57 protein-coding genes and 2 pseudogenes (1 of these 59 running past the window's edge) are annotated in these 57350 nt (G+C 58.4%); 51 read left to right on the plus strand and 8 right to left on the minus strand.

All coding sequences use genetic code 11. From position 1 onward, the window contains the following. Positions 1-70: 70 nt before the first annotated feature. Both HIJ39_RS05485 and HIJ39_RS05490 read right to left on the minus strand, forming a co-directional pair. Positions 71-1300: a cysteine desulfurase-like protein gene (locus tag HIJ39_RS05485; protein ID WP_169097545.1), complete on the minus strand. Its 1230-nt coding sequence runs from the start codon at positions 1298-1300 to the stop codon at positions 71-73. 28 nt (positions 1301-1328) lie between these two features. Continuing rightward, positions 1329-2114, minus strand: a complete 786-nt coding sequence (locus HIJ39_RS05490) for a methyltransferase domain-containing protein (protein ID WP_169097547.1) — start codon at positions 2112-2114, stop codon at positions 1329-1331. A gap of 250 nt (positions 2115-2364) precedes the next feature. Between HIJ39_RS05490 and HIJ39_RS05495 the strand changes: the two genes are divergently transcribed. Next, complete coding sequence (locus HIJ39_RS05495) at positions 2365-2844, plus strand: beta-class carbonic anhydrase (RefSeq protein WP_169097549.1); 480 nt, start codon at positions 2365-2367, stop codon at positions 2842-2844. 54 nt (positions 2845-2898) lie between these two features. Here the strand turns inward: HIJ39_RS05495 and HIJ39_RS05500 are convergent, their stop codons facing one another. From HIJ39_RS05500 to HIJ39_RS05510, 3 genes are all read right to left on the minus strand, one after another. Continuing rightward, on the minus strand, positions 2899-3129 hold the full coding sequence (locus tag HIJ39_RS05500; protein ID WP_169097551.1) for an alpha/beta-type small acid-soluble spore protein: 231 nt from the start codon (positions 3127-3129) through the stop codon (positions 2899-2901). A gap of 259 nt (positions 3130-3388) precedes the next feature. Continuing rightward, positions 3389-4396: an alpha/beta hydrolase family protein gene (locus tag HIJ39_RS05505; RefSeq protein WP_169097553.1), complete on the minus strand. Its 1008-nt coding sequence runs from the start codon at positions 4394-4396 to the stop codon at positions 3389-3391. A gap of 159 nt (positions 4397-4555) precedes the next feature. Further along, positions 4556-4786 (minus strand): hypothetical protein, encoded by a 231-nt coding sequence (locus tag HIJ39_RS05510; RefSeq protein ID WP_169097554.1) that lies wholly within the window; start codon positions 4784-4786, stop codon positions 4556-4558. Between the two features lie 279 nt (positions 4787-5065). Between HIJ39_RS05510 and HIJ39_RS05515 the strand changes: the two genes are divergently transcribed. Genes HIJ39_RS05515 through miaB form a run of 4 tightly spaced genes read left to right on the plus strand, consistent with a single transcriptional unit; the run spans position 5066 to position 8372 of the window. Beyond that, positions 5066-5263: a DUF4264 family protein gene (locus HIJ39_RS05515; protein ID WP_243239374.1), complete on the plus strand. Its 198-nt coding sequence runs from the start codon at positions 5066-5068 to the stop codon at positions 5261-5263. Next, on the plus strand, positions 5247-5657 hold the full coding sequence (locus HIJ39_RS05520; RefSeq protein WP_169097556.1) for an NUDIX hydrolase: 411 nt from the start codon (positions 5247-5249) through the stop codon (positions 5655-5657). The genes HIJ39_RS05515 and HIJ39_RS05520 overlap by 17 nt, the downstream gene beginning before the upstream one ends. 9 nt (positions 5658-5666) lie before the next feature. After that, positions 5667-6956, plus strand: coding sequence for a GTPase HflX (gene hflX / locus HIJ39_RS05525; RefSeq protein WP_169097558.1), 1290 nt, complete (start codon positions 5667-5669; stop codon positions 6954-6956). Between the two features lie 24 nt (positions 6957-6980). After that, positions 6981-8372, plus strand: coding sequence for a tRNA (N6-isopentenyl adenosine(37)-C2)-methylthiotransferase MiaB (gene miaB, locus HIJ39_RS05530; protein ID WP_338055089.1), 1392 nt, complete (start codon positions 6981-6983; stop codon positions 8370-8372). Between the two features lie 40 nt (positions 8373-8412). Here the strand turns inward: miaB and HIJ39_RS05535 are convergent, their stop codons facing one another. Further along, entirely contained in the window at positions 8413-9696 is a 1284-nt protein-coding gene (locus HIJ39_RS05535; protein ID WP_169097560.1) for a glycosyl hydrolase family 18 protein, read from the minus strand. A gap of 142 nt (positions 9697-9838) precedes the next feature. Between HIJ39_RS05535 and HIJ39_RS05540 the strand changes: the two genes are divergently transcribed. From HIJ39_RS05540 to HIJ39_RS05730, 39 genes and pseudogenes are all read left to right on the plus strand, one after another. After that, a complete protein-coding gene (locus HIJ39_RS05540; RefSeq protein ID WP_169097562.1) occupies positions 9839-10306 on the plus strand; it encodes a hypothetical protein in 468 nt (155 codons plus the stop codon). Positions 10307-10435: 129 nt separating this feature from the next. Next, the gene (gene rpsB, locus HIJ39_RS05545) at positions 10436-11158 is read left to right on the plus strand and encodes a 30S ribosomal protein S2 (RefSeq protein ID WP_169097564.1); all 723 of its coding nucleotides are present in this window, start codon (positions 10436-10438) and stop codon (positions 11156-11158) included. Positions 11159-11355: 197 nt separating this feature from the next. Next, on the plus strand, positions 11356-11973 hold the full coding sequence (gene tsf, locus HIJ39_RS05550) for a translation elongation factor Ts (protein WP_169097566.1): 618 nt from the start codon (positions 11356-11358) through the stop codon (positions 11971-11973). 45 nt (positions 11974-12018) lie between these two features. Continuing rightward, on the plus strand, positions 12019-12771 hold the full coding sequence (gene pyrH / locus HIJ39_RS05555) for a UMP kinase (RefSeq protein WP_169097568.1): 753 nt from the start codon (positions 12019-12021) through the stop codon (positions 12769-12771). Continuing rightward, positions 12752-13309 carry a ribosome recycling factor gene (gene frr, locus HIJ39_RS05560; RefSeq protein WP_169097570.1) on the plus strand — a complete coding sequence of 186 codons (558 nt, stop codon included), beginning with the start codon at positions 12752-12754 and terminating at the stop codon, positions 13307-13309. The genes pyrH and frr overlap by 20 nt, the downstream gene beginning before the upstream one ends. 24 nt (positions 13310-13333) lie before the next feature. After that, a complete protein-coding gene (locus HIJ39_RS05565) occupies positions 13334-14053 on the plus strand; it encodes an isoprenyl transferase (RefSeq protein WP_169097572.1) in 720 nt (239 codons plus the stop codon). A gap of 12 nt (positions 14054-14065) precedes the next feature. After that, the gene (locus HIJ39_RS05570) at positions 14066-14851 is read left to right on the plus strand and encodes a phosphatidate cytidylyltransferase (protein WP_169097574.1); all 786 of its coding nucleotides are present in this window, start codon (positions 14066-14068) and stop codon (positions 14849-14851) included. A gap of 7 nt (positions 14852-14858) precedes the next feature. Further along, the gene (locus tag HIJ39_RS05575; protein WP_169097576.1) at positions 14859-15890 is read left to right on the plus strand and encodes an AI-2E family transporter; all 1032 of its coding nucleotides are present in this window, start codon (positions 14859-14861) and stop codon (positions 15888-15890) included. An 11-nt stretch (positions 15891-15901) separates the two neighbouring features. Then, positions 15902-17047 (plus strand): 1-deoxy-D-xylulose-5-phosphate reductoisomerase, encoded by a 1146-nt coding sequence (gene dxr / locus HIJ39_RS05580; RefSeq protein WP_169097577.1) that lies wholly within the window; start codon positions 15902-15904, stop codon positions 17045-17047. Positions 17048-17057: 10 nt separating this feature from the next. Further along, entirely contained in the window at positions 17058-18089 is a 1032-nt protein-coding gene (locus tag HIJ39_RS05585) for a M50 family metallopeptidase (RefSeq protein WP_169097579.1), read from the plus strand. Positions 18090-18198: 109 nt separating this feature from the next. Next, entirely contained in the window at positions 18199-19290 is a 1092-nt protein-coding gene (gene ispG, locus HIJ39_RS05590) for a flavodoxin-dependent (E)-4-hydroxy-3-methylbut-2-enyl-diphosphate synthase (protein WP_169097581.1), read from the plus strand. Next, the gene (gene proS / locus HIJ39_RS05595) at positions 19226-20689 is read left to right on the plus strand and encodes a proline--tRNA ligase (protein ID WP_169097583.1); all 1464 of its coding nucleotides are present in this window, start codon (positions 19226-19228) and stop codon (positions 20687-20689) included. The genes ispG and proS overlap by 65 nt, the downstream gene beginning before the upstream one ends. A gap of 40 nt (positions 20690-20729) precedes the next feature. Next, complete coding sequence (locus HIJ39_RS05600) at positions 20730-21362, plus strand: glycosyltransferase family 2 protein (protein ID WP_169097585.1); 633 nt, start codon at positions 20730-20732, stop codon at positions 21360-21362. A gap of 15 nt (positions 21363-21377) precedes the next feature. Continuing rightward, on the plus strand, positions 21378-25526 hold the full coding sequence (locus tag HIJ39_RS05605; RefSeq protein ID WP_338055090.1) for a PolC-type DNA polymerase III: 4149 nt from the start codon (positions 21378-21380) through the stop codon (positions 25524-25526). Positions 25527-25579: 53 nt separating this feature from the next. Then, on the plus strand, positions 25580-26701 hold the full coding sequence (locus HIJ39_RS05610; protein WP_169097587.1) for an MFS transporter: 1122 nt from the start codon (positions 25580-25582) through the stop codon (positions 26699-26701). A gap of 149 nt (positions 26702-26850) precedes the next feature. Then, the gene (nusA, locus tag HIJ39_RS05615; RefSeq protein ID WP_169097589.1) at positions 26851-27903 is read left to right on the plus strand and encodes a transcription termination factor NusA; all 1053 of its coding nucleotides are present in this window, start codon (positions 26851-26853) and stop codon (positions 27901-27903) included. After that, entirely contained in the window at positions 27900-28169 is a 270-nt protein-coding gene (gene rnpM, locus HIJ39_RS05620) for an RNase P modulator RnpM (RefSeq protein ID WP_169097590.1), read from the plus strand. The genes nusA and rnpM overlap by 4 nt, the downstream gene beginning before the upstream one ends. Continuing rightward, positions 28166-28414: pseudogene (locus HIJ39_RS05625) on the plus strand (L7Ae/L30e/S12e/Gadd45 family ribosomal protein); the annotation flags it as partial. The gene rnpM and the pseudogene HIJ39_RS05625, both read left to right, overlap by 4 nt. Positions 28415-28481: 67 nt before the next feature. Further along, on the plus strand, positions 28482-31079 hold the full coding sequence (infB, locus tag HIJ39_RS05630) for a translation initiation factor IF-2 (protein WP_169097592.1): 2598 nt from the start codon (positions 28482-28484) through the stop codon (positions 31077-31079). An 11-nt stretch (positions 31080-31090) separates the two neighbouring features. Continuing rightward, complete coding sequence (rbfA, locus tag HIJ39_RS05635) at positions 31091-31474, plus strand: 30S ribosome-binding factor RbfA (RefSeq protein ID WP_169097594.1); 384 nt, start codon at positions 31091-31093, stop codon at positions 31472-31474. Continuing rightward, a complete protein-coding gene (locus HIJ39_RS05640; protein ID WP_169097596.1) occupies positions 31455-32426 on the plus strand; it encodes a DHH family phosphoesterase in 972 nt (323 codons plus the stop codon). The genes rbfA and HIJ39_RS05640 overlap by 20 nt, the downstream gene beginning before the upstream one ends. Then, complete coding sequence (gene truB / locus HIJ39_RS05645; protein ID WP_169097598.1) at positions 32423-33289, plus strand: tRNA pseudouridine(55) synthase TruB; 867 nt, start codon at positions 32423-32425, stop codon at positions 33287-33289. The genes HIJ39_RS05640 and truB overlap by 4 nt, the downstream gene beginning before the upstream one ends. 8 nt (positions 33290-33297) lie before the next feature. Next, positions 33298-34254, plus strand: a complete 957-nt coding sequence (locus HIJ39_RS05650; protein WP_169097600.1) for a bifunctional riboflavin kinase/FAD synthetase — start codon at positions 33298-33300, stop codon at positions 34252-34254. Positions 34255-34288: 34 nt separating this feature from the next. Next, positions 34289-34489, plus strand: coding sequence for a hypothetical protein (locus tag HIJ39_RS05655; RefSeq protein ID WP_169097602.1), 201 nt, complete (start codon positions 34289-34291; stop codon positions 34487-34489). Positions 34490-34514: 25 nt separating this feature from the next. After that, positions 34515-34784 (plus strand): 30S ribosomal protein S15, encoded by a 270-nt coding sequence (gene rpsO, locus HIJ39_RS05660; protein WP_169097604.1) that lies wholly within the window; start codon positions 34515-34517, stop codon positions 34782-34784. A gap of 61 nt (positions 34785-34845) precedes the next feature. Next, complete coding sequence (locus HIJ39_RS05665) at positions 34846-37074, plus strand: polyribonucleotide nucleotidyltransferase (RefSeq protein ID WP_169097606.1); 2229 nt, start codon at positions 34846-34848, stop codon at positions 37072-37074. Further along, on the plus strand, positions 37071-37961 hold the full coding sequence (locus HIJ39_RS05670) for a deoxyribonuclease IV (protein ID WP_338055091.1): 891 nt from the start codon (positions 37071-37073) through the stop codon (positions 37959-37961). Before HIJ39_RS05665 ends, HIJ39_RS05670 begins: the two co-directional genes overlap by 4 nt. Further along, positions 37910-39685 carry a glycoside hydrolase family 15 protein gene (locus HIJ39_RS05675; RefSeq protein WP_169097608.1) on the plus strand — a complete coding sequence of 592 codons (1776 nt, stop codon included), beginning with the start codon at positions 37910-37912 and terminating at the stop codon, positions 39683-39685. The genes HIJ39_RS05670 and HIJ39_RS05675 overlap by 52 nt, the downstream gene beginning before the upstream one ends. Positions 39686-39742: 57 nt before the next feature. After that, entirely contained in the window at positions 39743-40486 is a 744-nt protein-coding gene (locus HIJ39_RS05680) for a polysaccharide deacetylase family protein (protein ID WP_169097610.1), read from the plus strand. A gap of 69 nt (positions 40487-40555) precedes the next feature. Then, the gene (locus tag HIJ39_RS05685; RefSeq protein ID WP_169097612.1) at positions 40556-41785 is read left to right on the plus strand and encodes a M16 family metallopeptidase; all 1230 of its coding nucleotides are present in this window, start codon (positions 40556-40558) and stop codon (positions 41783-41785) included. After that, positions 41786-42163 carry a dUTPase gene (locus HIJ39_RS05690; RefSeq protein WP_169097614.1) on the plus strand — a complete coding sequence of 126 codons (378 nt, stop codon included), beginning with the start codon at positions 41786-41788 and terminating at the stop codon, positions 42161-42163. A gap of 43 nt (positions 42164-42206) precedes the next feature. Next, positions 42207-42464 (plus strand): YlmC/YmxH family sporulation protein, encoded by a 258-nt coding sequence (locus HIJ39_RS05695; RefSeq protein WP_169097616.1) that lies wholly within the window; start codon positions 42207-42209, stop codon positions 42462-42464. Between the two features lie 69 nt (positions 42465-42533). Further along, positions 42534-43013, plus strand: a complete 480-nt coding sequence (locus tag HIJ39_RS05700) for a hypothetical protein (protein WP_169097618.1) — start codon at positions 42534-42536, stop codon at positions 43011-43013. Between the two features lie 146 nt (positions 43014-43159). Beyond that, positions 43160-44056 (plus strand): dipicolinate synthase subunit DpsA, encoded by an 897-nt coding sequence (locus tag HIJ39_RS05705; protein WP_169097620.1) that lies wholly within the window; start codon positions 43160-43162, stop codon positions 44054-44056. Further along, on the plus strand, positions 44001-44591 hold the full coding sequence (locus HIJ39_RS05710) for a dipicolinate synthase subunit B (protein WP_169097622.1): 591 nt from the start codon (positions 44001-44003) through the stop codon (positions 44589-44591). The genes HIJ39_RS05705 and HIJ39_RS05710 overlap by 56 nt, the downstream gene beginning before the upstream one ends. Before the next feature lie 21 nt (positions 44592-44612). Beyond that, on the plus strand, positions 44613-45635 hold the full coding sequence (locus HIJ39_RS05715; RefSeq protein ID WP_169097624.1) for an aspartate-semialdehyde dehydrogenase: 1023 nt from the start codon (positions 44613-44615) through the stop codon (positions 45633-45635). Beyond that, a complete protein-coding gene (gene dapG, locus HIJ39_RS05720) occupies positions 45632-46867 on the plus strand; it encodes an aspartate kinase (RefSeq protein WP_169097626.1) in 1236 nt (411 codons plus the stop codon). The genes HIJ39_RS05715 and dapG overlap by 4 nt, the downstream gene beginning before the upstream one ends. Continuing rightward, positions 46864-47772, plus strand: a complete 909-nt coding sequence (gene dapA, locus HIJ39_RS05725; protein WP_169097628.1) for a 4-hydroxy-tetrahydrodipicolinate synthase — start codon at positions 46864-46866, stop codon at positions 47770-47772. Before dapG ends, dapA begins: the two co-directional genes overlap by 4 nt. A gap of 168 nt (positions 47773-47940) precedes the next feature. Further along, positions 47941-49644 (plus strand): RNase J family beta-CASP ribonuclease, encoded by a 1704-nt coding sequence (locus HIJ39_RS05730; RefSeq protein ID WP_169097630.1) that lies wholly within the window; start codon positions 47941-47943, stop codon positions 49642-49644. 1 nt (position 49645) lies between these two features. Here the strand turns inward: HIJ39_RS05730 and HIJ39_RS05735 are convergent, their stop codons facing one another. Next, on the minus strand, positions 49646-50116 hold the full coding sequence (locus HIJ39_RS05735; protein ID WP_169097632.1) for a hypothetical protein: 471 nt from the start codon (positions 50114-50116) through the stop codon (positions 49646-49648). Continuing rightward, entirely contained in the window at positions 50113-50445 is a 333-nt protein-coding gene (locus HIJ39_RS05740) for a YtrH family sporulation protein (protein WP_169097634.1), read from the minus strand. Before HIJ39_RS05740 ends, HIJ39_RS05735 begins: the two co-directional genes overlap by 4 nt. Before the next feature lie 116 nt (positions 50446-50561). Between HIJ39_RS05740 and HIJ39_RS05745 the strand changes: the two genes are divergently transcribed. The 7 genes and pseudogenes from HIJ39_RS05745 to HIJ39_RS05770 all read left to right on the plus strand — a co-directional run. After that, positions 50562-51284 (plus strand): ClpP family protease, encoded by a 723-nt coding sequence (locus HIJ39_RS05745; protein ID WP_275107269.1) that lies wholly within the window; start codon positions 50562-50564, stop codon positions 51282-51284. A gap of 12 nt (positions 51285-51296) precedes the next feature. Next, positions 51297-51500 carry a YlzJ-like family protein gene (locus HIJ39_RS05750; RefSeq protein WP_169097638.1) on the plus strand — a complete coding sequence of 68 codons (204 nt, stop codon included), beginning with the start codon at positions 51297-51299 and terminating at the stop codon, positions 51498-51500. Between the two features lie 64 nt (positions 51501-51564). Then, positions 51565-52335: an undecaprenyl-diphosphate phosphatase gene (locus HIJ39_RS24040; protein WP_243239376.1), complete on the plus strand. Its 771-nt coding sequence runs from the start codon at positions 51565-51567 to the stop codon at positions 52333-52335. After that, positions 52335-54491, plus strand: a complete 2157-nt coding sequence (locus tag HIJ39_RS05755) for an FtsK/SpoIIIE family DNA translocase (protein WP_243239377.1) — start codon at positions 52335-52337, stop codon at positions 54489-54491. The genes HIJ39_RS24040 and HIJ39_RS05755 overlap by 1 nt, the downstream gene beginning before the upstream one ends. A 146-nt stretch (positions 54492-54637) precedes the next feature. Next, positions 54638-55774, plus strand: a complete 1137-nt coding sequence (gene yhbH, locus HIJ39_RS05760) for a sporulation protein YhbH (RefSeq protein WP_169097642.1) — start codon at positions 54638-54640, stop codon at positions 55772-55774. Between the two features lie 2 nt (positions 55775-55776). Further along, complete coding sequence (locus tag HIJ39_RS05765; protein WP_169097644.1) at positions 55777-57111, plus strand: SpoVR family protein; 1335 nt, start codon at positions 55777-55779, stop codon at positions 57109-57111. Between the two features lie 89 nt (positions 57112-57200). After that, a pseudogene (locus tag HIJ39_RS05770) lies at positions 57201-57350 on the plus strand (protein prkA) (its annotated part continues 711 nt past the right edge of the window); the annotation flags it as partial.

A 57350-nucleotide genomic window follows, 5' to 3' on the forward strand; every position in this document is an offset into this window, starting at 1 on the left:
GTAGGAAAATCGCAGCGTCCAATGCGTCAAACCCGCGCGCCGTGCGGGTTCGGATTAAATGAAAAGGCTCCTAGGGGGTGACGATGTCCTCAATGGTGTTTAAGGTGCGTTCAATTTCCACTCGGGTGTTGTACGGGGCTAGTCCTAGGCGTACGAGGCCGCCTTGAGCGCGAAGACCCAGCCGATCCACCAACGTGACGGCGTAGAAGTCGCCGTCCCAGGCGAGAATACCTCGTTCCCCTAACGCGTGGGCCACTTCAATGGAGGAGCGGTCCCGGACCGTGAAGCTGATGGTCGGCGCGCGATCTTGAGCTCCCACCGGCGGACCCCAGACGCGCACATCCGGAATGGCTCCCAGCCCGCGGTATAACTTCGAAGCCAGTTCGTGTTCATAGTGGTACACGTGTGCCATGGCTTGGCGAATCCGGGTTCTGAGGGATTCGTCGGGGTCGTCGGCAAACGCGGCGATGAAGTCAACGGCAGCGACCACACCCTCCAGAGCTGCATGATTGAGCGTTCCTGTCTCAATGCGTTCCGGCGCCTCCGGCATTTGAGGTCGTACGCGCAAGGTGGGTAGGGTGGCTAAAAGCCCCGGGCGCGTGTACAGCACTCCCACGTGAGGGCCAAAAAACTTATAGGCGGAGCAGAGCAGCGCGTCAGGCTTCAACGGGCTCACGTCGATGAGACCATGGGGAGCCCAGTGCACCGCGTCGACCACTAAAAGGGCTTGAGCTTCATGAGCCCATTCCGCTATTTGAACGAGAGGGTTTACCGTGCCAACAGCGTTGGAAGCCCAACCTACGGCAATAACCCGGGTGCGATCGGAAATCAGTGCGCGAAACGCGTCTAAATCCAGTTCTGCACTTGGCAGCACCGGCACGTGTTTAATAATCACCCCGCGTTCTTCTAACTCGAGCCAGGGAGCGACGTTGGCATCGTGGTCGAGTTCCGTCACAATAATCTCATCGCCTGGATTCAGGGTGCGCCCGATAGCCTGGCTAAGGAAGAAATTGAGCGTCGTCATGTTTTGACCAAAGGATATGCAACTGGGATCTTCCGCCCCTAACATGGCGGCCATGGCCGTGCGGGCTGCCAAAATGACGGCGTCACTCTCCCGGCTAGTCGCATATTGACCGTGCGTGTTGGCGTTGTGATTAAGATAGTAATTGGTGATGGCAGTAATGACCGAGGCAGGCACCTGGCTGCCTCCCGGGCCATCCAGAAACACCAACGGCAGGTTGTCCGGGCCCGTCCGTTGCAGGCTGGGAAATTCATGGCGGCAATATGATAGGTCCTTCATGGGATCCCTCCTAGCCAATGATGCGCCATTATTGGCGCTGAAAAATTTCTAGGATATGCAGTGATGCAATGGTGATCGCACCGCCGTAGCGACGTTCGATGACGTCGTAAACCCCTTGCAAAAGGCCATCTAAGGCGTCCTCCCCCAGCATCAAATGATCCGAATAGGTGCCGAGGAGACGTGTGTAGGTTTCGGCGGAATACGACCGGACCACGGGGTAGCGGTGCTGGCTTGCTGCACGATAGCGGCTTGACTCCGCCATTCGCTGAAATGGAGCGGCAACCTCTTCCGCTGTCGATAACCGAAAAGGCTTGGTATGGGTGGATGGCAAGAACGTTTCGTACAGCGGCTGAACGGCGTCATAAAAGGTATCGGTTCCGCCTTGGATCGGATGAGTGGAAATCACGGCCAGATAACCTCCGGTTCGCAAGGCCCGAGCGGTCTTTTCTTTTTGCGTGGATTCATCGAGCCAATGAAAGGCCGTGGCCGAAACAACCAGGTCAAAGGGCATGGTGGGGAGCGGCCAGATTTCGAAATCAGCGTTAACCACCGACACGTTGGGATGTTGACTCATTTTCTCGCGCAATATTTGAGCCAAGTGCGGTCCCATTTCAACCGCCACCAGCTGAGCACCTGTCGTCAACAGATCTTGGGTGAATTGGCCCGTGCCTGCGCCAATCTCTAGAACCCGGGATTGAGCACCGATTCCGGCTAACTGGGTTAAATCGCGTGTGAGTTCGGTAGGATAGGCGGGGCGGGCTTTGTCATATTGGCGGGCCACTCGATCGAACGTCAAAGCCATTTCACGGCGCACGCTTTCCTGACCCCCTCAGCGTCATGATATCATGCAGGTAAAGGGGACGGAAGGCAGTCATCGGTCACCTCCCGTCAGTGCTGGCGGCCCCATCGATTCATGAGAAAGCCAAGAGCCTGATGGTCGGCGACGGCTTGGCACGCTCCCGATTGTCCCGCCGTCTGGATCCCGCGGACAAAACACAGCAGATCCGAAAGGAGAGAAAGCGGCTTTTTCTCCGGCATTCATGCTGGAGTTGGCCTCAGCTATTATGGTGGATATCAGGGAACGAATCGACGAGGGGAATCGTCGCTATCAAGCGGATCATGCACCCATCGAGAGCGCTCGGCCCAGTGCCCGTTTGGCGGTGCTCACCTGCATGGATGCCCGCATCGACCCGCTCCGGGTCTTGGGGTTGCACCTTGGGGAAGTGCATGTGCTTCGCAACGCGGGTGCCCGCGTTACCGAGGATATGATCCGTTCGTTGGCCATCTCTCAGCAAGCGTTGGGTACCGATACCATTGTTGTCATGCCTCATACGGGGTGCGGGGTGATCGGCCTTCAGCCCGACAACATTCATCCGCGGTCCGGCAGCGGTGCTGAAGCCATCGAACTTTATCCCATTCGGGACTTGCAACAGTCGCTCCAGGACGACCTCGCGAGGCTGCGCAATAGCCCGTGGCTTCGACCGGATACACGAATTTTGGGTGCCATTTTCGATATCAAAACGGGAGCCTTGGATTGGGTATAAAAAATACTGGCGAGCTTGCGGGTTCGCCAGTATTTTGGCCTGAAAAGACCGGAATTATTCCAGTTTGTCACCTTGGGCGAGCGACTGCTCAGCATATTTAATCATCACCTTGACCATGTTGCCGCCAATCTTCCCACCCACGCGCCCCAGCTGCCGGGTAGGCATGTCGGCCCAGCCTTTTTGCTCGATTTCGTCAAGGATACCGAGGTCGCTGGCAATTTCATACTTGAACTTGTCCCGTACCTCGTTGGGCAAGACCGATGGTGTCTTTGTCCACTTTGCCATGCTTGGCGCACCTCCTTTGTGGTGACACGCCTAGTATGGCTTTCATATCAACGGGGAATGTTAGGAGTTACTTCATCGTCTGTCATCGGTTTGTCCGTGTGCATGATTGTGGGGAGAAAGTCATTTGACAATCCGCGACAAACATGCTTTGGTGCGCCACCACCCAAGCCCCGCAGTACCCACCCCCCGGCACCTGCGTCCTGGGCAGTCTAAGCCACGTCATCGGATTCCCGACCGAGGTAGAAATTTTGGAGGTGCTTCAATGGCTGTTCATAAAATACGTAATCATTTCGGTCTCCCGCATACCGACCGGCGCATGCCCGCCGGGGAAAAATGCCAACTCCACATTTGGGTCATTTTTTGACAATGTACCTTTGAGTTGGCGAAGCATGGCAGGTGGAATTATCGGATCCTTTTCCCCTCCAATAATCAAAACCGGAATCTTTATTTTGCTATCGCCAAGAGAGTTGCTTAGGTACCAGCTGGCCCTTGGGTTCGCGCCTTCTTGCTTAAGCATGGCAGAAACGTCGTTCCGGTCCACCTCATCGATTTGCTGGCTTGGCCGTGATTCTACCCATGACACGAACGCCTCGGCCCCGGGGAATGGACTAAGGAGGACAAGGGCTTTAACCCCGGGATCGCTCTCAGCCAATTTCATAGCCACAAACCCCCCCAACGAAACCCCGTAGAGATAGGTGTGATTCCCCTGGATCTTCGGTCCAAAAACTCTAAAAAGCGCTCTTAGTCCATTTTCTGTGTCTAAATAATCTCCATAGCCACCCCTGACATCCCCTTGACTGAGCCCGTATCCCTCATAATTGGGTAAAAAGGTTATGAAACTATTGGACGTCCACAGTTCGGCATCGGACTGCGTCTCCGCGTATTTGTTGGTGTGCAAACCGGCGGGGAGCATGTACCCTCCATGTAAGTTCACTTCAAGGGGCATCGGCCCACGGCTCGGCGGAACGACCACGTACCCCTGAACCGCATAACCTTGGCTCCAATACTTCAAACTATAGAGTTTGGTACGGGAGGGCATGCCCAAGTCAGGGGCAAATTGGGGATTTCGAATGAGCGTTAGGGAAATCGGTGCACCGTTTTTCTTTTGGCTCGCATAGTACACCGTAGTGCTACCCTGGCGAGGTAATAAAGTGCCCCGGGGAGCAGACGGGACATTGTTCCCTGTCAGACTTGCGATTAGCGAGACCACTAACAACACGACCAGTCCACTTAAAAGCCAACGTCCATTGAAAGCTGGTGTGTCCATTTTCTGCAATCTCCTATAAGGGGATATTAGATTTCTTCTACGATTCGTCATGATGTCCATTGCTTGCCGTGAAGGAGCAAACGCGAGGAATGGTTTGGGACGTGTTCATGAACATCGATCATAGCGCTTGGCATCATTTCGGTCCCGGTCCGTGGGCTTCTAGGTGTCATGAGATCGGCGGAGTGTCGCCCGGTCATGACGGACTCGTTTTGAGGTTAATAAATAGGCGAATAGCGACGATACCGATACGTTCACAACGGCCCCAAGGGGAATGCCGATAGCCACCTCATAGAGAAAGTTCCAGTGCGGAAAAAGGGCATTCAATCCCACCGCGACAGCCAGAACCCAAACTAACACACCATAGTTCTTACAACTTCTGAGAGGTCCCATGAGTTTCATCCCTCTCCGGCGCACCTAACCTTCGCGGAATTATCGGTATTAATGCTTATGGCAATTGTAACGGTTTGGTAAGCTTTTTCAACTGCTCCTCAAAATTGAAGGTCCTGATTATAGCGGCATCCTGAAAGGCGGCTGTACCGGCGGGTGCGGTGGCCTAGCCGGAACGGTTAACGGAAGTCACCGCGCCATGCTCAAAGTACACTGCGCCGGCGGTATCCGTTGCCCTCGCGCTGTGGGATATAATAGAGGTACCAGAAGAGTGAGGTGTTAATGATGAAGCTGTCCGCCCAGCATGCTAAGTTAACCCGCTTGGCGCAGAGGCGCTTTGAAGGTTTTCGTCCCTATCAGGTGGTGACGTTCTTGAACCAGTCCTTGAAAGAGCGCGGTCTTATTTTCGGTTTAAGACAGTTCGAGGATGAATGGGAGCTCACCGTTTACGATGCCGACGACCATGGCGAAGAATCCTAAAATTGGTGTTGCTGGCATCATCGTGAATGACCGACGGGTGGTGCTGGGGCGCCGCGGCCACGATCCGGGCTATGGGCTCTGGGCGTTTCCCGGAGGCCACGTGGAGTTTGGCGAGCGCCTCGAGGATGCATTGTGCCGCGAAGTCCAAGAAGAAACCGATCTGTTGATTATACCCAGCCGCCCCATTTACATTGCCCAACTATTGGGCAGTGATTACCATTTCGTGTTGATTGATTTTCTCGTGACCGACTTTTCCGGCGTTTTGCGTGCCGGATCGGACCTTGATGAGGTGCGCTGGGTGGAGGAAAAGGAGGCGGCAGCCCTTCCTTTGGCCGATGGAATGGCTGCCTGTCTTGCGGACCGGGGTGTCCGCGAGATTCTCGGTTGGATGTAAAGGTTACGCATGAGGAGGTTCAAAGCGCTGGAAAAAGCCATATTGGTGTCGGTCTATCCAAAAGGAACGAATATTCGAGAGGTAGACCGGCAGCTCGAGGAGCTTCAGGGACTGGTCGGGGCCGCTGGAGCTGACACCGCGGGAGTGGTACGGCAGGCGCGCGACGTTCCCGAAGCAGGCTTGGGACAAGGCGCGTTAGACGCCTTGATTGCCCAAGTAGAGGCCATGGGAGCTGATCTGGTGGTTTTTAACCAAGAAATGCGCCCGAGCCAGCTTTTATGGGTTCAGACGCGACTCGGGGCACGGGCGCGCGTGGTTGACCGCACCCAAGTCATTTTGGACATCTTTGCACGGAGGGCATCGTCCCGCGAGGGGCGCCTGCAAGTGGAGCTGGCCCAATATGAGTATCTGGAGCCGCGTCTTCGGGGGCTCCGTGTGTTGTCGCGCCCTGGAGGCGGGGTTGGAACGCGGGGGCCCGGTGAAACGCAGCTGGAATTGGACCGTCGGCGCGTTCAACGGCGCGTGCATGCGTTGAAAGAGGAACTCGAGCGGGTGGAGGAGGAACGGCGGGGACGGCGTCAGCGGCGCCGGCGCACCGAGCTTCCGCAGGTGGCCTTGGTGGGTTACACCAATGTGGGCAAGTCCACATTGTTCAGCGCGCTAACCCATCGACCGCAATTCGCTCAAAACGCTTTGTTTGTGACATTGGATTCAACTGTCAGGCGGATGGTGATTCCAGGCTTTGGCCCGGTCTTGGTGAGCGATACGGTAGGATTTGTCGATCGATTGCCCCACGAACTGGTGGCGGCTTTCCGCTCGACCTTGGACGAGGTTCGGGACGCAGATATGATTTTGGAGGTCGTATCGGCCGATCCGGAATTTCCGGTTCCGATGGCGGAACAGGTCGGGGTCATTGAGGATACTCTGCGGCGTCTTGAGGCTGAGGCGATACGCCGACTGCGGGTGTACAGCCAATGGGACCGGGTGCGGCCGGGGACGGGTATCCCACCGCTTGGCGTGGCTGTCTCGGCGGTTTCGGGCGACGGTATGAGTGAATTGCTCGGTGAAATGGCCCGACAGCTAGCCGCGTTGTTGCGGGAAGAACAGGTGGAGATCGCCTGGGAGGATCAGGAGTCGTGGAAGATCATTTGGCGTGAATTTGTCATTTTAGATCGCCACGATGGCCGATCGGGGGCGGTGTTGACCCTTCGGGGCACCGAACGGGCTTTCCACCTTTTGGACCAGGCGGCGAGAAAAGGACAGGGCGGCAATCCCGAGAAAGATGGTACAATAATGTGATGATTTTTGAGAGGAGGCGGCCGGGTGTCTCAACAACCGCGGTACTTTATTAAGACCTATGGCTGTCAGATGAATGAACGCGACTCGGAAATAATGGCAGGGCAGCTGGACCAGATGGGGTATCAGCCGGCGGCGTCCGACCGGGATGCGGACTTGATCGTGATTAACACCTGCGCCGTCCGCGGAAGTGCTGAGGAGCATGCGTTCGGGTATATTGGCCAGCTGCGGCAGCTGAAGGACGAGCGTCCGGGGATGACACTCGCGGTCGCGGGATGCATGGCACAAGAAGCCGGAACCATTGCTTGGTTAAAAAAGCATGCACCGCAGGTGGACTTGGTGTTTGGAACCCACAATATGCACCAACTGCCCGAGATGTTGGACCGCGCGGCAGAATCGGACGAAATGGTGGTTGATGTGTGGCAAAGTGCCGGCGAGGTAGTTGAGCATCTTCCCTCGCGGCGTAAAGATGGCGTCCGGGCGTTTGTCAACATTATTTATGGTTGCGACAAGTTCTGCACCTATTGCATTGTGCCTTTCACCCGGGGCCGGGAACGGTCGCGGGAGATGGAGCCGATTATCGAGGAAGTGCGGGCATTAGCCGATGAAGGCTACCAGGACATCACGGTTCTAGGACAGAATGTCAACTCCTATGGGCACGACCTAGAACCGGCCCGCGATTTGGCTGATCTGTTGGTGGAGTTGGAGAAGGTCGACGGGGTGCGCTGGCTTCGGTACACTACGCCCCATCCACGCGATTTCAGTCAGAAGTTGATTGACGCGATTGCCGACTCGCAAAAGATTACCCGCCATGTCCACTTGCCGGTTCAGGCGGGTTCCAATCCGATATTAAAGCGGATGAACCGTAAGTACACCAAGGAAGCCTACTTGGATCTGATCGAACGGGTCAAGCTTAAGATTCCGGACGCATCGTTAACAACGGATATCATCGTCGGTTTTCCGGGGGAGACGGAGGCCGACTTTGAGGAAACGCTAGACGTCGTGCGGCGTGTGCGTTATGACTCGGCCTTCACCTTTATTTATTCGGCCCGGGAACGGACGCCGGCGGCTCGGTGGGAAGGACGGGACCCGGTGCCCAATCAAGTCAAGAAGGACCGCCTTAACCGGCTCATGGCGTTGCAATACCAGATTAGCCTGGAAGCCAATGAGCAGCTTGTTGGCAAACAGGAATTGGTTCTGGTTGAGGGCGTGAGCAAAAAGAACGATCGCGTGTGGGCCTGCCGCACACATAATAATAAGGTCGTCCTCATCGATCGCGACCCGGCCGAGGACTTGATTGACCGATTTGTTCCGGTTCGCATCACCGGTGCCAAGACTTTTTATCTCACCGGTCAACAAGCCGGGCGTCCGGTATCTCCGCCGTCGCCGCGACGGCGAGTGGAACTGCCCATGGTTTAAATGGCAAAAGCGGCCGCGGTGGCCGCTTTTGTCGTGTTGTTTAGGTCTTTTTCTTCACCGTATTGGCTGCCTTGTTGGCTTCTGTCTTGGCGCCTTTACCGGCCCGCTTGGCGGTCTTTTTTACGTCTTTGGCAGGGCCGATGAGGGTCTTCTTAGCTTTGGTTCCGGTCTGTTTGGCGTATTTGGGCGTGACCGGGGAGCGTGCGGCATTCGTCCCCGTTGGGCCGCCTGCGCCTGAAGTGGCCCCGGTCCCGATGGCCGCGGCTACGGTGTCCCACCATTTAGCATCTTCGTATCCAATTCGCCAAAATGCGACACCAGCCAAATGGTCCTTTTTCGCCAAATCGATACGGTCCTTGGCGGCGCGATCATTGACAAACCAGATGACGTGGGTCACGCCATTGGCCGTGTACTTGTCGTAGGCCTCTTTGTAGGTGGAGTTCCAGGTGTAAACGCCGTATTTATGCTGGTGCATGGCCTTCAACGGTATGGTGGTAGCCTTGGTTGACCCATCCGTCCACAAGTATCCGTAGTCGGCGATGCCCAGATAGAGCTTCGTCGGGCTAACGCCAGCCGCCTCGGCGGTCGAAATGGACTTCTGAACCCAGGCGTACGGACTCACGGGTCCGGGCGGTGTGCCGTTACCGTGCAAGTCGTAGGCCATCAACACCATGGAATCCACAATCTTGTCCAGTGCCCTAAAGTCATAGGCAGCACTCTCACCGTTGCCGGACGTCAACGGAACCACCGACATGGACAAGGCGACGGAGGTCGGCAACGCCTTTTTCAGTTGGCTCATGAATGTGGTCAGGTTGGTCCGGTCTGACTTGGGAAGCAGTTGGAAATCGATTTGTACCGCTGGATAGTTATGGGCCTTCACCGTCGAGGCAATGGCATCAACCGCTTTCGTTCGCGCGGCGGCCGTTTGAAGGAAGGAGTCAGTGCCTCCGGCATTGGTAAAGAGGGGCATTAGTGGCAGGTGGTCCTGCTTCGCTAAAATGGCCGCGTTGCCCTGGGGCTTCGCAATGAGAGTGCCAGTGGGGGACACCTCGTACCAGAATGGCGACAAAAAGTCGACTAAACCCGGATGAGCTTTAACCAAGGCAAAAGGATCCGGCGCGGCGGCCGATTGCGTCTGGTCGTAAAAGGCGATTACCTTGAGCGGTTTACCAGCCTTGGCTGGTTTCGTGGTGGTAGTCGGCTTTTTGGATGCCTTGGATGAGTTGGTATGCGGTTTCGGTGCTGGAGCAGGCGTACCACAGCCTGCCAGCCATAGAGATCCTAGTCCAGAGGCCATAAACAAGGCGGCATACAGCTTTTTCATCGATATCCCTCCTTTGCATGCCGACGAGGTCGGGTGAGTTCGGTGTGAAAAGAAAAAGGACGACGGCCGAACCACGTGCGCCCATATTATGAGAAGATGGGGATGCATTCATACTGGAAGGAAACGGTAAGGAGCGACGACGGTGAAATGGTGGGCAAGTGCGCTAGCGGGTGCAGGGCTCGTGCTGGCGGTGGAGGCAGCAACCATTTATGGGATTGGCGTGCAGACGACCGTACCTAAAAGCCAGGCGGTAGCGGCCAGCCACGCCCTGGCCAATGCATTGGATGCACGGTGGCCGTCTTTGGAGGGACCTATGATGACGACTATTCGGCCTATTATGCGGCGCCAAATTGGCCAGATTGTAGGGCGGACCAGCATAGACATTGGTGGCGTGCCGGTTCGTTTGCCTCCCAGTGTTCGCCAGGTGGTGGCGGACAAAATGCAACAGGTTTTGGAGGCCAACCTATCACGTTATCTCCGTTATCGGTTCCGCCCCAGTCAATTCCTCACTCCCCGCCTTGTAGAAAAAGTGCTGGAACGACCGGTTAAACTACGCCTTTGGGTCAACGTGGGGCGAATCCCCATTCCAGTTACAATCGAAATGAAATGACGATTCTTGAAGCCTCGCACGCCCTATGCTATACTACCATCGGCTGTCTTCAACCAAAGATCGCCAAATCTAGCACGCAGTTCAAACCTGGTGATCTGTCGAACTGCGGAGGCTAACCAGGAGGAAAACATGTCAGTTGTCTCAATGAAGCAGCTGTTGGAGGCCGGTGTTCACTTCGGACACCAGACCCGGCGCTGGAACCCTAAGATGAAGGCGTACATTTTCACCGAGCGCAACGGAATTTACATTATTGATTTGCAAAAAACGGTGCGTAAAGTGGATGAGGCCTACAATTTTGTCCGCCAACTTGGCATGGATGGCGGCAAGGTTTTGTTTGTCGGCACCAAGAAGCAGGCACAGGAAGCGGTCGCTGAAGAGGCTCGGCGTTCTGGCGATTTCTACGTTAATCAGCGCTGGTTGGGCGGAATGCTGACCAACTTCGACACCATCAAGCGGCGTGTCAAACGTTTGGCCGAGTTGAAGGAGCAGGAAGCATCCGGCCAATGGGAGCGGTTGCCCAAGAAGGAAGTGAGTTCGCTCACGCGCCAGAAAGAAAAGTTGGAGAAGTATTTAGGCGGCATCGAGGGAATGCGGGAACTGCCGCAAGCCATGTTTGTGGTTGATCCCCGCAAGGAGCACATTGCTGTCACGGAAGCCCGCAAGCTGGGCATTCCCATTGTGGGCATTGTGGACACCAACTGTGATCCTGACGAAATTGACTATGTGATTCCGGGAAACGACGATGCTATCCGCGCGGTGCGCTTGTTGACGGCGAAGATGGCCGATGCGCTCATCGAGGGTCGCCAAGGCGAGACCACGGGTGCTGAAGAGGTTGAAGAGGCTGTGCAATAAGCGCGCCTGAACGTTGACCGAGAAGGGGCTGTCTCAAAAGGCTTTGGCCCTAAAATTTTCTCCCACTTGACCCCTAAAAACGCGGAGGAAAGTGACCTACTTCCTCCACTACGCGGGGTAAAATAGGCACATTTTAGGGACGGCATCACTGCCGACATACCTTTTGAGACGGCCCCTTCCTTACGAGGAGGATTTTTGTGGCTATTTCCGCGCAGGACGTAAAGGCGCTCCGGGAGCGGACCGGAGCCGGAATGATGGAGTGCAAGAAGGCGCTTCAAGAAGCCGACGGAAATTTGGATCGGGCTGTCGACATCCTGCGAGAGCGGGGATTGGCAGCGGCTGCCAAGAAAGCGGGGCGCAGTACGACGGAAGGATTAATCGAAAGCTACATTCATTCCGGTGGACGGATTGGTGTCTTGCTGGAGATTAACTGCGAAACGGACTTTGTGGCCAACACGGATGACTTTCGTGCGCTGGCTCACGATGTGGCTATGCATATTGCGGCCGCACGTCCCGTTTATGTCCGCCGCGAAGATGTGCCGGAAAGCGCGCTGGAGCACGAACGGCAGGTCCTTCGAGTCCAGGCTCAAAATGAAGGCAAGCCGCCAGCCATTGTCGAAAAGATGGTCGAAGGCCGTATCGACAAGTATTTTAAAGAGGTTTGCCTCTTGGAGCAGCCCTACGTGAAAAATCCCGATCAGACCATCGACCAGCTCATTAAAGAGCATATTGCGCGACTGGGGGAGCAGATTCAAGTACGGCGCTTTGCCCGGTTTGAGCGGGGCGAGGAGTTAAGTCCGGCGGAGTCGGAATAAAGGGCACGATGTGCCCTTTTCTTTTAGGTGATGATGCAGGGGAGGATGACGGTGTCCGAACAGCCTAAATATCGACGGGTCGTCTTGAAGTTGTCCGGAGAGGCATTAGCGGGCTCGGCCGGATTTGGCATCGATCCGACAGTAGTTGACAGCATTGCCCGGCAAATTAAGGAAGTGCTGGGATTTGGCGTTCAAATCGCCGTGGTAGTGGGCGGCGGCAACATCTGGCGCGGACAGGCCGGATCCAGCAAGGGAATGGATCGGGCCACGGCCGACTACATGGGGATGTTGGCCACCGTGATTAACGCCCTGGCGCTCATGGACGCATTAGAAAAGCATGGAGTGGTGGTCAGAGTACAGACTGCCATCGAGATGAAGGAGGTGGCCGAACCCTACATTCGGCGCCGGGCCATCACCCATTTGGAAAAGGGCCGGGTCGTCATTTTTGCTGCGGGCAACGGCAACCCTTATTTCTCGACGGACACCACAGCGGCCCTCAGGGCAGCCGAAATCGAGGCCGACGTCATGCTAAAGGCGACCAAAGAGGCGGGCGTTTACGATGCCGATCCGCGTACGAACCCCAATGCGCGCATGTTAGATGAAATTCGCTATCTCGATGTCCTAAAAGAGAACTTGAAGGTCATGGACGCAACGGCCACGTCCCTCTGTATGGACAACAACATTCCGATTGTGGTGTTCAATATGAACACCTATGGCAACATTCTAAAGGTGGTTTTGGGAGAACCCATTGGCACCTATGTGGGTGGAGGGCAACGCGATGTTGAAGGACATTCTTAAAGAGACCGAGGAACATATGCAAAAGTCGGTGGAGGTATTTCAACGCGACCTGGCGGGGATGCGGGCGGGTCGGGCCCATCCAGCGCTGTTGGAGAAGGTGCCGGTCGATTATTACGGGACGACAACCCCGCTTCAGCACTTAGCCGCCATTAGCGCACCGGAGCCCCGGGTGTTGGTGGTTCAGCCATTTGACAAGTCGGCCGTGTCTAGCATTGAAAAGGCCCTAATGAAGGCGGATCTGGGGGTTTCCGTCCGCGTGGACGGCGCTCTTCTCCGCGTCAACGTGCCTCAACTCACGGAGGAACGTAGGCGGGACTTAGTTAAGCAGTTGAGGCGGCAGTTGGAAGAAGCCAAGGTGGCGGTACGCAACGTGCGCCGTGACGGGCTGGATGCTCTGAAGCGGTCCCAGAAAGCCGGGGAAGTGTCCGAAGACGAAGAACGACGCGGACAGACCGACATTCAACGGCTTACCGATCAATACATTAAAGAGTTGGATCGTCTCGCGGAGGCGCGCGAAAAGGATATTATGACGCCATAGCCTTTTCGCAAAGGGGGATGCCTGATGCCTGGCCCACAAACGACGCAGTTAACCGGCCGTGTGCCGCGTCATATTGCAATCATTATGGATGGCAACGGCCGTTGGGCAACAATGCGGGGTATGGACCGCACCATTGGGCACCGACAGGGGGTCAAGGCGCTCAAGCCGATTGTCAAGGAGGCTGTCCGGCTCGGCGTCGAAGTCTTGACGGTCTACGCTTTTTCCACCGAAAATTGGCGCCGGCCGAGCCGTGAAATCGATGTGCTGATGGCCCTTTTGGTGGAATTTCTGGCCTCCGAAACCCCGGAGCTGAAGGACGAAGGGGTACGCGTGCGCACCATTGGCGACCTGTCACGACTGCCTGAGGCTGCTCGTCAGTCCTTGGCCTGGGCCGAGGCAGAGACAGCCCAGGAAACGCGCATGGTGTTGAATTTGGCTCTGAATTATGGTGCCCGTGATGAGATCTTGCGCGCTGTGAACCGCTGGCGCAAAGAGACGCCGGAAGGCACGGAGCTTACCGAAGAAGGATTCAGTCAATACCTGGATACCCAAGGGCTCCCTGATCCCGATCTTCTAATTCGTTCCAGTGGTGAGTTCCGAGTCTCCAACTTCTTATTATGGCAGCTGGCCTATGCTGAAATTTATATTTCCGATAAGCTCTGGCCGGATTTCGGGCCCGAGCAGCTGCGCGAAGCCATTCGTGCGTACCAAACGCGTCATCGGCGCTTTGGCGGACTAGGATAGGGGCGAGAAAGCGTGTTGCTACGCCGGGTCATCACCGCAGTCATCGGCATTCCGGTTTTATTGGCCCTCATCTATCTCGGTGGTTGGCCCCTCATTGGCGCGGTCGCTCTGTTTGAAGCTGTGGCGGTCTATGAGGTGGCCCGAATGTTTGAGGCCAAAAATATGACATTTTTTGCCCGCATGGCGGTCTTTTGGGTGTGGGCGCTATTGGCTTGTCAGGCCTTCCATTGGCCGTTGGTTTGGGGGATTTTGGCCGGTCTGTTGGTGATTGTCGTGGGCGCGGTTGTCTTGGGTCGCGAGGCGAAAAGCTTCGAGGGTGCCATGACCACGGCGTGGGTCAGTCTCTACGTCGGGCTGTTGTTTCAGTTTCTGGTGGCGCTTCGCGCCTTGAACCAAGGCCGACGACTGGTGTTCGTGTTTTTTGTGGTGATTTGGGCCACCGATTCAATGGCCTTCTTCATAGGCCGACGGTTTGGAAAGCATAAGTTAATGGTGCACGTCAGCCCTAAAAAGACGTGGGAAGGCACGCTGGGCGGCGTGCTGTCCGGAGTCATTTTGGGGATTATCGCCTCGCCCTTGATTCATGTTCGTTGGTTTGATGGTGCCATCTTCGCGCTCTTAGTGGCCGCCATCGGGGTGGTGGGAGACCTTTTGGAATCCCAATTTAAGCGGTTTACCGGCGTAAAGGATTCGGGAGGCATCTTACCCGGACACGGTGGGATTTTGGATCGCTTTGACTCCGCGTTGCTGGCTCTACCATTTGCCTATTATTTATTGAAAGGCTTGGGCATAAGGTAGCTCCGAGGTGAGAACCCTGAACGCGTCCCGGTACTGGCGCGAGTTTGTCCTTTGGGCTTTGCTGCTTCTGGCAGCGTATGCCTTCTGGCGCTGGATGGCGACTTATGTGTTGCCATTTGTGTTGGCGGGCACCTTGGCCTGGTTTGTGCTGCCGCTGGTGGAGCGGCTGGAAGATTTCGGTCTGGGACGCGTTTGGGCAGTGCTGCTCTCGTTGGGCGGGGTGATGGCAACTTTAGTGGTGCTGTCCGGCGCCATTCTCTTGCTGCTGACGGCCGAACTGGTCCAAGCGAGCCATCGTCTGCCAACCTATCTTAAATCGCGTCCGTTCGGTATTGCCAAGGCCTTTCACGAGTGGAATCGTCTGCGCGACCAATTGGGCTTGGGGCGGGGAAGCTTTAGTCAGGAAATCAACTCCCTCTACCGCATGTTGACGGTGGTGGTGAAGAGCGTGGGCCATCTTTTGGTGGTGCTTCCCGAAATGGCGCTGATGATGGTTGTGGCTGTCGTCGCCGCCTTTTTCATTCTCCGTGATTACCCCCGCATCCTTACTTGGATGCGCCGAATCAGCCCGCCTGCACTGCGCCGTAGCATGGGGCGGTTTACCACGATGATGGCCGGGGGACTCTGGGGTTACGTGCGGGCGGAACTCGCCTTAGTGTCGCTCACAGCATTGACGACGGCGGGCGGGCTTCTGCTCATTCGCGCGCCCTATGCGGTACTGGTGGGGCTGATGGCGGGACTACTCGATTTGGTGTCATTCATGGGCCCAACCATTGTGCTGGTGCCCTGGGCGGCAGGAGCTGCGGTTGCCGGACACTGGCCTCTCAGCATTCACTTGCTGCTGGTGCTGGCCGCGGTGGCCGTGGTCCGCCAATTATCGGAGCCTAGACTGGTCGGACAGGGAACAGGGCTTCACCCACTCGTGGTATTATTCTCCCTATACATGGGAATTCGTTTGTTCGGCGGCGTCGGCGTGATCGTGGGGCCGGTGACCGCCGTCATTCTAAACGCGGTGCGTCAAGTGCGGGATCGCGCTTGAGGGGGAAAAGTATGCGGCTAGTAATTTTAGGAGCTACCGGATCCATCGGAGAGAGTACCTATAAGGTCTGGCACGAGCATCGTGATCGTATTCAAGTGGAAGGGTTGGCGGCTCATCGGAACGGCGAGCAGCTATGGGCCATGGGGCTCAAGATGGGCGCAGCCTGGATTGCGCTCACCGATGAGCAGGCCGCTCGGGAGCTCACGCGGAGTCATGGAGGGGAACCGGGACCGCAAATTGTGGTTGGTGGCGATTCCCTGGTGGAGCAAATCTCGAGCGCCAACGCGACCCACGTGTTGGGGGCCATGAGCGGGTTCGCCGGGCTTCGTCCCACGTTGGCCGCGCTAAAACGAGGGATGCGGGTACTGTTGGCCAATAAGGAGACGCTGGTGGCGGCTGGAGACTTGGTGCAACGTACCGCTGCCATGGGCCACGGCAGCCTGGTTCCCGTGGACAGCGAGCACTCAGCCATTTTTCAGTGTCTGAGAGGCAACCAGCCGGTTAGCCGCATTATTTTGACCTGTTCAGGCGGTCCCTTCCGGGGTCGCAGCCGCGCGGACCTTCAAGCCGTGACTGTGGAGGAAGCGTTGCACCATCCCAACTGGTCCATGGGCAAAAAGATAACCGTCGATTCCGCCACCTTGATGAACAAAGGGCTCGAGGTGATTGAGGCACACTATTTGTTTGGGGTTGATTATGATGCCATCGAGGTTGTCGTGCATCCGGAAAGCGTGGTGCACTCGATGGTGGAATACGTTGATGGAGCGATTATGGCGCAGTGCGGAATTCCTGACATGCGCATTCCCATTGAGGTTGCCCTCGCCTGGCCGGAGCGCTGGTCGCTGACCGTGGAGCCATTTCAATGGGCGGGTAGACATCTGCATTTCGAAGCCCCAGATTTGAAGACCTTTACCGCCTTGTCGCTCGCATATCAAGCAGGGCGGTCAGGGGGGCTCTACCCGGCGGTGTTAAGTGCGGCCAATGAAGTCGCGGTCGAGGCATTCTTGGAGGGCCGCATTCCTTTTTTACGAATTGCAGAGATTGTGGAGGAGACGTTAAGCGGATTTCAGCCTAGCGGGCCGGCGGACAATCTGGATGAGGTGATTGCGGCCGACCATTGGGCCCGCCAGCGGGCTTTGGCTCTGAGTCTCAATTAGGGGGGAGAGCATGCTGACGGTTGTCGCCTGGATCGTGGTGTTCGGGGTTTTGGTCGCGGTCCATGAATTGGGGCACTACTTGGTTGCCAAGGGGTTCGGCATGCAGGTGGATGAATACTCTTTGGGCTTTGGGCCGCGTTTGCTCAAAGTGTCCAGTGCCACCACCGAATATTCTCTGCGCCTGATTCCTTTGGGCGGATATGTTCGCTTGGCGGGTATGGATGGGGAGCCGAGCGGCAATCCGGACTATTATCCCAATCGGCCGCGATGGCAGCGATTCTTGGTCATCTTCGCGGGACCGGTGATGAACATGGTTCTCGCATTCATCTTGTTCGCCCTCCTGTTTGGTCCAATTGGGGTGCCTACAGCAACCACCACGATTGCCCATCTCATGCCGCATTACCCCGCCCAAACAGCGGGGTTGCAGGCCGGGGACCGGGTTTTGGCCATCGATGGACATCCGGTCCACAGCGGCACGGCGCTGTCGCAGGCCATCAGCCATCATGCCCGACAGATGATACGGGTGACGGTGGCGCGCCATGGACGAATGTTGACCTACGCGGTGCGGGCCAAGCTTGATACCCATGTGAAGCCTCATCAATATCTGATCGGGATTCAGTTGGGGATGAAGGTGGTTCATCTAGGATTCGGCAAATCAATCGCCACCGGAGTGGCGCAAACTGTGGCCATGACCGGCGCCTGGTTCAAGGCCCTGTTTTTGCTGGTTACCGGTCAGAGCCGGTTCGACCTCATGGGGCCGATAGGGATTGCGGTGACGGTTGGCCAGGCCGCACATCAGGGATGGGCCGATTTGTTTATGCTGGCAGCAGCTTTGTCCGCCAACTTGGGCTTGTTCAATATCCTGCCGGTGCCCGTCTTGGACGGAAGCAAGCTCTGGCTCATCATTATTGAGGGCATCCGCCGCAAGGCGATGGATCCCGAGCGGGAAAACATGATTCACCTGGTAGGGATGGCGTTCCTGCTGGTGTTCGTGGTCTTTGTGACCTACCACGATCTGGTTCATTACCTGCATTTGGGATAGCGCGCTAGTCTATCCTGTTTCATGATGCTAAGATGAAGGTAACCGTGAACGCCGGTCTGGGGTCGGAGACGACTTCGGCCGGTCGTACTTTGAGAAATTGAGGTGCACCATGAGCAAAGCCGTAAGAGTGCGGGATGTCGTCATCGGTGGCGGTGCCCCAGTCCGGGTGCAAGGAATGACCAAGTCCGACACCCGTGACGTCAAGGCGACCGTGGATGAAATTTTGCGCTATGTGGACGTTGGCTGCGAGATTGTGCGGGTTGCGGTTCCAGACATGGAGGCGGCCCAGGCGGTGGGGTCGGTCGTCAAGCATTCCCCCATCCCGGTGGTGGCAGATATTCATTTTGACTATCGGTTGGCGTTGGAGGTCATTCGCCAGGGCGTTGACAAGTTGCGCCTGAACCCCGGAAACATTGGGAGCCGCGAACGCGTAGAGGCAGTAGTGCAAGCCGCCAAGGAACGCGAGATACCGATTCGCATCGGCGTGAACTCCGGTTCCATTGAAAAAGGACTTTTAGCCGACTTGGGACGCACGGCCGAGACCATGGTGGCATCAGCGGCTAAGCATATTCAGATTTTGAATGACTTGGACTATGACAACATCGTGGTGTCGCTAAAAGCTTCCGACGTCCCCACGATGGTGGCCGCCTACCGCCTCATGGCTCAGCGGTACGACTACCCCTTGCACCTCGGGGTCACTGAGGCTGGCACTCTGTTTCAAGGAACCGTAAAGTCGTCGGTGGGACTAGGGATTTTGCTCAACGAGGGGATTGGCGACACCATCCGCATCTCGTTGACCGCCCCGGGCGAAGAGGAAATCCGCGTGGCCTGGGAAATATTGAAGAGCCTCAAACTGCGCGAACGGGGCGCCAACCTGGTTGCCTGTCCAACCTGCGGTCGGCTTCAGTTTGATATGTGGCCGGTCACCAATGAGCTCGAGCGGCGGTTGGCGACCATTCAGGAGCCCATCACGGTGGCCGTGATGGGATGCGCCGTGAACGGACCCGGTGAGGCCCGTGAGGCGGATGTGGGCTTAGCTGGCGGAAAGAATCATGGCCTCATTTTCCGTCATGGACAAATTAAACGTCGCGTGGAACAGGCGGACATGGTGGAAGAGTTATGGAAAGAAATTCAAGATGCGGCAGAGGAGGTTCGGGCGCGTGGACAACGTGCTGAAGGAGATCACCCCCAAATCGGTTGATTACTCCCAGTGGTACGTCGATGTAATTAAAAAGGCGGACATGGTGGATTATGCCCCGATTAAAGGGTTTATGGTGATTAAGCCCTATGGGTACCGCATTTGGGAGTTTATCCAAGCGGCCATGGACGCCAAGTTTCGCGCTACAGGGCACGAGAATGCCTATTTTCCTCTCCTCATTCCGGAGAATCTCTTGTTGAAAGAGGCAGAGCATGTCGAAGGTTTCTCCGCGGAGGTGGCCTGGGTCACCCAAGGGGGAAGCGAGCCGCTCACCGAACGGCTGGCGGTTCGGCCTACGTCTGAGACGATCATTGGGGCCATGTACTCCAAGTGGATTCAGTCGTATCGGGATTTGCCGGTGTTGATGAACCAATGGGCCAACGTGGTGCGGTGGGAGAAAGCCACGCGCCCCTTTTTGCGTACGACCGAGTTTCTATGGCAGGAAGGCCATACGGTGCATCGCACCCCGGAGGAAGCGCTGGCGGAAACGCGCCAACAGTTAGAGATCTATCGTCAAGTCATCGAGGGCGAATTGGCTATTCCCGTCATCGCGGGCCGTAAAAGTGCCGGCGAGCGATTTGCTGGGGCGGTGGAAACATTTACGTTAGAGGCGCTCATGGGAGATGGCCGGGCGCTGCAGATTGCCACGTCGCATTTTCTTGGACAGAATTTTGCGCAGGCGTTTGACATCCAGTATCTGGACGAAGACGGCACGCGAAAGTTCGGCTGGACCACGTCCTGGGGCAGCTCCACGCGGATGATCGGCGGCCTTATTATGGTGCACGGCGACGACAAGGGCTTGCGCTTGCCTCCACGGGTGGCTCCGGTGCAAGTTGTGATTGTGCCGATTGCCCGTGGCACCGATGAGGAACAGCAGCAAGTTTTGGCCTACGCGCGGCTGTTGAAGGACCGTCTAGCCGGGGCACAAGTTCGGGTGCGTTTGGATGACCGGCCGGAGTTTACCCCGGGATACAAGTACAATGATTGGGAGATGCGCGGCGTCCCGCTTCGGATTGAGGTGGGACCCAAGGACTTGGCCAAGCAGGGCATGGTGTTGTGCCGGCGAGACACGGGCGAAAAAACCGCCGTCAGCGAGGCGGGGTTCGAAAGTGCCGTCACGGCGATGCTGGACGCCATTCAGCAGTCGCTCCTCCAACAAGCGTTGGAACACCAACAGGCGCATACGGTGGCGGTTGAAAACTACCGAGAAGCGGAAAAATATGGGCATCGGGGATTCTTTGAGGGCGACTGGTGCGGGAGCGAGGCGTGTGCGGACCAGTTGAAGGCCAATACGGGAATGACTATTCGCTGTTTGCCGCTGGACCGTACGCCGGAGGGAACCGGCTGTGTGGTCTGTGGACAACCCTCACAGGAGCGGATGTTGTTCGCTCGTGCATATTAAAGACGAGTCTGGCATCTGATGGATGGTAGAGGTGGTCACGATGAGCCGAGTGTCGGCGATTATTCCCGCATATAACGAGGCGCAGAACATCGGATCGGTGTTGCGGGTATTGCGTCAAGTGCCTTCCATCGGCGAGATCATTGTCGTGGATGATGGTTCCACGGACAATACGGCCGAGGTGGCCCGGCAGGCCGGCGCGATAGTGCTGTCCCTGTCGGAGAATCAAGGCAAGGGTGGCGCGATGAAGGCGGGCGCTGCCATCGCTCACGGCGATGTGGTGTTGTTCTTAGACGCCGACTTGGTGGGATTAACCGCCGATCACATTGAGGAGCTGGTCGGGCCTGTGGTCCGCGGTGACCAAGAAGCGACCGTGGGTATTTTCGAGGGCGGACGGGCATCTACCGATTGGGCCCAAGCGGTGGCCCCGTTCCTTTCGGGCCAGCGAGCCTTGAAACGACAATTGCTGGTCGGATTTGAACATATTGACATGGCGGGTTACGGCGTCGAACTGCAGTTGCACCGCCAACTCAAACGCATGGGCATTGTGCCCCACGAGGTCGTCTTGCACGACGTTACGCAGGTTGTGAAAGAAGAGAAAATGGGGTTGGTTAAGGGCTTTTCGGCCCGTATGCGCATGTATTGGGAAATCATTCGGGAAATACCGCGAATCTAGGCAGGTTGAGGTGTCGTGGAATTGAGTAAAGAGACGCGGTTCGAGGAGTGGCAACGCCGTCAGGGATGGACGGACGTGCCGCTTAAGGTGGTGTCGGCTCATCTCGAAGGACAAGCTCTGCGACTTTCTGTTCGCGGCGCAACTCCAGAAGGCGGGGAGAAGGCGCTGGAGGCATTCGCCGACGAACTGTCTCAGCGATGGAACCGCACAGTGTCCTTTTCGCTCGAGAGCAGGGATTTGGGCACGTTAATACCTGAGACCATCGGCCGCACCCAGGCTGCCTTGGGTGCGTTGCTGCGGGAGCATCCGATTAAGGTCGAGGATGGGCGGGTCACGATTCGATTTAAGAGTCCGTTCGCCAAGACGCTCTTCGAAAAATGGGGCGGACAGACCCGGTTGGTGAAAGAGATCCCGGAAATGGCGAACCAGGAGTTAATCATTGCCACGGATGAAATCGCTCCCCCGGTCCCGGACGCCCCGGTGGCGGTCGATATCCGCAGCCTTGGAGACTCCGGGCAAAAGTTGGGCCGGACCATCGACCCCGAGCGGGTGGTTCCCTTGGACCAACTGCCGGAAAGCGGCGAAGTTGCGGTGGCCGGACGCATCATTTTGCGCGATGTGCGGGAAAGTCGAGATGGGTCGCGCCATTGGACGTGGACCATTTCGGATGATCTCGGGGCGGTGCGGTTGAAGTGGAGCGAACGCCGTGGCGCGCCCAAGGTGAATGACGACTTTTGGCCCCAGGGAAGCTGGCTTCTGGCCCAGGGCGTTCTTGAGGTGGACAAGTTTACCGAGGAGCGGGTTATTCGGGTCAAGGATGGCGCCTTGGCCGAGGCCCCGCCGCTTTTTGTTCCGGACGCGCGACCGCGCATTGAGCTGCATGCGCATAGCAAAATGAGTGCCATGGATGGTCTCATTGCGCCTAAAGATCTCTTTCAAGCGGCACAGGCGCTAAAGATGGAGGCAGTGGCCATTTTAGACCACGGGGTGGTGCAAACCTACCCCGAGGCTGAGGCGCTCTCGGCGAAAACGGGGGTGCGGGCGCTCTATGGGGTGGAGGCTTATATGGTCGACACCGAGGTCCGGCCCTTCACCGGGCCGATGCCGGAGGATTGGCGCCATCGGCCTTTGGTGGTTGTGGACGTCGAAACCACCGGGTTAACCCCTTGGGTGCACGAGGTTATTGAATTGGGCGCAGTCAAAGTCGTAGACGGTGCGATCGTTGATGTGTTTCATCGGTTGGTCAAGCCGAGCCGAGCCATTTCCGCCGCCACCACCCGCATTACCGGCATCCGGGAAGAGGAGTTGGCCGAGGGAGTGTCCGCCGACGCGTTGTGGCGCGATTTCTTCGCCTTCAGTGAGGGGGCGCTGTTAGCGGCCCACAACGCCCGCTTCGATATGGGGTTTCTATCCCAGGGACATCGGCTGCTCTTTCCCGAAAAGCCGTTTCAACCAGCGGTCTTGGATACCTTGGCGCTGGCCCGGGCGGTCTTGCCGGGCCTTAAGAGTTATGGGCTGGGCCCGCTGTCCGATTACTACAAGATTCCTCTGTCGCAACATCACCGGGCGTTGGCGGATGCGGAGGCCACCGGACATTTGGCGATGCGGCTTATGAAAGATTTAGACGAGAAGTTTCCCGAGTTTCAGCCGAGCGACGTGCTACCGGTCAGCCATACCGTGGGACGGCCGGTTCCCGTCACGCTGCTGGTGAAGAATCAGGAGGGCGTGGCGGCGCTTTATCGGCTTGTGTCGGAGTCGCATCTGACCTTCTTTCATCGTACGCCGCGGATTCCCCGCCGCCTGATTCAAGAAGGCCGGCAGCATTGGCTGGTTGGGTCTCCGTTTCACGACGGAGAGGTGGCCGAAGCCTTCTTTCGGAATGCCAGTCCCGAGGACATGAAGCTATTGGCAAGTTTCTATGATTACTGGGAAGTAGCCGCACCGAGCAGCGCCCAGAGCTTTCTCAACGAGGAATTCTTTGGCGAGATGACGGCACTGCAAGACTTCATTCAGGCGCAGGTCGCATTCGGCCGGGCGCATCAGCGGCCCGTCGTGGCGGTATCCGACGCCCACTACCTCAAGGCCGCGCATCGTGTCTATCGCGATATTCTTGCCGCCACTGCTAAGGGTGAGATGCACAACCGAGAGGACGCGCTGCACCTCCGTACCGCCCAGGAACTCGAGGATGAGTTGGCGTTTTTGTCGGATGCCGACCGCGAGTGGGTAATTTATGAGGCCCCGGCTGCGGTGGTGCAGAGCTTGGAACCTGTTCAGCCTGTTCCTACCGGGCTCTTCTCGCCGAAACTGCCCGAGGCAGAAACGGTGGTCTCGGAGGAACCGTTTCGCCGGGCGCGGGAGCTGTATGGCGATCCGTTGCCGGAAATCATCCAGGCACGCTTGGCCAAAGAGGTCAACGCCATCGTCTCCAACGGGTTTTCCAGCATCTACTACATTGCTCACCGACTGGTGCAGAAGTCACTCGAAGACGGCTACCTGGTCGGGTCCCGCGGATCGGTGGGATCATCTTTGGTCGCGACCTTTCTCAACATTACGGAGGTGAATCCCCTTCCGCCTCACTATCGCTGTCCGTCCTGCCGCCATACGGAATTTGTTACCGACGGCAGTGTGGGGGCGGGTTTCGATTTGCCCGCCAAGCAGTGCCCAGCCTGCGGGACGCGGCTGATCGGGGACGGTCAGGATATTCCGTTCGAAACCTTCTTAGGATTCGAAGGGGATAAGGTGCCCGATATCGACCTTAACTTTTCCGGGGACTACCAGCCGGAGATTCACCGCTACACGGAGGTGCTGTTTGGGGAAGGGCATGTGTTTCGGGCAGGCACCATCGCCACGGTTGCGGAAAAGACGGCGTTTGGGTTGGTCAAAGGCTGGGCCCGGGAAACAGGCCGCGATCCCAGTCCGGCCGTAGTGGATTGGCTGGCGCAGGGCATTGTGGGGGTCAAGCGGACGACCGGCCAACACCCGGGCGGCCTGATGGTGGTGCCGAGCGACGAGGATATTCATCATTTCACACCGGTGCAACGGCCCGCCGACGACAAGACGTCTGACGTCGTGACGACCCACTTTGACTATCACTCCATTGAGGGCCGCTTGTTAAAACTGGACTTGTTGGGACATGATGATCCGACCGCCATCCGCATGCTAGAGGATCTGACCGGAATCTCGGCCAAATCGGTGCCCTTCCAGGATGAGAAGACCATGAGTTTGTTTCATGACGTGTCGGCCTTAGGGGTTAAGGCGGAGGATATTGGCACACCCGTGGGCAGCTTGGGGATCCCTGAGTTTGGCACTCGCTTTGTTCGTCAGATGTTGATGGATACGCGTCCGCGCACCTTTGCCGAACTGGTGCGGATTTCGGGTTTGTCTCACGGGACCGAGGTGTGGACCAACAATGCGCAAGAGCTCATTCGGCAAAAAGTGGCGACGCTCTCCGATGTGATTGCCACCCGCGATGACATCATGACCTATCTGCTGTCGCGGGGTATCAAGCCCAAGGTGGCCTTCTCCATTTCCGAGGCCGTCCGAAAGGGCAAGGGCCTCAAAGAGGACCAAGAAGCGGTGATGCGCGAGCATGGGGTGCCCACTTGGTATATTGAGTCCTGTCGTCGGATAAGCTATTTGTTCCCCAAGGCGCACGCGGCCGCCTACGTCACCATGGGCTGGCGCATTGCCTGGTTCAAGGTGCATCACCCCTTAGCCTATTACGCCACCTACTTTTCGGTTCGGGCGGGTGACTTTGACGCGGAAACCGTATTAGGTGGGATTAAGCGGGTCAATCAGACGTTGGCCGCCATCGATGACAAGGGAAATGAGGCGTCCGCCAAGGAAAAGAACTTGGTGACTGTTCTCGAGATTGCGCGCGAAATGCTAGCCCGGGGATTTCGCTTCTACCCCATCGATTTAGAACGGTCCCATGCTACCCGGTTTCTGATGGAATCGGATGGGCTGCTGATTCCCTTTGCCGCCTTGCCCGGTCTCGGGGTTAACGCCGCTCAGCATATTATCCGCGCACGTCAAGAACAGCCCTTTCTGTCGATTGACGATTTGCGTCAGCGTGCCCGCCTGTCCAAATCCATCGTGGAGCTTTTGCGAGGCCACGGGGCACTCAAGAATTTGGGAGAGACTAGCCAACTGGGGTTCTTCTAGTGCTGGCATTCTCGGGAGATTTGAGCCGTCGCTCGCGTCGCGTCTTTGGAGGCATGCTGTTCTCCGTTCTGGTCGTGCAGACGGGATTTGGGGCTATCCTGCCGTTGTTGCCGGAGTTTGTCCATCGACATGGGTTTCCACTGGCGGACATGGGGGTGATGGCGGCTGCCTATGCGGCCGTCTCGTTTGTCGGACAGCTGGGTTTGGGGGCCGCGACAGACCGAATCGGCCGGAAGGCTGCCATGGTTTGGGGGGCTGTGGTGGAGGCTGCTGGAACGGCCGGATTTCTGTTGCATGGTTCCCCGATCCTGTACGTATTTTGCCGCGTTCTCCAGGGGTTGGGCAGCGCGGCCATTATTCCAGCCGCCAACGCACTGGTCGCCGATGTGGTGCCGGAAGTGCGGCGCGGCCAAGCCTACGGGCTGCTCACGGCCGCTTCCAGTGCCGGATTCGCGCTCGGGCCGATGGTGGGCGGACTAGCCGGCTCTGTGTTCGGGCTGCAAGCCCCGTTTGTGATTGGTGCCTTTCTAAATGGGGCGGCCGCCGTACTCAGCGCTTCACTGATCCCGCGTGACCACGGCCGGGTCGAGAGCGGGGCGGGAATCACGGGGTTGGGTCCGATTGTCCAGCGGCTGTGGCTGTATTTCTTAGTCATGTTTGCTTGGACAGGAATGAACGGGATGTACGATACCACCTGGAGCTTGTATATGCGCTGGCTGGGGGCGAGCCGTTGGCTGATTGGGGTCTCGTTCACGTTATTTGCCCTGCCGCTCCTGGTGTTCAACCTGTGGGGCGGGCGCGTGGCCGACCGACGGGGCACACGCCATCGGGCGATTGTCATCGGTACCACGTTTCAAGCCCTTTTGGTTGCCTCCTATGTCGTGGTGCGTTCCGCATGGCTGGCGATTGTCCTGTCTATGGTGGAGGCAGCGGCCATGAGCTTGACGGGCCCGGCGCTCTCGGCCGTGGTGATGGATGCGGCGCCGAGTCAATTGCGTGGGGCGTTGCAAGGGGCCTTTCAGGCCACCGGCACCCTCGGTGCCGCGTTGATGGCGCTGGCCTCGGGTCCGTTGTTGGTCAGCCAGCCCAATCATCCTTTCTACTTAGGGGCGATGGTATTGATGGCGGCGGCAGCATTTAGCGGGCTTTGGTGGCGGAATTCCCAGAAGTTGTGACGCTGGGCCACCTTGTGATATGATGACAATAGAACGCATGGTCGTGCGGCAGCCGCGATTTGGGGAGTCTGGCATCGACTCGGAGTGGGGAGCATTAGCCCACTCTTTTCGCTTGACAAGGGCCGACCACGGTTTAAGGGGGATCGACGATGAACAACGAGTTAATGGACGCGCTTTCTGACTTGGAGCGTGAAAAAGGCATTGACAAAGAGGTCTTATTCCAGGCCATTGAGTCCGCCCTAATTTCTGCCTATCGGCGCAACTTCGGATCGGCGCAAAATGTGCGTGTGCAAATTAACCGGCAAACGGGCGCCACCGAGGTATTTGCGCAAAAGACCGTGGTCCCCCGCGTGGAAGATCATCGCCTCGAAGTCAGTGTCGATGAAGCGCGCGATATTAATCCGGTGGCCGCCGAGGGCGACGTTGTGGAATTTGAAATTACGCCCAAAAACTTTGGGCGTATTGCCGCCCAGACGGCCAAGCAGGTGATTGTGCAGCGGATTCGCGAAGCGGAACGCGGCATGATTTATGACGAGTACTCGGGCCGTGAAGGCGACATTGTCACCGGCATGGTGCAACGGGTCGAGCGTGGTCTGGTGTTTATTGATTTAGGACGCACGGAAGCCATTCTCATGCCCAGTGAACAGGTGCCGGGCGAGATGCTGCGCCCCAATGAGCGCGTGAAGCTGTACGTGGTCGAGGTCAAGAAAACCACCAAGGGACCGCAAGTGTATTTGTCCCGCAGTCATCCTGGATTAATACGCCGTCTGTTTGAGTTGGAGGTGCCGGAGATTCATGACGGCATTGTGGAGATTCGGGGTGTGGCACGGGAGGCCGGCGCTCGCACAAAAATTGCCGTGTGGGCGGAGGATCCCAACGTTGATCCGGTAGGCGCCTGCGTCGGTGCGAAGGGCCAGCGCGTGCAAGCCATTGTCAACGAGCTTAAAGGAGAAAAATTGGACATTATTGCCTGGGATCCGGATCCAGCGGTGTTTGTCTCCAATGCTCTCTCGCCAGCCCACGTGACCGAGGTGGAAATCGAGGAGGAGAGCCGGTCAGCCCGGGTGATTGTTCCGGACAATCAGTTGTCGCTGGGAATCGGCAAGGAGGGACAAAACGCGCGGTTGGCTGCGAAGTTGACCGGCTGGCGTGTCGACCTTAAGTCAGAATCGCAGGTAGGCCGGGGAGGGTTTTGGTCATGAGCACAAAGAAGGTGCCCATGCGCACGTGTGTGGCGTGCCAGACCACCCGCCCCAAGAAAGAGTTGATTCGGGTGGTTCGCCAGGTGGATGGCTCGTTGATGATCGACCGGCGCGGAAAAGTGTCGGGACGCGGTGCCTATCTCTGTCCTAGCCTGGCATGTGTGGAGCAGGCGTTGAAGACAAGGCGGCTGGAACGGGCCTTGGAGGTGCCGTTGAACCCCGAATTAATTGCCGAACTGCGGCAGATTGAAGGAGCGCCCGCATGAGCGATTGGCTCCACTTGTTGGGGTTGGCCCGGCGAGCGGGAAAGCTCGCACCCGGTGAGAACCAAGTGACGGAGGCCATGAAGGTCGAAACCGCGCGACTGCTTATTTTGGCCGTTGACGCCGGACCGTCGCTATACCGCAAGTATCACTTGTGGGCCCAGGATCTGGGGGTTCCGTTGGTCCGCTTGGGGACCAAGCAGGAGTTGGGGCATGCCATTGGTTTGGGACCGCACGCGGTGCTTGCGATTTTAGATAAGAAGTTTGGGGATCGGATTCTTTCGGAGATGCAAAAAAGTGCAAGGGGGAATTTTCTTGACAGAAAAAGACAAGGACAAAGTGAGGGTTTACGAGCTGGCCAAGGAACTCAAACTGGACAGTCGGCGCCTGATCGATCTGCTGCATCGGCTCAAGGTGGAAAACATCAAAAATCACATGAGCACGGTGGAGCCGGACGCGGTCAAGACCGTGCGCGACATCATGGAGGGCAAGCTGCCTCCCGAGCCCAAGCCGGCAGCGAATCACGGACCCGTCGGGGGACCCAGTCGTCCGCGGCCGGCAGCACCCGCGCCCAGAATGGCCGATCGGCCGTCAACCGCCCATCCCCCAGCGGCTCACGAGTCACGGCCCAACGGTCGTCCGAGCGTTCCCCCGCGCCCAAACGACCGCGCTAATTATGGACGTCCGTACAACAACGCTGCGCCGCGCCGTGATCAAACCGGTCCAAATGCGTCTCGCCCAATGGGTGCGGAACGCAGCAACCGCCCACCATATCAGAGTGGGCCACGTCCTGGTATGAACGAACGGCGGGGTCCGGGCGCCCCATCGGGCCGTCCCAATGCCCCCATGGGCAACCGCCCCAGTGGCCCTCGCCCTGGTGGAGCTCGACCGGGCGGACCAGGCCCGCGTCCACAGTCTGGAGGACGTCCGGGTGGGCCCCCGCGAGGCAATCGGCCGTTGGCCGTGCCGCCACCGCCCACGACGACTCGCCCCAACAAGGATCAAAATCGCCGTGGGGGGCCGAACCGGGAGCGTCGGTCGAGCTTTGATGAAAAGCGTGGCAACCGCAACTGGATGGATGACGAGCGCTATGGGAACAAGCGCAAAAAGAACCATAAGTCGCAGGAACGTCGCCAAGAGGTGGCCATGCCTCCGGTTCAGCGCCGGGTCGTCATTTCCGGTCCGATTGTGGTTAAAGATTTGGCTGAACAGTTGGGCGCCAAGGCGACTGACCTCATCAAGCGCTTGATCGCACTGGGCGTGATGGTGGGTGTGAACAACGAGCTGGACAAGGAAACGGCGGTTATTGTCGCCACCGAAATGGGTGCTCAGGTTGAGGAGCGGGCCTCAGTTGAGGAGCGCGAGGAAATCCTGCTGCAAGGCGATGAGGACCGGGAGCATGAACTTCAAGAGCGTCCTCCGGTCGTCACCGTGATGGGACACGTCGACCATGGTAAAACCTCGCTGTTGGACAAGATACGGTCGACGCGCGTGACTGCCAGCGAGGCAGGCGGCATCACCCAGCATATTGGGGCGTCAGTTATTGACTGGAACGGACGGTCGATTGTCTTCCTGGACACCCCAGGCCACGAAGCCTTCACGGCCATGCGGGCCCGAGGCGCGCAAGTGACGGACGTCGCCGTGCTTGTGGTCGCTGCCAATGATGGAGTAATGCCTCAGACCATTGAGGCCATCAACCACGCCAAGGCCGCGAATGTGCCGATCGTGGTCGCGATTAACAAGATTGACCTGCCCGACGTCAATCCCGAGCGGGTCCGGACCGAGCTCACCGAGCATGGGTTGGTTGCGGAGGAGTGGGGCGGCGATACCATGATGGTTCCGGTGTCGGCGCACACTGGGGAAGGCCTCGACAAGCTTCTCGAGTCGATTTTGTTGCAAGCCGACATTATGGAACTCAAAGCGAATCCCAACCGCGCCGCGTCGGGGACCATCATTGAAGCGCAGCTAGACCGCGGCCGCGGTCCGGTCGCCACGGTGCTGGTCAGCCGCGGGACACTGCGGGTGGGCGATGTCTTTCTGTCAGGTTCGGTCTATGGCCGAGTGCGCGCCTTGATTAATGACCGCGGCGAACGGGTCAAGGAAGTGGGACCGTCCATGCCGGTGGAGGTGCTGGGCTTCAACCAATTGCCGGAGGCGGGAGACGACTTCGTCATTTTAGAGGATGAACGTCAAGCCAAATCCATTGCCGATGCGCGCGCCAGCCGCAGCCGGCAATCGAGCGAATCCGGCAGCCGCGGGGTTTCGCTGGACGAGTTCTATCAGCGCCTCAAGGATGAAGCGATGCAGGATCTGAACTTGGTGCTCAAGGCTGATGTGCATGGATCGGCTGAGGCCTTGGCGCAGTCGCTGGCGAAGCTGTCCAACGACGAGGCTCGCGTGCGGGTGCTACACATCGGCGTGGGTTCGGTAACCGAATCGGACGTGATGTTAGCGCAAGCCTCCGGGGCGATCATCATCGGCTTTGGGGTAAGCATCGAGTCGAAGGCCCGCCAGTTGGCGGAGCGCGAGCATGTGGACGTCCGGCAGTATCGCATTATCTATGAGGTATTGGATGACGTAAAGCAAGCGCTCACCGGTATGTTGACACCGAAGTTCCAGGAGGTATTTCTGGGTCGTGCCGAGGTGCGCGAAGTATTCCGGGTTCCTAAAGTGGGCGCTGTTGGGGGATGCTACGTCACCGAGGGCAAGATTCTGCGCTCCGGACAGGTGCGGGTTGTCCGCGAGGGCACGGTAATCCACGAGGGCAGCATTGCCTCTCTGAAACGGTTCAAGGATGACGTCCGGGAGGTCGCCAGCGGCTACGAATGCGGCATAGGCCTTGAGAAGTTTAACGACATCAAAGTGGGCGACATTCTGGAAGTCTATACGCAGGAAGAAGTTAAGGCGAGTTAAGAGGAGAAGCCATGAACCAGTCGCGGGCTGAACGCATCGCCCAATTGATGCAGCGGGAGCTCGGTGAGATGTTGTTCACCGAAGTGAAGGATCCGCGTATCGGGTTTGTCAGCATCACGCGGGTGGACCTGACGCGGGATCTCAGTCAGGCGCGAGCGTATGTTAGCGTCATGGGAGACCTGCAGCAAAAGGAAGCCAGTCTTACGGGGCTTCGGAGTGCCGCTCCCTTCTTGCGCGGAGAGGTGGCGCGCCGCCTCAAGCTTCGGCAGGCCCCGGAACTGGTATTTCGCGAAGATACCGGCATCGAGGACAGCATGCACATTCAGGACTTGATTCGCTCGTTGCCCAAGGATGGCGAGAAAAACGGAGACCATCATGACGAACGCGAGTCCTAAAGCGGCCATCGTGGACGCCTTGGCGAAAGCCGAGCGCGTCCTCGTCGCCATGCATGCGGCGCCCGACGGGGACAGCGCGGGATCCGGCCTAGCATTGGGTCAGGCTCTCTCGCGCATGGGGAAGAGCGTCACGTATGTCTCAAAGGACGGCATCCCGGATCGCATTGCCTTCTTACCCGGGGCCGATATGGTGCAGGATTGGGATGCAGTTGTGGGCCAACACTTTGACGTCGTGGTTTCCGTGGACTGTGGGCACCAAAGCCGCTTGGGAGCTCCGGAGAGTTTTTGGCAGCAGAATTTGCTGCTTATCAATATTGACCACCATGCCCAAAATCCTAGATTTGGCCACATGAACTGGATTGACGGCAGTATGAGCTCGACCGGAGAAATGATCTGCGAGTTGTTCTGGGAAGCGGGCTGGCCGGTAAACACGGATCAAGCGCTTTGTCTTTATACCGCTATTAGTACCGATACGCTCTCGTTTCGCCAGCGCAACACGGTGACCAATACCTTCAAGGCGGCGACCTGGCTCGCGACGGCCGGATTAGATCTCGCCCGCGCCAATCGGCTCATTTGGGACAGTCGCCCCATCGAAGAGCTACGTTTTCTCGGGTGGGCCCTTGGGGCAGCCGAGGTGAGTTCAGACGGCCGTGTGGCGTGGCTGGCCGTGCCGCGTCAGATCATGCACCGCTATGGGGTTGATGATGCCGCCGTCGACACGGTGGTGCAGCACTTAATGTCCATCGACAGCGTGGAGGTGGCCTTCTTGGCCCGGGAATCTGAAGATGGGAGTCAGGCCAAGGTTAGTTGGCGGGGGCGCGCGAATTGGGATGTGTCCCAATTCGCGGCCTGCTTCGGCGGCGGTGGACATCCCTACGCGGCCGCAGCCCAAATCAACGGGGAGTTGGACACGGTGCTGACCCAGGTGCTTGGGGAGCTTGGAGTCGGATGACGGAGGGCTTTCTCAATCTCTTTAAGCCATCCGGGATGAGCTCGCACGCTGCTGTTTCCCGGGTGCGACGGCTTATCGGCATTCGGCAGATCGGGCACGCCGGCACACTTGACCCCGATGCCTCGGGGGTCTTGCCCTTGGCGGTGGGCGCATACACGCGGCTTTTGCCCTATGCGCAGCTAGTTCCCAAAGTTTATCAGGCCCGGGTTCAGATGGGCACGGCGACGCTTAGCGGGGATGCTGGCGGTCGGGTGACACGCCGGTCGGCGGTGTGGCCAGTTGGCCAAGAGACTCTCCAGCAGGCGGCCCGGTGGCTTCAAGGGAACGTTTGGCAAATTCCCCCTCAGGTATCGGCCCTGAAAACCGGGGGGCGTCGCCATTATCAGATGGTGCATGAGCAGCAGTCGGTATGGCCCGCGCCGCGTCGTGCCCTGATTGGGGCCATCGAGGCGGTGTCGCCGCTGCCCGAGGGATGGACGTTTCGAGCGCAGGTCGGCTCGGGAACTTACATTCGCGCGTTGGTCCGGGATTGGGCGGAGATTCTCGGGGTGGCGGCGCACCTCGCCGAACTGCGCCGCGATCGGGTGGGGGTATTTGGGTTGTCCGACGCAGTCACGTTGGATCAATTAGAACAGAATCCCAGCCAGTGGCAGGATTGGATTCTGCCCTGGTTCCGAGTCCTCGGCTTGTCTGGCACCTTTTTCGTTACCGAGAGCGACGCAAAACGCGTCGGTCACGGCGATATCCGTGTTCTGGGAGCACTTCCCGCGTCTTCCCAACCGGGGATTTATGGGATTCAATGGGACAATCACTTGCTGGCCGTCATTGAAGGGCCGCCATGGCGGTATCGCTTGGTCTTGTAGGAGGCATCATGCGCATTTTTCGCGACGGGGAACGCCCCCAAGAGCCTTATGTAGTGACGATTGGCAATTTCGACGGGATGCATCGCGGACATCAGGCGCTCATTCGAGAGGCTGAGAAGCTTGGCGCCGATCGGGGATTGCCCACGCTTGCGATAACCTTTGATCCGCATCCCAGCCTAGTGCTTAAAGGACCGCGGAGCCGCTTTCTCTTGAGTCCCTTGGACCTCAAGCTCTATTACCTGGAATCGATGGGCGTCTCAGCCACAGCGGTGATGCCGTTCACCCCGGCATTTGCCAGCTTGCCACCCGAGGATTTTTTGGACGAGATTCTAGTCGGAGAGTTTCATGCTCAGGCCGTAGTGGTGGGGTATAACTTTACCTTTGGGAAGGGTGGCCGCGGCACCGTGGCGCAACTGGCCGCCTGGGGACAGGCCCGGCAGATTCCCGTGGTCGTCGCGCCCCCTTTTTTGGATGAGGCGCATCAAGAGCCGATTTCCAGTTCCCGAGTGCGTCGCTTGCTGGGGGAGGGGAACATGGAGGCCGCCCGCGAACTCCTGGGACATCCCTTTTCTGTTTCTGGCGTGGTGGTGCAGGGCGACCAGCGAGGACGGACGCTGGGAGTGCCCACGTTCAATGTGGTGCCGCCCGTGGTGCAGGCGATGCCGCCTTATGGGGTCTATGCCGGCATGGTGAGCATTGGGGGCGAACGGTTGATGGCCGTAGCCAGTTGGGGTGTTCGACCCACATTTGAGGGGGGCCACCCGCTCTTGGAGGTTCATGCGTTGGCCTCCGTGGGATTTGGGCACTATGGCCAACAGTTGCGGTTTGATTGGCTCCACCGTCTCCGGGGCGAGGTTCAATTTGCCGGCGCTGACGAGCTCGTTCGCCAAATGCACCGCGACATTGAGGACGCCCGCCGCTGGCTTCAGTCCGCCCGCGACTTGCTTGACCAAAATCTGCTGTGATAGAATGAAGTGTCTTTGGATTGGGGGCGAATTTGTGCATTCCGATTCCTGGCGTGAGATGGTCTCGAAAGTTTCGGCCATTTGCGTCACCGGGCAGTTTAAGCGCTTGCAACGTGAGCTTGAAGAGCTGTATCGACGGGCGGGATTGCCGCAACCAGCCGTCCAAGCCTACCAAGACGCCCTGTTGTCGCTGCTGGCGGAGGAGGATGAACCCATCTCCATTCAGTTGCACTAAGTTTAGGGAGAAGGGAGGTTTCGCGATGGCCCTGGAAGAAGAGAAGAAGCAGGCCATCATTGCGGCTTATCGGCTGCATGAATCGGACACGGGGTCGCCGGAAGTCCAAATCGCGCTCTTGACCACGCGCATTCAAGAACTAACCGAGCACCTGAAAACACACAAGAAGGACCATCACTCCCGTCGTGGGTTGTTGAAGATGGTAGGGCATCGCCGCGCGCTGTTGAACTATCTCAAGGATAGGGATAACCAGCGCTACCACGCGGTGATTGAACGGCTCGGCTTACGTCGATAGAGCGGGAACCCCCCGCTCTTTTGTTCAAACGTTAGGCTGTGTACGAACGCAGGGGGAGTCTATGGAAATCCATACACAAGAATTGCTCGTCGGTGGACGAGTTATGACGCTGGAGACGGGTCGCATGGCCCGGCAGGCGAATGGTGCCGTGCTGGTGAGCTATGGCGACACCCGGGTGCTGGTCACGGCTGTGGCCTCCAAGGCCCCGCGCCTGGGGATTGATTTTTTTCCACTCACTGTGGATTTTGAAGAGCGCATGTATGCCGTCGGAAAGATTCCCGGAGGCTATATTAAACGGGAAGGCCGTCCCAGCGAAAAAGCGATTCTCGCCGCGCGTTTGACTGACCGCCCGATTCGGCCGTTGTTCCCGGATGGATTTCGCAACGACGTGCATGTGGTTGCAAGCATTCTGTCCGTGGATCACGACCACTCCCCGGAAGTCTGCGGAATGATTGGCGCATCGGCGGCGCTCACGATTAGCGATATTCCCTTTGACGGACCCATCGGGGCGGTGGAGGTCGGCTTGGTTGGCGACCAACTCATGATCAATCCCTCGTCCGAGCAAGCGGCGCAGAGCCGCCTCAAACTCATGATTGCCGGAACCTATGAGGCGGTGTTGATGATTGAAGCCGGCGCCTCAGAAGTTCCTGAAGATGTGATGTTGAACGCCATCCTGTTCGGCCACGACGAGATTAAGCGCATCATCGAAGGCATTCGTGAATTTCAAGGCAAGGCCGGTCGCGAGAAAGGGGCGTATCCCCTTCACCTCCCATCCGAGGGGTTGGTGGCACGGGCCCGTGAATTGGCCGAGGATCGTCTCAAGGAGGCGATGCGGTCGGCGGATAAGGCGACCCGTGAGGACCAGATTGATGCCGTTAATGCAGACGTCACGGCGGTGCTGCAAGAGGAGTTCCCCGAAGAGGTCGACCTTATTGCAGGGGTATTGAAGAAGCAGCTCAAGAAAGTGGTGCGCTACGCCATTATTCATGAGAAGATTCGCCCCGATGGCCGCACCTTTACGGAAATCCGACCGCTCACCATTCAGGTTGGGGTGCTTCCACGGGTACACGGTACCGGACTCTTCACGCGGGGGCAGACTCAGGCGTTGACCGCCATGACCTTGGGACCGCTGTCTGACCAACAGATGTTGGATGGCATTGGTGAGGAAGAATCCAAGCGCTACATGCATCACTACAATTTCCCGCCGTTTGCGACGGGCGAAGCGGGGCCGATGCGGGGGCCTAATCGTCGTGCCATTGGTCACGGGGCTCTAGCGGAACGCGCTCTAGAACCGGTGATTCCGACAGAAGAGGAATTCCCCTATGCGCTCCGGCTAGTATCGGATATCTTGGAGTCCAATGGCTCCAGTTCTATGGCCTCGGTTTGCGGCAGCACCTTGGCGCTTATGGACGGTGGGGTGCCGATCAAGGCGCCCGTCGCCGGTATCGCCATGGGCTTGGTCAAAGACGAAGAAGGGTATGCGGTCTTGACCGACATCCAAGGGCTGGAAGACTTTTTGGGTGACATGGACTTTAAGGTTGCCGGGACGCGCAATGGCATCACGGCCATTCAAATGGACATCAAAATTCATGGTCTTGATCGCCGGATACTGGAGCAAGCGTTGGCTCAGGCTCGGGATGCGCGCCTTTATATCCTGGATCGCATGCTGGAGGTTATTCCCCAGCCCCGAAGGGAGCTTTCCCCGCATGCGCCCCGCATCATCACCATTCACATTGACCCGGACAAGATCCGTGAGGTGATCGGCCCCGGAGGCAAGACGATCAACAAAATTATTGATGCCACCAAGGTCGGCGACAAAAAGGTGGATATCGATATTCAAGACGATGGCACCATTTACATCGCGGCTGTGAACCAAGAGGCGGGTGAGCGGGCCATGTCGATGATTCAGGACTTGACCCGAAGCGTCGAGGTGGGGCAGATCTACACCGGGCGGGTCACGCGCCTAATGAACTTCGGCGCCTTTGTGGAAATCTTGCCGGGCAAAGAAGGGCTGGTGCACATCTCCCAGTTGGCGCACCAACGGGTGGCGAAAGTGGAGGATGTCGTCCAGCCGGGGGACATGCTCGAGGTGAAAGTGGTCGAAATTGACAATATGGGTCGGATTAACCTATCGCATAAGGAGTTGCTGCCTCGTCCCGAGGGACTGGAAACCGTTCCGGTGGGGGCTGGCGGCGATAACCGGGGGCCGCGCCCGGATCGCCATGGCGGCAGTCGACCACCGCGGCGCAATGGCCCTAGTGGTCCGGGTCCGAGACGGGATGGCCGGTGATTCGGCTCGGAGCCCAATTGTCCCAAGCCCATGGATTTGATGTGGTAATTCGGGAGGCCGGCAGCGCCGGCCTCTCTGCATTGCAGCTCTTTAGCCGCAATCCTGTTGGAGGGCAAGGGAAAAGTTTACCCCCCGCCGGGAGCTTAAAACCCGTTTTGCGCGAGGCTGGCATTGAGCGGCTGTACATCCATGCCCCTTATTTTGTGAATCCCGCGGCCATTGATGAGGCCATGGTCGGCCGGGCGCGGGTTGCTTTAAAGCAGGAGATGCGTCGCGCCAAGCGGCTGTCGGGCGACTATGTGGTGTTGCACCCCGGTCATTGGCAGGACAAGGCGCGGCGCGAGGAGTCGCTGGCCGCTTTTGTCGACACGGTCGCCATAATGCTGGAAGCCCCCGGACGCGTGTTGGTGGAAAACACGGCCGGGCAAGGTCGGGAATTGGGCGCGGACTTCCTTGAACTACAACAGATCTTTCAGGGCATTGGCCGGACCCGACGGGTCGGGCTGATGCTGGATACCGCCCACGCGATGGCTTTTGGCTATCCGCTGAGCAGCCGAGACGATGTCGAGCGGCTGTTGGAACGGGTTGATGAGAATGTGGGAATCGAGCGCCTTCAAGGCATACATTTGAATGATAGCCTTTATCCGGTCGGATCGCGGCGCGATCGCCACGCCCGCCTTTTGTCAGGATGCCTCGGACGCGAGGCCCTAGGGGCGCTGTTGCGCTGGTGCGATGCGTCTCACTGCCCCTTGGTGCTGGAGACGCCCGGGCGCGACACAATCCAACGCCAGCCGGATATTGGCATCATTCGGGAGGTATGCCAGGAGGAGTCCGCGTGCGTGAGCCCTTCTACGGTTTTTTATCCAACCGCGTCACCTCCGCGTTAGTGTCGCCCCTCGGCGTAGTCGATTGGCTGCCTTGGCCGCGATTTGACGGCGATGCAGCCTTTTGCCGCCTTTTGGACAGCGAGCGCGGAGGATTTCTGAGTACGTTGCCGGGAACGACCATTCACTCTCATTACCAACAGTACCGTGAGGGGACGTTGATTTTAGAGACCACCCTCAGCTCCGCCGAGGGCCCGGTCACCTTCACTGACTTTCTTCCCCTGGGTCATTCAGCCTTTGTACGCCGCATCCAGACGGCGATTCCACTGATTCTCACCGTACGACCGACGTTTGGCTTCGGTCTGGTGCGGGCGGCCGTCCGCCCCACGGCGGATGGTGCCGTGTTATCGAATCCGGCGGGTCGAGATGCGCTCCGAGTTCGCGTGCGCGGCCGGCTCCGCGAACTTGCGGCTGCGGATATGTGGGCGGTGGGACCCGGCCGTGTGGATGTCTGGGTTGAGTATCTGGATGATGATCGGGATATTGGTGACGGCGCTCAGGGACTCGAGCGCGTGGATGCCTTGGAGCAGGCCCAGGAGCGGTATTGGCGCTCCTATCGGCTCAACTATCATGGTCCCTGGCAGGACTGGTTTCAGCAAAGCGTGTTAGTGATTCGAGCACTGACCTATCGCACCAACGGGGCCATGCTGGCCGCTGCCACCACCTCCTTGCCAGAGAGTATCGGCCAAACGCGGCAGTGGGATTACCGCTATGTGTGGGCGCGTGATGGTGCCTACGGCGCGGAGGCGGTGCTGTTAGGGGGAGATCCGGATGCTTGCCGACAATTTCTGGAGTTTGTCTTTAATGTGATGGCTGTCGCGGGCAAACCCTATCCCAGCCCCTTTGTACGGGTCGACGGCACACCCGCCCACGGCGAGCGGGACTTGCTATGGCTGGCAGGGCATCGTTCCAGTCGTCCAGTGCGCGTGGGCAATGCGGCCAGTCGTCAGCGACAACTGGACATCGAGGGGGAGATTCTCTGGGTACTGTGGCGCTATTGGCGTCTGACCGGAGATCGCAGTTTTGTCCGCGATGCTTGGTGGGCGGTTGAGGCTTTAGCGGACTGGATTGCCACCGCCTGGAGCGAGCCCGATGCTTCCCTCTGGGAATTTCGCGGCGTGACGGATCACTTTACCCACTCACGGGTAATGTGCTGGGTCGGCCTTCAGGCCGCGGAATCCCTAGCCTATGAAGTGATGAATCGGCCTGACCTGGTCAACCGCTGGGGTTCGGCCAAGCACTGTGTCGCGGCGGCGATCTGGCAGCAACAGAGGGCGTCGGGACAGGGTTATTTTACGCAGTCTATGAAAAGCCGCGAAGTTGATGCCGCCTTGCTGTTGCTGCCCTTGTATGGCTTTGTCCCGGTGGATCATCCGGTGTTTCAGCGCACCTTGGAACGGATTGAGCATGACTTAGTGGAGCACGATATGGTCTTTCGGTACCGCCAAGACAACCTCGGGCGGGCGCGTCATCCGTTTACTCTATCCGGCTTCTGGCTGTCTCGGGTGTATCTTCGAAAAGGGGATATGACGCGGGCCGATGCCATATTCGAGCAACAGCTGGCCTGGGCGACGGATCTTAAACTGTTTGCCGAGCATGTGGACCCCGTGACCGGTGAGCCGCGCGGCAACTTCCCGCAACTCTTCCCGCATGTCGGCTTGGTGACCACGCTCATGGAGCGCCAGCGGCTTCTCGACGGAGACCCGATTGACGAGCTGGGGCGCTAATCCTTGCTTGTTCTAGCCCTAGCCAAGCCTGCATAGGGACAACTAGGGGGGATGTTGATGCACTTCCGGGTGATCTCGCTCCGAGGGCCCTTAACACGGCTGGCCTTTTTGGGGACAGCGCTGATTTTGGCCACCTGGCTCATCAATCCGCGTCTTCACGCCACCGTTGCGCCTGTCGCCAAACCGATCCCCGTGTACCGGGTGGAAACGGATAAAGCGGCGATGGCGCTCACGATTAATGTCGTGTGGGGAACGGAATATGTGCCTAAATTGTTGGCCGAACTAAAGGCGGCGCACGTGCCCGCCACATTTATGGTAGGCGGCGCTTGGGCCGAAGCCCACCCGGAGTTGGTTCGGACGATGCGAAAGGATGGCGACGAGATTGGCAATCACGGCTGGAATCACCGCCACCCGAATCAGCTCGGCTACCAGGGGAACATCCAGGATATCACCCGCACCAATCACATGATTGAAGGACTCGTGCAGGTGCGTCCCAAGGTCTACGCCCCGCCATACGGGGAATTCAATGGGACGGTGCTCAAGGCCGCGCAAGCGGCACACATGACGTTGGTGATGTGGACCATCGACACGATTGACTGGCGCCCCTCCTCATCGGTCTCTTATATGGTCGGCAAGGTGGGACGGAAAGCAGAAAATGGCGCCATCGTGCTGATGCATCCCACCGACCGCACCGTCGAGGCCTTGCCGCAAATTATTGCCACCCTCAAAGAGAAAGGATACCAGCTAGTCACCGTCTCCGAGCTTCTCACCATGGGGACCCCCCGCACCGACGAAAGGTGATATGATAGGCGAAGAAGCGAGGGGGATCGGCTCATTAACTTCTTAACGCAACTGCCTTCAGGTTTACTATTGGCGTCTGACAATATCGGTTCCGTCGGCACCACCGCCTTGGCCTTCTTTGTGGCCGTGGGAAGCCGGGACGAAAATCCAAGCGAGTGGGGGATGGCCCATCTTTTAGAGCATCTGGTGTTCAAAGGGGCTGGCCGGCGCGACTTTCGCGCTATCGCCCGGCAAATGGACAGGCTGGGTGCAGACATCAACGCCTTCACAACCCGCGACTACACCTGTTTTCATGCCAAGGTGCTGGATTCAGAAGCTCTCGATGCCTATCATCTGGTGCGCGACTTGGTGCTTCAACCGTGGTTGGCCGCAGAGGATTTAGAGCGGGAAAAAGGTGTGGTCGTGGAAGAAATGAATGAAAGTCTGGACGACCCTGACGAGGTTCTCGACACCCTCATTACCGAAGCACTTTACCAGGATTCACACTATACGCATGATATTCTGGGCACGCCGGAGTCTTTAGCAAACATCGAAGCCGAGGGCTTGAAAGCCTTCTATCATCGCTGGTATCGGCCGGAGAACATGGTGTTGGCCGTGTCCGGCGGGGCGCGCGAGCTCATTTTGAAAGCGGCCGAACAGGATTTTAGCGGAGTTGGAGGGGTATCAGAGTTGCCTCGACGGAGGCCCCGGCCAACCTTGGCCTATCTTCAACGGGAACAGGCGGAGGACTGGGAACAGGCGAAGATCGCGCTCGGAGTGGAGGCCCCCGGCCGCTACCAGGACGAATATTGGCGGGCGCTGATGCTCAGCAGTATTTTAGGCGGCCAGAACTCGTCCCGACTCTGGCAGCGGCTTCGTGAAGAGGAGGGATTGGTCTACTCGGTCGGAACCCAATATGCGGCCGACTATGACTTCGGGGATATGATCACCTATTTGAGCCTCACCCCGGAAAAGATTCCCCAAGCATTGCGCGCGCTATTTGATGAGGTAAGCCGCTTGGCGGAGGTGGGTCCCGATACGGAAGAAGTGAGCCATACTCGCGTCTACCTCAATACAGTGCTGGTGATGAATCAGGAAACGCCGGACGCCCGTGTGATGCGGCTTGGACGTTATGCCTTGGACGGCAAAGAGGCCCCGCAGATTGATCAGGCGGTGCGGGCACTGTCTGAAATCACACCCGAAATGGTGAAAGCGGATGCCCAAACTTGGATCCCCGGCTCTCGAATGGCGGCCGTGGCGGCCGGTCCAGTGCACTCGGGTGCGCTAAATCATGCAATGTTTCAAGGGAGGCAGGCCTAAATGGATAACGACCGGTTAGCACAAATTTTCTACTGGCAGGAGCAATTTAATCAACGGGTGCGAAAAGACCGGCAACTCACCTTTTCACCCGAAGAGTGGATTCAAAAAGAGGCCCTGGCGTTGATGGTGGAGTTGGGCGAGGTGGTGGAGGAAGCTCGCTTTAAATGGTGGAAAAATCCGGACCCCATCGACTCGGCCAAACTGCACGAAGAACTGGTGGACGTGCTCCATTTCTTTATCAGCATGTGCATTGATGCAGGTCTCGACGCCGAAAGTTTGTATCAGGGCTACTTAGCTAAAAATCAGGAAAACTTCCGGCGCCAAGACGGCCTCTCCAACAAGCCTGGCTACGCCGCAGTCCAAAAGCCAGAGGTCTGAAGCTGTCCTCGCCGACATACCCTCTGATGAAGGAGGGGCAGTCATGCGGATGAGCGAGTTGTCCTCCAAGGACATCATAAATTTAACGAATGGCGGGAAACTTGGATCGCTCGGCGACAGCGACCTGGTTATTGACCCGGAGACCGGGGCCATTCAGGCCATCATTATTCCCCAGCGTGGTCGTCTTAACCGCGGGCAGAAGTTAGAAATTCCCTGGGCCGCTATCCGTCGCGTGGGACCGGAAGTAATGATTGTAGATCTGGCAGAGGTGCCAAAAATCACAAGCTCTGGACGAAAATGAGAGCGTTCCCCGCGCCCCCTTTTCTCATACTAGCCAGGCATGGCAGATGAAAAAAGGGGGCGCTTTTTCATGGCTAAGACTGTAGTAGGATCCTTCTCCGACCAGCATGCGGCAGATACTGTGGTTCACGAACTGGAGCACAACGGGGTGGACGACAAAAAAATTTCCGTCATCGCTCGCCACGATGGCCATACGGAAAAAGGCCATCCAACCGGCCACGGCACCCACGACTTGTCTAGCGGGATCGGCTGGGGCGCGGCCACAGGCGGCGCCGTAGGGCTTCTGGCGAGCGCCGGAGCGCTGGCCATCCCCGGCGTGGGTCCGATTCTTGCCATGGGACCGCTGGCGGCGACCTTAAGCGGCGCGGCCGCTGGGGGACTCGTGGGAGGATTGATGGATTATGGTATCCCCAAGGGCGAAAGTGAGCACCTGGAGCAAGACGTAAAGCACGGCAATGTCCTAGTGATGGTGCAAACGGACGAACCAGAGGTGGAGAAGGCCCAACGGCTGTTTAAAGACCACGGCGCTCACGACGTCTACGTGCACTGAGGAGGCCTCTGCCTCCTCTTTCTTTATCCTGCTCTTATCCTCTTGTACTGATTCCTCTTGGTACATTCCCGGTGACCAACGAGCGTTTTGACGCACCTCTTCTGCACTCCGACCGTATGATACACGGGAGTGTGGTTGAGGTGAAAATGATGCGCAGCATTGTCGTGGCCGGTGGCGACACCCGCGACGCATGGCTCTGTCGCATGCTTCGTGATCGAGGATACCACGTTCGCGGCTGGGGGTTGGAGACAGCCGGCGTACCGCCTTATGCGCCGTCCGATCCCGCTCCGGATGTTCTGATCGGGCCCATGACAGGCATCGATCAGGACGGCCGCATGGGGACCATGCTGGGGACTGCCACGGTCAGCAAACCCCTCTTGGAACGCATGGGCTCGGGGGCGCTATTGGCGGCCGGCCTGATTGCCGATCCGGTGGTGGCCTGGTGCCGTGAGCTGGGTATTCGCACCGTGCAATATCGCTTAGAATCCAGCTTCATGTGGCTTAATACGGTTCCGACCGCCGAGGGCGCCATTGCTGCCGCTATTGGGCGCTCGGGAGACACTTTGTTTCACCGCCCCGTAGGCATCATTGGCTTTGGACGGGTCGGAATGGTGCTGGCTGACCGCCTGTCTCGCTATGGGGCCGAGGTGGTCATTTTTGAGCGCTTGGCGGAGAAGCGCGCCATGGCGCGAGCGCTCGGCCATCCCGTGTACCCGCTGGACGCATCGCCTCGTCCACGGCTGGATGGGCTGTTTAATACGGCGCCGGCTCCCGTATTGGACCGCCAATGGTTTGAACCCACGGGCCCCGCGTGGGTCATCGATCTCGCCTCCATCCCCGGGGGACTCTGTCCAGAGTTAAAGGGCACGCCCGAAGTGAGCCACAAATACGCGCAAATTCTCAGTATTCCCGGTAAGGTTGCACCGCGCAGGGCCGCGGAAATTATCTGGGAAACGCTGTCGATGGCCTTAGAGGAGGAGTGGGAGGATGCAGGAGCTGAAGGGTGTCAGAATCGGTGCCGCAATGGCGGCTTCGCACTGTAATTTGTCGCGTGCAGTCGCTACAATAAAGGAGTTGGTTGAGGCAGGGGCGGAAGTCACCCCGATTGTGTCCCGCAGTATTTTAACGGTGGAAACGCGCTTTGGCACTCCTGATTACTGGCGTGAGCAAATAACGGCTGCCGCCAATCATGAGATGCTGCTGTCCATTCCGGATGTAGAACCGAGTGGTCCCAAGCATTGGTTTGATGTGGTGTTGGTGATGCCCTGCACCGGGAATACGCTCGCCAAGATCGCCAATGCGATTAATGATTCGCCGGTAACGATGGCGGTCAAAGCGCAATTGCGCAACGGTCGGCCGGTGCTGTTGGCGCCGACGTCCAATGACTTGTTGGGCATGAATGCCATGAATTTAGGGCGTCTGTTGGCGGCACGCAACATTTTCTTCGTGCCCTTTGGCCAGGATGACCCGATGAAAAAACCGCGGTCATTGGACGCCCATCTGGAATTGATGGTACCAAGCGTCAAGGCGGCCGTTCGGGGCGAGCAAATTCAGCCAATGCTGGTGCCGTGGAACTAAGTAACTGGGAGAGTGACCGCATTGTCAGGATATCGAATCGCCATTGTGGGCGCGACTGGATTAGTGGGCCAAACCTTGCTCAAGGTGCTTGAGGACAAGGCGCTGAGGGTCGATGCGCTGGTGGCGTTGGCCCGCGAGGGCGGGGGCCGGTCGGTGACCTTCCATGGCCGTTCGATCCCGGTGGAGCCGTTGGAGGAGATGGACTGGACGCGGGTGGATGTGGCGTTTTTCGCGGCCGGCAACGCGGTCAGCGAAGCGTATGCCCCTCGGGCCATGGAGCAGGGGGTCACCGTGATCGACAAATCGAGTCGGTTCCGAATGGATGACCGGGTTCCTTTAGTGGTGCCAGAGGTCAATCGGGAGGCCATCGGCGATTCCCGGCTGATTGCGAGCCCCAACTGCTCCACCATTCAGTTAGTGATTGCGTTGGCGCCGTTGGAATGGCGCTTTGGCATTGATCGGGTGGTTGTCTCCACCTATCAAGCAGTTTCGGGAACAGGCCGCGAAGCAGTGGAGGAGCTGGAGCACGAAGTGCAGCAGGCGGTTGCCGGCCAGGCAGTAACGCCCCAGGTCTATCCCGTGCCCATCGCGCATAACGTGTTGGCCTTCTGCGACAACTTCGGCGAGGCCGATTACACTGGTGAAGAGTGGAAACTGATGCGCGAGTCGGCCAAGATTCTCGGCCGTGACCTCAAGCTGTCAGCGACTGCCGTGCGCGTGCCGGTGTATGTGGGCCACGCGGAATCAGTCTATCTCGAGACCCAGGAGCCGTGGAGTATCGAGGCGGTGCGGGAAACCTTGGCCACGGCCCCTTCGGTGCGATTGGTCGATGACCCGTCCCGGGGCTTGGTGCCCACACCGCTCGATGCGGCGGGCCATGACGATGTACTGGTCGGCCGCATTCGGCGTGATCCTCATCACCCGCGCGGGTTGCATCTGTTCGTGGTGGCCGATAATCTGCGCCGTGGCGCTGCCACCAATGCCATTGACATCATGCGCACGCTGTCTTCCCGCTGGGGAATCGAGGAGGGCGATGACCAATGAGAATCATCGTCCAAAAATTTGGTGGCACGTCCGTTCGAGAGGCGGCACAGCGGCGGTTGGTGACAAATTGGGTGGTGCAGGCGGTCGAAAACGGATTCCAACCCGTAGTTGTGGTGTCGGCCATGGGGCGCCGGGGCGACCCTTACGCCACCGATACCTTGCTCGGGCTGTTGGCCAATTTCCCCATGCCTCCTGAGACCGAAACCGATTTGTTGGTAAGTTGCGGCGAGGTGATTAGCGCCGTGGTCATGGCTGGGCATCTCCGCCAAGAAGGGTTAAACCCGGAAGTGATGACGGGAGGTCAGGCTGGTATCCACACCGATACACGGCACGGGGACGCGCAGATTGTTAAGCTGGAGCCGACACGCCTCAAAGCCTCGTTGGAAGAGGGACACATCCCCGTGGTGGCTGGCTTTCAAGGCGTTGGGTCTGACGGCTTGGTCACCACGCTGGGCCGTGGCGGCAGCGACACGACGGCGGTTGCGCTAGGGGCGGCCTTGGGCGCGGAGGTGGTGGAGATTTTTACGGACGTGGACGGAATCAAGACGGCCGACCCGCGTATCGTGCCGGAAGCTCGGACCATTAGCGAAATGGACTATCACGAGGTGTTTCAACTCGCCAATTTAGGCGCGCGCGTGATTCATCCGCGAGCCGTAGAGCTCGCGCGCCAGTTTTCCGTGCCCGTTCGGGTCCGGTCAACCTTTTCTAACACGCAAGGCACTTTGGTGGGCCCGGGACGCCGGGTTCTTGACTCCTGGGCTCATCGGGATCCCGATCATGCTGTGACGGGCGTGACTCAGCTTCGCGACCTAATTCAGTTTCGGGTCACGGGACCGGCCGATGCGGGAACGGCCTGGACCTTTCGGCTGTTTGACTTGCTGGGACGTCGCGGGGTGTCTGTCGATTTAATTAACCTCTTCCCCGACCATGTGTTTTTCTGCGTGGTGGGTTCGGTGCGCGAACACGTCGAACGGGCACTGGGGGAGTTGGATTTTCCCTACCAGGTGTTCGACGACCGTGCCAAAGTGTCCATTGTCGGTTCGGCAATTGAGGGATTGCCGGGGGTGGTGGGCCGTGTCATGGAAGCGTTGGCCCGGGAAAACATCCGGGTGTTGCAGTCAGCCGACTCCCACGCCACGATTACGTTGCTTTTGGAGAAGAAGGATATGGAGGCTGCGGTGCGGGCGCTGCACCAGCAGTTTGGCTTAGACCGGGAGGTGGAGCGTTTATGAATTGGCCGCCAATTATGACGGCGTTGTTGACCCCCTATGACAGTGGGGGAGCCGTGGATCCTGAGAAGGCCGCCGCGCTAGCCCGACACCTTGTCGGACAAGGATGCGGCGGCTTTGTTGTGGCGGGGTCCACCGGTGAAGCCTACGGGTTGTCTTTAGAGGAACGTCGGGCGTTATTTTACGCGGTCAAAGCGGCTGTGCCCGCGGAGGTGGCTGTGTGGGTCGGCACGGGCCACAACGATACCCGGGAGACCGTGCGCCTTACGGAGGCCGCCGAGGCTTGGGGTGCGGACGGTATGTTAATTGTGGCCCCGTATTACAACAAACCTTCTCAAGAAGGCCTTGCGGCTCATTTTGTGGAAGCCGCTCGCCACACCAGCCGACCGGTGATGCTATATGATGTGCCGGGGCGTACGGGGGTTCGGGTGGACGCGGAGACGGTGCTCGCCGCCCATCGGAAGGCGGACAATATTGTGGCCGTAAAAGAGGCTGCCGGCAGTGTCGCGGCTATGATTGCCATGCATCGAGCCCTGGGATCGGAAATTCGCCTCTATAGCGGCGACGATGGCCTATTGCTGCCGAGTTTGGCCGTTGGCGCGGTCGGTGTGGTATCCGTGGCGGCCCATGTCGCGGCCGCGCCCATGGCCTCCCTGGTGGCCCACTATCACGCGGGTCAGCGGCATCAGGCCATCCAGTTGCACGAAAAGTTGTGGCCGCTCGCGCAGGAACTGTTTTGCGATGCCAATCCGGTTCCGCTCAAATGGTTGATGAACCGTCTGGGGTGGCAGGTAGGCGGTGTGCGCGCGCCATTGACCATGCCGCGCGATATCAAGAAGTTCGATGGTTTATGGCAAGCCTATCAGCAATTGGCAGAGCTGGAGTCGGCCCGAAGCGGTGCCTCCTGATTGCATTTGGTCGAAGGGACGGGTTATAATATTCCCGATGACTTAGTGCTCGGAGGGAAAGAAAGACCTAGACCGTCGGCAAGTGGGAGAGCGGGGCCGGCGAGAAGGGTTTTGATTGTCGTGACCCCTGGCATAAGTCCCTAGTCGGAAGACTAGGGGCGTTTTCTTGTGCATGACTATTTTAAGGAGGTGGAGAGTCTGGCTGGTAAACTACCCCCAGGCAAGCTCCAATTTATCCCCCTGGGAGGAATTGGAGAAATTGGAAAAAACATGGCGGCTGTTGTTCATGGCAACGACATTATTATGATTGACTCGGGCCTGGCCTTTCCTGAAGAGGACATGCCCGGCATTGACATCGTGCTGCCGGACGTTACCTATTTGCTGGAGAATCGAGACCGCGTCCGCGGCATTTTTCTGACCCACGGACACGAGGACCACATTGGCGCTTTGCCATATCTGCTGCGGCACCTTAATGTGCCCGTGTATGGTGCCCGCCTGACGATGGGTATGGTGGAATTAAAGCTCACGGAGCATCAATTAAGCCTCCATCCCTCATCGCGGGCTCTAGAACCCGGCGAGGTTGTGAAGGCGGGAAGCTTTTCGGTGGAGCTGTTCCGCGTGAACCACTCCATTCCGGATGCTTGCGGACTCATTATCAAAAACCCGGTGGGCACGGTCGTCCACACGGGTGACTTTAAATTTGACCACACTCCGGTTGATGGCCGGGTGGCGGATTTTCATCGCCTTGCCGAGATTGGCAAGGAAGGCGTGCTGCTGTTGTTGGCCGACAGCACCAATGCCGAGCGACCGGGCTACACCCCGTCGGAGCGCACGGTAGGCAAGACCTTTGACCGGGTCATGGAAGGGGCGGAAGGGCGCGTCATTGTGGCCTCCTTTGCCTCTCAAGTGCACCGCGTGCGTCAAGTGGTCGAGGCCGCGGTCCGTCATCACCGCCGTGTGGCGGTGGTGGGCCGCAGCATGGAAAATGTGGTGCAGAAAGCCATTGAGCTGGGCTATTTGGACTTTCCTCCCGGAACCTGGATGGATATCGAGGAGATTAAGAAACTGCCTGCCAATCAAATCGTCATTGTGACCACTGGGTCGCAAGGCGAGCCGATGTCCGCCTTAACCCGCATGTCGACGTCCGATCATCGCAAGGTGACGATTGTGGCCGGGGACACCGTCATCATTTCTGCCACGGCCATTCCGGGCAACGAGAAGTATGTCGCCCGGACCATTGACAACCTCTACCGGCTGGGCGCCCATGTGGTCTACGGTGCAGCGTCTCACATCCATGTCTCGGGACATGCCTGCCAGGAAGAGCTGAAGTTGATGCACAATTTGGTGCGGCCAAAATTCTTTGTTCCTGTGCATGGTGAGTACCGGCACCTGGTGCATCACGCGCAAATCGCGCGGGATGTGGGCATGGACCCGAGTCACGTGTTGATTGGCGAAAACGGCGCGGTGTTTGAATTTACCCGTGAATCCGGAGCCATTGTCGGCACGGTTCCGTCCGGCCGGGTACTGGTGGACGGTGTGGGGGTGGGCGATGTCGGAAACATTGTGCTGCGCGACCGCAAGCAGTTGGCCAATGACGGCATTTTGATTGTGGTGGTCGGCATGGACGCCCAATCGGGACTCTTGGTGTCCGGACCCGATATTGTATCTCGAGGTTTTGTCTACGTCCGCGAGTCGGAAGCGTTGTTGGATGAGGCCCGTCAGCGGGTCAAATCGGCCTTGGCCACCCTCGAAGGCAATAACCTCTCGGAGTGGTCGTCGATCAAATCGGCGGTCCGTGAAACCTTGGGACGGTTCTTGTGGGAAAAGACCAAGCGTCGTCCCATGATTCTGCCCATCATCATGGAGGTTTAAGTTATCCGCGGCTGGTTCGCCCTAAGGGGGTCAGGTGCAGCAGGACGACCACCTCGGGGCTGACGAGAAGCGCTTTGACCTCGACGCGGTAGATGTGTTCGCCCAGGACAAGGCGTCGGCCTTGGTACAACTGGTACACCATGGAGAGCTTGACGTCGCTTAAGGGGATGCCCAAGAGCGACTCGGTATAGGGTTCCAGTGCCGCTTCCACATCGATTAGCGGCACTGGACTTTTCATGACTTCAAGGTTTACCGACTGGACAAATGTCTTCTTTTCGCGTTTGCGGTTTATTTCGGCGATTTGGTCGCGGAGCCGAAGGGACTCCTGGCGCCAGTGCCGGGCATCCAATTGGCTCAGGCGGGATTGGGCCAAGAGCGCGTTGCGCACTTGATAGGTATGGGCCTGAACCAGGGCTCCTCCCAAGATCGCGCCCAATAGAAGGCCCGCGACCGGACGCATGTCACGGCTCACGGGAGCATCCACCATCGAACCAGTAAGTAGCCGAATTCTGCCCCCGCATAGGCCGCCATCAGCGTTAACCCTCCTTTGGCTAGCTCCACCAGCGCCTTGGTGGATAGGCTGCGCTCGAAATTCTCCAGTGCCGTCAGCGCCCCTCCAATGGCCACCGCCACCGCCCAAATACGAATGCGAAAGGCAATCTGGCTAGCGTCGGCCTGGGATGACTGACCGGCTAGCCAATGTCCCAATGCACCCATCAGCCCGCCACCCACGGTTACCCCAAATGCTAAAAACAATGGTGGCCCCAACAAGCGCAAAATGCGCGGAAAAACCGTCAGCATATGATCTCCCCTCTATCACTTTTATGTGGTTGCCTGTCTTATAACACCGGCATCTGGGACACACTAGCCAGGAATTTGAGAGGAGGCAGAGCATGCATCGTCACCAGCGCCTGACCATGGAGGCCGAAGCGGAGCCCAAGAAACGCGGACGTCAGGATGTGGCCGAAAATATTACGGAATTCGGGACTACCCGGGTGGCCACCCAAAAATCCCCGATTCAAACATTGGTCATCATCGGCCAAATTGAGGGACACATGATTCTGCCCTCGCAAAACAAAACCACCAAATATGAGCATGTCATCCCGCAGTTGGTCGCCATTGAGGAAAATCCGGACATCGAAGGGCTGCTGTTGGTGCTGAACACCGTGGGAGGCGACGTTGAGGCAGGACTCGCCCTCTCCGAAATGATTGCCAGTCTGTCGAAACCGACGGTGTCCTTGGTGCTGGGGGGAGGGCATTCCATCGGCATACCGGTCGCCGTGGCGGCCGACTACAGCTTTATCGCCCCCACCGCGACGATGACGGTGCATCCCATCCGCATGAATGGCTTAGTGATTGGGGTGCCGCAAACCTATGAGTATCTGGACAAGATGCAAGATCGGGTGGTTCGCTTTGTAACCAGCCATTCGCGCATCACCGACGAGAAATTCCGCGAGCTCATGTCTCGCACGGGGGAACTCGCGCGCGACATCGGCACCGTCTTGGTCGGGCAGGATGCTGTCAACGTGGACTTGATTGATGCGGTGGGGGGGCTCGATGACGCGATGCGGAAACTCCACACCATGCTGCCGGACCGGCCGCGGACCAAGAAGGCCCATCGGCAACCCAAAAGCCATTAGGAGGTACGGGCGATGCTCTATACGCCGTTGTCCTACGAAGAGATTTTTCCCGCCAAGGACGAGGTTTTAGAGGTCTTTGAGACGGAAGTCCGCGGCCGGCGTGTGCTATGCCGACGGGGAGCCGATGGTTTGCCGCGCGTGGAGCGGCTTCTCTCCACGGATCCGGCGGATTATCTCGACCCCGACTGGATGCCCGGTAGCGTGCTTCAGTTTTAAGTCCGCGCTTTTTTATCATAAACGGCCCGCCTGTCCCGATATGGTAGGACAGGGGGTTGGAACGATGCGATGGGTCTTAGCGCTGGGCGTCATTCAGGGGTTGACGGAGTTTCTTCCCATAAGCTCTTCGGGGCACTTAGTGGTGCTGAAAGCCTGGTTTGGCGTCGCCTCACCGGGGGCGGCCTTGGAGGTCGCGCTGCATGCGGGCACGCTCGTCGCGGTCTTGTGGACCTATCGCCAATGGCTCGGCACCTTCATACGGAAGCTGGTCCAAAGGGTGCCTGCGGCATGGCGGCTCTTCTGGCGTCTGGCGCTAGCCAGCATCCCTGCCGGCATGGTGGGATTGGCGCTGGATGAATGGGTGGGCCGGTTCTTTACCGTGGGAGCGGTGATTCTCGGCTGGCTAGGAACCAGTCTTCTTCTCTTTGCCACCCCCAAGCCCGGCGAGGGGGAGCGGCGGATGGAGGACATGGGACCCGCCCACGCGCTGTTGATTGGCTTAGCCCAAGCCATGGCGCTCTGGCCCGGCCTCTCGCGATCCGGCAGCACCATTGCCATGGGGCGGGTGTGCGGGCTACGCCCCGAGGATGCCGCCCGCTTCTCCTTTTTGTTGGCGATTCCCACCATTTTGGGGGCCTCTATCTTGGAAGCGCCAGCCCTCGTCCAGGCTTCCATTCCCAGTGTCTGGCTCATCATTTCCGCGCTTCTGGCTGCGGTTACCGGTGCCGTTGCGATACAATGGGTCAAAGGGATTGTGAATCGACCGCGGCTTTGGCGCGGCTTTGGGCTCTACACGGCGCTGGCCGCGCTCGCTGCCTGGTTTATTGGGGGATAATGGTGGGTTCGTTGTTCAAGCAAATCACCGGGGACATGCGGCGCGAAATGGCGGGCGTGGTCTTGGTAGCGTTGGGTGTGCTCGGCTATTTGTCGTTGATTTTTCCTCGAAGCGGCGTGCTGGGACGGGATTTGGGCCAAGGGCTGACCACGGTGTTTGGCTGGATGGCCTGGGTGGTCCCCGCGGCGATTATGGCCACGGGTCTTCTACGCCTGTACAATCAGCCTAGTTTAAGCCGCCAGCGGCGCGCTTGGGGTGTGCTTTTCGCGTATCTCGGACTCACGGTGCTGTTTGGCTTTGGTGGACGCTCGGTGGGGGGCTGGCTTGGGCTTCATTTGCTCACATTGGCCGCGTTGGCCCTAGGCCGTCCGGGGTCCATCATCCTCGGCCTGGTACTGTTGATTTTCGGATTCATGCTTATTACTGGCGGCAGCGTGGTGGAGGGCGCCACGGTGTTTAGCCGGGCTTCCCTCTCAGTGTTGAAAGCGATGGGGCGGGCCTTGGTCAAGGTGGTGATGGGAGTTCGGGACTGGATTTTTCCAGAGCAGCCGGAAACACCCGCGCCGGCTCCAGCCAAGACGCGCTCCAAGCCGGTCAAGCGGACCAAGCCCACCGTCTTAGAACCGCTGGAGGAGATTGTGCCCTCCCAAAAGCCTCCCGTACCAGAGCCCGCCCGGCGGCCCGCGGTGCAACCCCCGGTGTTTTCGCGGGGTGGACAGCCCTATCTGCCGCCGCCGATGTCGCTTTTGTCGGAGCCTTCGCTGACTCGGGCGGGAGCGCGTGGCCAATCGGCGGAGGAGCGCGGGCGCATCCTCATTGAATCGCTTCGCCAATTCGGCATTGAGGTGCGCCTTAGCGAGGTTAGCCAGGGTCCGGCCATTACCCGCTTTGAAATTGTCCCGCCTCCCGGGGTTAAAGTGTCCAGAATCGTGAACTTAGCGGACGATATTGCCTTGTCCTTGGCGGCTACGGGCGTGCGTATCGAAGCGCCCATCCCAGGCAAGTCAGCCATTGGCATTGAGGTCCCCAACGACCAAATTTCTGCCGTGTTGCTGCGCGAGGTGTTGGAGAGTCAACCGTTTACGGAATCGGATTCGCCGCTGACGGTCGCGCTGGGCCGAGACGTGGCCGGCGCACCGGTGGTGGCACGGCTTGACCAGATGCCCCATCTTCTCGTGGCCGGCGCTACCGGCTCCGGCAAAAGCGTGCTCATCAATGTGCTCATTACCAGCCTGTTGTATCGTTCCAGCCCGGACGTGGTGCGACTCTTGCTGATTGACCCGAAGGTGGTGGAACTTTCAGTCTACAACGGCATTCCCCACCTCATCAGCCCGGTGGTGACGGAACCCAAGAAGGCGGCGGGAGCGCTCCGTTGGGCGGTGCAGGAGATGGAACGACGCTATCGGTTGTTTGCGCAGGCTGGTGTCCGGGACGTAGCCCGGTTCAATCAGGTAGGCGAGGAACATTTGCCGTTGGTGGTGGTCATCATTGACGAGCTGGCGGATCTGATGATGGTCGCCCCGCAGGACGTTGAGGAGTCCATTGCCCGTTTGGCACAGATGGCGCGTGCGGCGGGCATTCATCTGGTGGTGGCCACGCAGCGTCCATCGGTGGATGTCATCACGGGAACCATCAAAGCCAATGTGCCATCTCGCATTGCCTTCGCCGTCTCCAGCCAGGTGGATTCGCGCACCATTTTAGACTCGGCGGGCGCCGAGAAGCTATTGGGACGCGGCGATATGTTGTACTCACCGGTAGGGTCACCCAAGCCGCTGCGCGTGCAGGGCGCCTTCGTTACGGAGAAAGAGATTGAGACGGTGGTCAAATATTTGCGGGACCACATGGCCGGAACGGCGGTGGAGCAGGTGGCGCTTGATTTTGGCGAGGCTAGTGATGACGGGCCGCAAATGGAAGAAGCGGACAGCCTATTTCTCGATGCCGTTCGGATTGTGGTGGAAAGCGGTCAAGCGTCCACCTCCATGCTGCAGCGGCGCATGCGGGTCGGTTATACGCGGGCGGCGCGGCTCATAGATGCCATGGAGGCGCGCGGCTTCATCGGTCCTCAGGATGGGGCGCGTCCCCGCGATGTCTATCTTACGCTGGAAAAATTTCAGGAACTGGTCGAAGGCCGGGGAGAGAATGCCGTCGAGTCGTAAACGGCGCCATTTTGGGCTCAGGCGTGCCTCATAAAGACAGGCTTGGCGAACTAGGGAAGACGAGCGCATTTTTTGCGGTGGCCAGGAAAAATTGGGCGGATAGGCGCATAGGATGGATCACTCTCAAAAGAAGGGAGGTGTCCATCATGGCGGGGTTCATGCCCGATTGGTCTTTGCAGCGCAAAGGAGCGACCGACCAGCGCCGGCACATGGAAAAGATTAAGCAGGCGCTTAAGGAACGGCTGCCAGACTTGGTATCGGATGAATCGATCGTGGCATCCGACGGGAAGCACGTGGTCCGGGTACCGATTCGCTCGCTAGAGCAGTACAAGTTCCGATTTCACCCCTGGCAGGGGGATCGGGTCGGGCAGGATCAGGGGCAGGGGCAGCCAGGCGATGTGCTGGGCAAACTGCCCAAACGAAGCCAGCAAGGCGGCCAAGGCGATCAGCCGGGAGAAACGCCGGGCATCGACTACATTGAGGCCGAAGTCACCCTCGACGACATTGCCGGCTTGTTGTTTGACGAACTGGGGCTTCCCTACCTCAAGCCTAAGACGAAAGCCACGATTCCAGAACCCACCTTCAAATTCAAGGATATCAGCCCTAAGGGATTAATGGGCAATCTGGACAAACGCCGCAGTCTCCGTCAAAACCTGCTTCGCAATGCCCGGGAGACGGGCCAAGCGCGGGTGGGGGGATGGCGAGACGATGATCTGCGATTCAAGACCTGGGTCGACGAGCCCGAGCCGGAGGACAACGCGGTGTTTATCGCCATGCGCGACATCTCCGGTTCGATGGGCGACTTTAAGAAGATGATGGCTCGGACCTTTGCCTTTTGGATGCTGAAGTTTCTCCGCACCCAATATCGGGCCGTGGAGGTGGTGTTTCTCGTGCACCACACCCAAGCACGAGAGGTGAGCGAGGAAGAGTTCTTCCAACTGGGCGAAAGTGGGGGCACCAAGGTGTCCTCGGTATATCAACTCTGCCAAGAAGTGATTGAGACCCGTTATTCACCGCAGCGCTGGAACATCTACCCCATTCACTTTTCGGACGGCGACAATTGGTCAGACGCTGACAATCGCCGAACTGTCGAGGTGTTGGAAGCGCTCTTGCCCCATGTGAACGTTTTTGGCTACGGCGAAATTCGGGAAGGGGGATATACCAGCACGCTGATGTCGGCCTTCAGCCGGGTGAAGCACCCGCGATTTAAAATGGTCACCATCACGCAACGGCAGGACGTCTACCCAGCGTTGAAGACCTTCTTTCCGCGAAAGGAGGGTTAGCGATGGGGCCCCAGCGTTATCCGACTGACCGCGAAATCTGGAGTCTGGCTCGGGACATGGGATTGGATCCGTACCCCGTGCTGTTCGAAAGCGTGCCCGCGCCGGTTCTCTATGAATTTGCCGCTTACCTCATTCCCGGACGCATGTCCCACTGGTCCTATGGCAAGGCGTATCATGCGATGAAGACGCGCTACGACTACGGATTGAACAAACTCTACGAGATGGTGATTAACTCCAACCCTGCCTATGCGTTTTTGCTGGAGTCCAATTCCGATTTGGAGAACACCTTCGTTCGCGCCCATGTCATGGGCCACGTGGATTTCTTTAAGAACAACCAGTGTTTTCAGCACACGGTGCCTGACATGATTGAGGTCGTGTCGCGGCACGCGGAACGCGTGCGGCAGTATGAGTTCGACGTTGGCCGCGAACAGGTTGAGCGCTTTCTGGATGCAGTGCTGGCCTTGGAGGAGCATGTCAGCCCCCCGAGCCCGACCCTGCCAGCCAGACAGAAGGAGGGATCTCCCCCGAGTGCGCTTTCGCGTCCCGCCTGGGCGGATTTGACCATGAGCGGGCAAAGCCCACCCGTCCGGCGAGTGCCGGAAGTGAAGGCGGGTACCGAGGAGACAGACGATCTGCTGCTGTTTTTGATGCGTGAGAGCCGGCATCTGGAGGATTGGCAACGCGACATTATCGGTATGGTGCGTGACGAGATGCTTTACTTCTGGCCGCAAGTCCGCACCAAGATTATGAACGAAGGCTGGGCCAGCTACTGGCATGTCACCTTGATGCGGGAGCTGCGTTTGGAAGATGACGACTATCTTGACTTTGCGCGTCTGCACAGTCAAGTTACCGCCCCCATGATGTACCAGATTAACCCGTACGCTTTGGGCTACGCCATCTTCACCGATTTGGAGCGTCGCTATGGCCGCGAGGCCATGTTTTTAGCCCGGACGGTCGATGACGATGTGTCATTCGTTCGCAACTACCTGAACGAGGAGATTGTCGAGAGCCTCAATATGATGGTTTATGGTGCGGAGGACGATGCGGTGGTGCTAAAAAGCCGCGCCGCTGAACGGGTGCGCGAGCAGCTAGTGCGGGAGTTGGTGCACGGGGGTATTCCGGTCATCCATGTCAACGACGGCGACTTTAATCAGCGCGGCGAACTCTATCTGATTCATCGCCACGAAGGCATTGACTTGGACATTCCGTTTGCCGAGCGAGCACTGCACTACGTGCATCAATTGTGGGGACGGCCGGTCCACTTGGAGACCCGCAGCGAGGAAAAGCGGGTCATTCTGAGCTATGACGGTAAGGCGGACAGCAAAGTCGTGCTTTAGTTGTCGGTCGAGGCTTCACTAAGACAGTCCGGTACTACGGTGAACTCTGAAAGGAAGGGTCAGCGATTTCTCGAAAGGGAGGGACAATCATGGATCTGTGGGAACGCCTGCAGGCATACCGAAGTCAAGAGAGCGATTTGCGCTGGAAGGGCACGTTTCGCGAGTACTTCAATCGTGTACGGGAGCAGCCGCGTGTGGCACGCCTCTCTCATGCCCGCATTTACGATATGATTGCGGAT

It is taken from the genome of Sulfobacillus harzensis (assembly GCF_012933365.1).
Taxonomy (GTDB): Bacteria; Bacillota; Sulfobacillia; order Sulfobacillales; family Sulfobacillaceae; genus Sulfobacillus_B; species Sulfobacillus_B harzensis.

Coding starts and splice junctions, on each gene's coding strand:
- HIJ39_RS05485 (WP_169097545.1), bottom strand. CDS start 1,300: ATGAAGGACCTATCATATTGCCGCCATGAATTTCCCAGCCTGCAACGG.
- HIJ39_RS05495 (WP_169097549.1), top strand. CDS start 2,365: ATGGTGGATATCAGGGAACGAATCGACGAGGGGAATCGTCGCTATCAA.
- HIJ39_RS05500 (WP_169097551.1), bottom strand. CDS start 3,129: ATGGCAAAGTGGACAAAGACACCATCGGTCTTGCCCAACGAGGTACGG.
- HIJ39_RS05505 (WP_169097553.1), bottom strand. CDS start 4,396: ATGGACACACCAGCTTTCAATGGACGTTGGCTTTTAAGTGGACTGGTC.
- HIJ39_RS05510 (WP_169097554.1), bottom strand. CDS start 4,786: ATGGGACCTCTCAGAAGTTGTAAGAACTATGGTGTGTTAGTTTGGGTT.
- HIJ39_RS05515 (WP_243239374.1), top strand. CDS start 5,066: ATGATGAAGCTGTCCGCCCAGCATGCTAAGTTAACCCGCTTGGCGCAG.
- HIJ39_RS05520 (WP_169097556.1), top strand. CDS start 5,247: ATGGCGAAGAATCCTAAAATTGGTGTTGCTGGCATCATCGTGAATGAC.
- hflX (WP_169097558.1), top strand. CDS start 5,667: ATGAGGAGGTTCAAAGCGCTGGAAAAAGCCATATTGGTGTCGGTCTAT.
- HIJ39_RS05535 (WP_169097560.1), bottom strand. CDS start 9,696: ATGAAAAAGCTGTATGCCGCCTTGTTTATGGCCTCTGGACTAGGATCT.
- rpsB (WP_169097564.1), top strand. CDS start 10,436: ATGTCAGTTGTCTCAATGAAGCAGCTGTTGGAGGCCGGTGTTCACTTC.
- pyrH (WP_169097568.1), top strand. CDS start 12,019: ATGACGGTGTCCGAACAGCCTAAATATCGACGGGTCGTCTTGAAGTTG.
- frr (WP_169097570.1), top strand. CDS start 12,752: ATGTTGAAGGACATTCTTAAAGAGACCGAGGAACATATGCAAAAGTCG.
- HIJ39_RS05565 (WP_169097572.1), top strand. CDS start 13,334: ATGCCTGGCCCACAAACGACGCAGTTAACCGGCCGTGTGCCGCGTCAT.
- dxr (WP_169097577.1), top strand. CDS start 15,902: ATGCGGCTAGTAATTTTAGGAGCTACCGGATCCATCGGAGAGAGTACC.
- HIJ39_RS05585 (WP_169097579.1), top strand. CDS start 17,058: ATGCTGACGGTTGTCGCCTGGATCGTGGTGTTCGGGGTTTTGGTCGCG.
- ispG (WP_169097581.1), top strand. CDS start 18,199: ATGAGCAAAGCCGTAAGAGTGCGGGATGTCGTCATCGGTGGCGGTGCC.
- proS (WP_169097583.1), top strand. CDS start 19,226: ATGCGGCAGAGGAGGTTCGGGCGCGTGGACAACGTGCTGAAGGAGATC.
- HIJ39_RS05600 (WP_169097585.1), top strand. CDS start 20,730: ATGAGCCGAGTGTCGGCGATTATTCCCGCATATAACGAGGCGCAGAAC.
- HIJ39_RS05610 (WP_169097587.1), top strand. CDS start 25,580: ATGCTGTTCTCCGTTCTGGTCGTGCAGACGGGATTTGGGGCTATCCTG.
- nusA (WP_169097589.1), top strand. CDS start 26,851: ATGAACAACGAGTTAATGGACGCGCTTTCTGACTTGGAGCGTGAAAAA.
- rnpM (WP_169097590.1), top strand. CDS start 27,900: ATGAGCACAAAGAAGGTGCCCATGCGCACGTGTGTGGCGTGCCAGACC.
- rbfA (WP_169097594.1), top strand. CDS start 31,091: ATGAACCAGTCGCGGGCTGAACGCATCGCCCAATTGATGCAGCGGGAG.
- HIJ39_RS05640 (WP_169097596.1), top strand. CDS start 31,455: ATGACGAACGCGAGTCCTAAAGCGGCCATCGTGGACGCCTTGGCGAAA.
- truB (WP_169097598.1), top strand. CDS start 32,423: ATGACGGAGGGCTTTCTCAATCTCTTTAAGCCATCCGGGATGAGCTCG.
- HIJ39_RS05650 (WP_169097600.1), top strand. CDS start 33,298: ATGCGCATTTTTCGCGACGGGGAACGCCCCCAAGAGCCTTATGTAGTG.
- rpsO (WP_169097604.1), top strand. CDS start 34,515: ATGGCCCTGGAAGAAGAGAAGAAGCAGGCCATCATTGCGGCTTATCGG.
- HIJ39_RS05665 (WP_169097606.1), top strand. CDS start 34,846: ATGGAAATCCATACACAAGAATTGCTCGTCGGTGGACGAGTTATGACG.
- HIJ39_RS05680 (WP_169097610.1), top strand. CDS start 39,743: ATGCACTTCCGGGTGATCTCGCTCCGAGGGCCCTTAACACGGCTGGCC.
- HIJ39_RS05690 (WP_169097614.1), top strand. CDS start 41,786: ATGGATAACGACCGGTTAGCACAAATTTTCTACTGGCAGGAGCAATTT.
- HIJ39_RS05695 (WP_169097616.1), top strand. CDS start 42,207: ATGCGGATGAGCGAGTTGTCCTCCAAGGACATCATAAATTTAACGAAT.
- HIJ39_RS05700 (WP_169097618.1), top strand. CDS start 42,534: ATGGCTAAGACTGTAGTAGGATCCTTCTCCGACCAGCATGCGGCAGAT.
- HIJ39_RS05705 (WP_169097620.1), top strand. CDS start 43,160: ATGATGCGCAGCATTGTCGTGGCCGGTGGCGACACCCGCGACGCATGG.
- HIJ39_RS05710 (WP_169097622.1), top strand. CDS start 44,001: ATGCAGGAGCTGAAGGGTGTCAGAATCGGTGCCGCAATGGCGGCTTCG.
- dapG (WP_169097626.1), top strand. CDS start 45,632: ATGAGAATCATCGTCCAAAAATTTGGTGGCACGTCCGTTCGAGAGGCG.
- dapA (WP_169097628.1), top strand. CDS start 46,864: ATGAATTGGCCGCCAATTATGACGGCGTTGTTGACCCCCTATGACAGT.
- HIJ39_RS05740 (WP_169097634.1), bottom strand. CDS start 50,445: ATGCTGACGGTTTTTCCGCGCATTTTGCGCTTGTTGGGGCCACCATTG.
- HIJ39_RS05745 (WP_275107269.1), top strand. CDS start 50,562: ATGGAGGCCGAAGCGGAGCCCAAGAAACGCGGACGTCAGGATGTGGCC.
- HIJ39_RS05750 (WP_169097638.1), top strand. CDS start 51,297: ATGCTCTATACGCCGTTGTCCTACGAAGAGATTTTTCCCGCCAAGGAC.
- HIJ39_RS24040 (WP_243239376.1), top strand. CDS start 51,565: ATGCGATGGGTCTTAGCGCTGGGCGTCATTCAGGGGTTGACGGAGTTT.
- HIJ39_RS05755 (WP_243239377.1), top strand. CDS start 52,335: ATGGTGGGTTCGTTGTTCAAGCAAATCACCGGGGACATGCGGCGCGAA.
- yhbH (WP_169097642.1), top strand. CDS start 54,638: ATGGCGGGGTTCATGCCCGATTGGTCTTTGCAGCGCAAAGGAGCGACC.
- HIJ39_RS05765 (WP_169097644.1), top strand. CDS start 55,777: ATGGGGCCCCAGCGTTATCCGACTGACCGCGAAATCTGGAGTCTGGCT.